This is a genomic window from Nocardia sp. CC213A (assembly GCF_030766805.1).
GTDB classification, from domain to species: domain Bacteria; phylum Actinomycetota; class Actinomycetes; order Mycobacteriales; family Mycobacteriaceae; genus Nocardia; species Nocardia otitidiscaviarum.
Genome location: NZ_JASFXA010000012.1, coordinates 172,809 through 229,247, shown reverse-complemented (window position 1 = coordinate 229,247; position 56,439 = coordinate 172,809). Strand labels below are relative to the sequence as shown.

Annotated in this window: 55 protein-coding genes and 1 tRNA gene (1 of these 56 cut by a window edge); 31 read left to right on the top strand and 25 right to left on the bottom strand. The window is 68.2% G+C overall.

What is annotated here, in order from left to right:
- Positions 1 to 312 carry the 5' end (the start) of a TatD family hydrolase gene (locus QJS31_RS22715; RefSeq protein ID WP_282778406.1) on the bottom strand. The gene continues 516 nt to the left of window position 1, outside the view, so only the first 312 of its 828 coding nucleotides appear in the window; the start codon lies at positions 310 to 312; its stop codon lies beyond the left edge, outside the window.
- 68 nt (positions 313 to 380) lie between these two features.
- On the opposite strand from QJS31_RS22715, the gene metG reads away from it, so the two are divergent.
- The 9 genes from metG to QJS31_RS22670 all read left to right on the top strand — a co-directional run bounded on the left by metG (position 381) and on the right by QJS31_RS22670 (position 11,019).
- On the top strand, positions 381 to 1,964 hold the full coding sequence (metG, locus tag QJS31_RS22710; protein ID WP_282778408.1) for a methionine--tRNA ligase: 1,584 nt from the start codon (positions 381 to 383) through the stop codon (positions 1,962 to 1,964).
- 404 nt (positions 1,965 to 2,368) lie between these two features.
- The gene (locus QJS31_RS22705) at positions 2,369 to 3,421 is read left to right on the top strand and encodes a 3-oxoacyl-ACP synthase III family protein (RefSeq protein WP_306357628.1); all 1,053 of its coding nucleotides are present in this window, start codon (positions 2,369 to 2,371) and stop codon (positions 3,419 to 3,421) included.
- Between the two features lie 7 nt (positions 3,422 to 3,428).
- Complete coding sequence (locus QJS31_RS22700) at positions 3,429 to 4,343, top strand: hypothetical protein (RefSeq protein ID WP_282778412.1); 915 nt, start codon at positions 3,429 to 3,431, stop codon at positions 4,341 to 4,343.
- Positions 4,340 to 6,013: a fatty acid CoA ligase family protein gene (locus QJS31_RS22695; RefSeq protein ID WP_282778414.1), complete on the top strand. Its 1,674-nt coding sequence runs from the start codon at positions 4,340 to 4,342 to the stop codon at positions 6,011 to 6,013. Before QJS31_RS22700 ends, QJS31_RS22695 begins: the two co-directional genes overlap by 4 nt.
- A complete protein-coding gene (locus QJS31_RS22690) occupies positions 6,013 to 6,285 on the top strand; it encodes a hypothetical protein (RefSeq protein WP_029931219.1) in 273 nt (90 codons plus the stop codon). The genes QJS31_RS22695 and QJS31_RS22690 overlap by 1 nt, the downstream gene beginning before the upstream one ends.
- Positions 6,282 to 7,325, top strand: a complete 1,044-nt coding sequence (locus QJS31_RS22685) for an NAD(P)-dependent oxidoreductase (RefSeq protein ID WP_306357627.1) — start codon at positions 6,282 to 6,284, stop codon at positions 7,323 to 7,325. The genes QJS31_RS22690 and QJS31_RS22685 overlap by 4 nt, the downstream gene beginning before the upstream one ends.
- Positions 7,326 to 7,338: 13 nt before the next feature.
- Positions 7,339 to 8,535: a peptide synthetase gene (locus tag QJS31_RS22680; RefSeq protein ID WP_282778419.1), complete on the top strand. Its 1,197-nt coding sequence runs from the start codon at positions 7,339 to 7,341 to the stop codon at positions 8,533 to 8,535.
- A complete protein-coding gene (locus tag QJS31_RS22675) occupies positions 8,532 to 10,673 on the top strand; it encodes an MMPL family transporter (RefSeq protein WP_282778421.1) in 2,142 nt (713 codons plus the stop codon). The genes QJS31_RS22680 and QJS31_RS22675 overlap by 4 nt, the downstream gene beginning before the upstream one ends.
- Before the next feature lie 127 nt (positions 10,674 to 10,800).
- A complete protein-coding gene (locus QJS31_RS22670; protein WP_282778423.1) occupies positions 10,801 to 11,019 on the top strand; it encodes a hypothetical protein in 219 nt (72 codons plus the stop codon).
- A 13-nt stretch (positions 11,020 to 11,032) separates the two neighbouring features.
- On the opposite strand, the gene rsmI is transcribed toward QJS31_RS22670, so the two are convergent.
- Positions 11,033 to 11,878, bottom strand: coding sequence for a 16S rRNA (cytidine(1402)-2'-O)-methyltransferase (gene rsmI / locus QJS31_RS22665; RefSeq protein WP_306357634.1), 846 nt, complete (start codon positions 11,876 to 11,878; stop codon positions 11,033 to 11,035).
- 708 nt (positions 11,879 to 12,586) lie between these two features.
- On the opposite strand from rsmI, the gene QJS31_RS22660 reads away from it, so the two are divergent.
- On the top strand, positions 12,587 to 14,194 hold the full coding sequence (locus QJS31_RS22660) for a dolichyl-phosphate-mannose--protein mannosyltransferase (protein WP_282778425.1): 1,608 nt from the start codon (positions 12,587 to 12,589) through the stop codon (positions 14,192 to 14,194).
- Between the two features lie 7 nt (positions 14,195 to 14,201).
- Here QJS31_RS22660 and QJS31_RS22655 read toward each other — a convergent pair whose 3' ends face one another.
- Together QJS31_RS22655 and arcA are read right to left on the bottom strand one after the other, a co-directional pair.
- Entirely contained in the window at positions 14,202 to 14,573 is a 372-nt protein-coding gene (locus QJS31_RS22655) for a GntR family transcriptional regulator (protein ID WP_282778427.1), read from the bottom strand.
- 7 nt (positions 14,574 to 14,580) lie between these two features.
- Positions 14,581 to 15,810, bottom strand: a complete 1,230-nt coding sequence (gene arcA, locus QJS31_RS22650; protein ID WP_282778429.1) for an arginine deiminase — start codon at positions 15,808 to 15,810, stop codon at positions 14,581 to 14,583.
- Positions 15,811 to 16,106: 296 nt separating this feature from the next.
- Between arcA and soxR the strand changes: the two genes are divergently transcribed.
- On the top strand, positions 16,107 to 16,622 hold the full coding sequence (gene soxR / locus QJS31_RS22645) for a redox-sensitive transcriptional activator SoxR (RefSeq protein WP_282778431.1): 516 nt from the start codon (positions 16,107 to 16,109) through the stop codon (positions 16,620 to 16,622).
- Here soxR and QJS31_RS22640 read toward each other — a convergent pair.
- From QJS31_RS22640 to QJS31_RS22610, 7 genes are all read right to left on the bottom strand, one after another.
- Complete coding sequence (locus tag QJS31_RS22640; RefSeq protein ID WP_282778433.1) at positions 16,576 to 17,445, bottom strand: SDR family oxidoreductase; 870 nt, start codon at positions 17,443 to 17,445, stop codon at positions 16,576 to 16,578. The two genes, soxR and QJS31_RS22640, sit on opposite strands and share 47 nt — an antisense overlap.
- Before the next feature lie 141 nt (positions 17,446 to 17,586).
- Entirely contained in the window at positions 17,587 to 19,395 is a 1,809-nt protein-coding gene (locus QJS31_RS22635; RefSeq protein WP_282778444.1) for a bifunctional diguanylate cyclase/phosphodiesterase, read from the bottom strand.
- A 67-nt stretch (positions 19,396 to 19,462) separates the two neighbouring features.
- A complete protein-coding gene (locus tag QJS31_RS22630; RefSeq protein WP_306357626.1) occupies positions 19,463 to 21,613 on the bottom strand; it encodes an Rv1355c family protein in 2,151 nt (716 codons plus the stop codon).
- The gene (locus tag QJS31_RS22625; RefSeq protein ID WP_282778437.1) at positions 21,610 to 22,230 is read right to left on the bottom strand and encodes a hypothetical protein; all 621 of its coding nucleotides are present in this window, start codon (positions 22,228 to 22,230) and stop codon (positions 21,610 to 21,612) included. The genes QJS31_RS22630 and QJS31_RS22625 overlap by 4 nt, the downstream gene beginning before the upstream one ends.
- A 387-nt stretch (positions 22,231 to 22,617) precedes the next feature.
- Positions 22,618 to 23,052 (bottom strand): effector binding domain-containing protein, encoded by a 435-nt coding sequence (locus QJS31_RS22620; protein WP_029931206.1) that lies wholly within the window; start codon positions 23,050 to 23,052, stop codon positions 22,618 to 22,620.
- The gene (locus tag QJS31_RS22615; protein WP_282778440.1) at positions 23,049 to 23,492 is read right to left on the bottom strand and encodes a GyrI-like domain-containing protein; all 444 of its coding nucleotides are present in this window, start codon (positions 23,490 to 23,492) and stop codon (positions 23,049 to 23,051) included. The genes QJS31_RS22620 and QJS31_RS22615 overlap by 4 nt, the downstream gene beginning before the upstream one ends.
- 126 nt (positions 23,493 to 23,618) lie before the next feature.
- On the bottom strand, positions 23,619 to 24,311 hold the full coding sequence (locus QJS31_RS22610) for a trimeric intracellular cation channel family protein (RefSeq protein ID WP_306357625.1): 693 nt from the start codon (positions 24,309 to 24,311) through the stop codon (positions 23,619 to 23,621).
- 116 nt (positions 24,312 to 24,427) lie between these two features.
- On the opposite strand from QJS31_RS22610, the gene QJS31_RS22605 reads away from it, so the two are divergent.
- Positions 24,428 to 25,123, top strand: a complete 696-nt coding sequence (locus QJS31_RS22605; protein WP_306357624.1) for a uracil-DNA glycosylase — start codon at positions 24,428 to 24,430, stop codon at positions 25,121 to 25,123.
- A gap of 220 nt (positions 25,124 to 25,343) precedes the next feature.
- The gene (locus tag QJS31_RS22600; RefSeq protein ID WP_306357633.1) at positions 25,344 to 25,976 is read left to right on the top strand and encodes a TetR/AcrR family transcriptional regulator; all 633 of its coding nucleotides are present in this window, start codon (positions 25,344 to 25,346) and stop codon (positions 25,974 to 25,976) included.
- Here the strand turns inward: QJS31_RS22600 and QJS31_RS22595 are convergent.
- Positions 25,958 to 26,914 (bottom strand): phosphotransferase family protein, encoded by a 957-nt coding sequence (locus tag QJS31_RS22595; protein ID WP_306357623.1) that lies wholly within the window; start codon positions 26,912 to 26,914, stop codon positions 25,958 to 25,960. The two genes, QJS31_RS22600 and QJS31_RS22595, sit on opposite strands and share 19 nt — an antisense overlap.
- Before the next feature lie 123 nt (positions 26,915 to 27,037).
- Here QJS31_RS22595 and QJS31_RS22590 point away from each other — a divergent pair.
- From QJS31_RS22590 to QJS31_RS22560, 7 genes are all read left to right on the top strand, one after another.
- Positions 27,038 to 27,110, top strand: a tRNA-Ala gene (locus QJS31_RS22590).
- Positions 27,111 to 27,341: 231 nt separating this feature from the next.
- Positions 27,342 to 27,638: a hypothetical protein gene (locus tag QJS31_RS22585; RefSeq protein WP_306357622.1), complete on the top strand. Its 297-nt coding sequence runs from the start codon at positions 27,342 to 27,344 to the stop codon at positions 27,636 to 27,638.
- Positions 27,639 to 27,797: 159 nt separating this feature from the next.
- Entirely contained in the window at positions 27,798 to 28,196 is a 399-nt protein-coding gene (locus tag QJS31_RS22580; protein ID WP_282778605.1) for a hypothetical protein, read from the top strand.
- A gap of 137 nt (positions 28,197 to 28,333) precedes the next feature.
- Complete coding sequence (locus QJS31_RS22575; protein ID WP_282778603.1) at positions 28,334 to 28,678, top strand: YbaB/EbfC family nucleoid-associated protein; 345 nt, start codon at positions 28,334 to 28,336, stop codon at positions 28,676 to 28,678.
- Positions 28,679 to 28,743: 65 nt separating this feature from the next.
- Positions 28,744 to 29,397 carry a hypothetical protein gene (locus QJS31_RS22570; RefSeq protein ID WP_306357621.1) on the top strand — a complete coding sequence of 218 codons (654 nt, stop codon included), beginning with the start codon at positions 28,744 to 28,746 and terminating at the stop codon, positions 29,395 to 29,397.
- A gap of 7 nt (positions 29,398 to 29,404) precedes the next feature.
- Positions 29,405 to 34,852, top strand: a complete 5,448-nt coding sequence (locus QJS31_RS22565) for a putative T7SS-secreted protein (RefSeq protein WP_306357620.1) — start codon at positions 29,405 to 29,407, stop codon at positions 34,850 to 34,852.
- On the top strand, positions 34,840 to 35,322 hold the full coding sequence (locus QJS31_RS22560; RefSeq protein ID WP_282778598.1) for a barstar family protein: 483 nt from the start codon (positions 34,840 to 34,842) through the stop codon (positions 35,320 to 35,322). The genes QJS31_RS22565 and QJS31_RS22560 overlap by 13 nt, the downstream gene beginning before the upstream one ends.
- A 567-nt stretch (positions 35,323 to 35,889) precedes the next feature.
- Here QJS31_RS22560 and QJS31_RS22555 read toward each other — a convergent pair.
- Both QJS31_RS22555 and QJS31_RS22550 read right to left on the bottom strand, forming a co-directional pair.
- Positions 35,890 to 36,291, bottom strand: coding sequence for a PIN domain-containing protein (locus QJS31_RS22555; RefSeq protein ID WP_282778596.1), 402 nt, complete (start codon positions 36,289 to 36,291; stop codon positions 35,890 to 35,892).
- Positions 36,276 to 36,521, bottom strand: coding sequence for a type II toxin-antitoxin system Phd/YefM family antitoxin (locus tag QJS31_RS22550; protein WP_282778594.1), 246 nt, complete (start codon positions 36,519 to 36,521; stop codon positions 36,276 to 36,278). Before QJS31_RS22550 ends, QJS31_RS22555 begins: the two co-directional genes overlap by 16 nt.
- A gap of 240 nt (positions 36,522 to 36,761) precedes the next feature.
- On the opposite strand from QJS31_RS22550, the gene QJS31_RS22545 reads away from it, so the two are divergent.
- The gene (locus tag QJS31_RS22545) at positions 36,762 to 37,478 is read left to right on the top strand and encodes a histidine phosphatase family protein (protein ID WP_282778593.1); all 717 of its coding nucleotides are present in this window, start codon (positions 36,762 to 36,764) and stop codon (positions 37,476 to 37,478) included.
- A 66-nt stretch (positions 37,479 to 37,544) separates the two neighbouring features.
- Here the strand turns inward: QJS31_RS22545 and QJS31_RS22540 are convergent, their stop codons facing one another.
- Complete coding sequence (locus QJS31_RS22540) at positions 37,545 to 38,303, bottom strand: maleylpyruvate isomerase family mycothiol-dependent enzyme (RefSeq protein ID WP_306357619.1); 759 nt, start codon at positions 38,301 to 38,303, stop codon at positions 37,545 to 37,547.
- A 183-nt stretch (positions 38,304 to 38,486) separates the two neighbouring features.
- Here QJS31_RS22540 and QJS31_RS22535 point away from each other — a divergent pair, with 183 nt between their 5' ends.
- Positions 38,487 to 38,840 (top strand): hypothetical protein, encoded by a 354-nt coding sequence (locus tag QJS31_RS22535; protein WP_282778591.1) that lies wholly within the window; start codon positions 38,487 to 38,489, stop codon positions 38,838 to 38,840.
- Between the two features lie 28 nt (positions 38,841 to 38,868).
- Here QJS31_RS22535 and QJS31_RS22530 read toward each other — a convergent pair whose 3' ends face one another.
- On the bottom strand, positions 38,869 to 39,558 hold the full coding sequence (locus tag QJS31_RS22530) for a PAS and ANTAR domain-containing protein (protein WP_282778589.1): 690 nt from the start codon (positions 39,556 to 39,558) through the stop codon (positions 38,869 to 38,871).
- A 277-nt stretch (positions 39,559 to 39,835) separates the two neighbouring features.
- Between QJS31_RS22530 and QJS31_RS22525 the strand changes: the two genes are divergently transcribed.
- Positions 39,836 to 40,036 (top strand): hypothetical protein, encoded by a 201-nt coding sequence (locus QJS31_RS22525; protein WP_029931197.1) that lies wholly within the window; start codon positions 39,836 to 39,838, stop codon positions 40,034 to 40,036.
- A 131-nt stretch (positions 40,037 to 40,167) separates the two neighbouring features.
- Here the strand turns inward: QJS31_RS22525 and QJS31_RS22520 are convergent, their stop codons facing one another.
- Both QJS31_RS22520 and QJS31_RS22515 read right to left on the bottom strand, forming a co-directional pair.
- Complete coding sequence (locus QJS31_RS22520) at positions 40,168 to 40,470, bottom strand: hypothetical protein (protein WP_306357618.1); 303 nt, start codon at positions 40,468 to 40,470, stop codon at positions 40,168 to 40,170.
- Entirely contained in the window at positions 40,457 to 40,699 is a 243-nt protein-coding gene (locus QJS31_RS22515) for a hypothetical protein (RefSeq protein WP_306357617.1), read from the bottom strand. The genes QJS31_RS22520 and QJS31_RS22515 overlap by 14 nt, the downstream gene beginning before the upstream one ends.
- Positions 40,700 to 40,900: 201 nt before the next feature.
- Here QJS31_RS22515 and QJS31_RS22510 point away from each other — a divergent pair, with 201 nt between their 5' ends.
- Positions 40,901 to 41,818 (top strand): helix-turn-helix transcriptional regulator, encoded by a 918-nt coding sequence (locus tag QJS31_RS22510; protein ID WP_282778586.1) that lies wholly within the window; start codon positions 40,901 to 40,903, stop codon positions 41,816 to 41,818.
- Positions 41,805 to 42,017, top strand: coding sequence for a DUF397 domain-containing protein (locus tag QJS31_RS22505; protein ID WP_282778584.1), 213 nt, complete (start codon positions 41,805 to 41,807; stop codon positions 42,015 to 42,017). The genes QJS31_RS22510 and QJS31_RS22505 overlap by 14 nt, the downstream gene beginning before the upstream one ends.
- Positions 42,018 to 42,045: 28 nt before the next feature.
- On the opposite strand, the gene QJS31_RS22500 is transcribed toward QJS31_RS22505, so the two are convergent.
- The gene (locus tag QJS31_RS22500) at positions 42,046 to 42,300 is read right to left on the bottom strand and encodes a hypothetical protein (protein ID WP_282778582.1); all 255 of its coding nucleotides are present in this window, start codon (positions 42,298 to 42,300) and stop codon (positions 42,046 to 42,048) included.
- An 18-nt stretch (positions 42,301 to 42,318) separates the two neighbouring features.
- On the opposite strand from QJS31_RS22500, the gene QJS31_RS22495 reads away from it, so the two are divergent.
- Positions 42,319 to 42,969: a hypothetical protein gene (locus QJS31_RS22495; protein WP_282778580.1), complete on the top strand. Its 651-nt coding sequence runs from the start codon at positions 42,319 to 42,321 to the stop codon at positions 42,967 to 42,969.
- A 220-nt stretch (positions 42,970 to 43,189) separates the two neighbouring features.
- Here the strand turns inward: QJS31_RS22495 and QJS31_RS22490 are convergent, their stop codons facing one another.
- A complete protein-coding gene (locus QJS31_RS22490; RefSeq protein WP_282778578.1) occupies positions 43,190 to 43,816 on the bottom strand; it encodes a helix-turn-helix domain-containing protein in 627 nt (208 codons plus the stop codon).
- A 569-nt stretch (positions 43,817 to 44,385) separates the two neighbouring features.
- Positions 44,386 to 46,284: a CocE/NonD family hydrolase gene (locus QJS31_RS22485; protein WP_306357616.1), complete on the bottom strand. Its 1,899-nt coding sequence runs from the start codon at positions 46,282 to 46,284 to the stop codon at positions 44,386 to 44,388.
- A 140-nt stretch (positions 46,285 to 46,424) separates the two neighbouring features.
- On the opposite strand from QJS31_RS22485, the gene QJS31_RS22480 reads away from it, so the two are divergent.
- Positions 46,425 to 46,835, top strand: coding sequence for a hypothetical protein (locus QJS31_RS22480; protein ID WP_306357615.1), 411 nt, complete (start codon positions 46,425 to 46,427; stop codon positions 46,833 to 46,835).
- Positions 46,836 to 46,851: 16 nt separating this feature from the next.
- Here QJS31_RS22480 and QJS31_RS22475 read toward each other — a convergent pair whose 3' ends face one another.
- Positions 46,852 to 48,252 (bottom strand): metallophosphoesterase, encoded by a 1,401-nt coding sequence (locus tag QJS31_RS22475; RefSeq protein WP_306357614.1) that lies wholly within the window; start codon positions 48,250 to 48,252, stop codon positions 46,852 to 46,854.
- Positions 48,253 to 48,383: 131 nt separating this feature from the next.
- Positions 48,384 to 49,160, bottom strand: a complete 777-nt coding sequence (locus tag QJS31_RS22470; RefSeq protein WP_306357613.1) for a GntR family transcriptional regulator — start codon at positions 49,158 to 49,160, stop codon at positions 48,384 to 48,386.
- A 194-nt stretch (positions 49,161 to 49,354) separates the two neighbouring features.
- Between QJS31_RS22470 and QJS31_RS22465 the strand changes: the two genes are divergently transcribed.
- Complete coding sequence (locus QJS31_RS22465; protein WP_282778568.1) at positions 49,355 to 50,407, top strand: aminotransferase class V-fold PLP-dependent enzyme; 1,053 nt, start codon at positions 49,355 to 49,357, stop codon at positions 50,405 to 50,407.
- A 1-nt stretch (position 50,408) separates the two neighbouring features.
- Here the strand turns inward: QJS31_RS22465 and QJS31_RS22460 are convergent, their stop codons facing one another.
- On the bottom strand, positions 50,409 to 50,804 hold the full coding sequence (locus QJS31_RS22460) for a hypothetical protein (RefSeq protein ID WP_306357612.1): 396 nt from the start codon (positions 50,802 to 50,804) through the stop codon (positions 50,409 to 50,411).
- Between the two features lie 217 nt (positions 50,805 to 51,021).
- On the opposite strand from QJS31_RS22460, the gene QJS31_RS22455 reads away from it, so the two are divergent.
- Together QJS31_RS22455 and QJS31_RS22450 are read left to right on the top strand one after the other, a co-directional pair.
- A complete protein-coding gene (locus QJS31_RS22455) occupies positions 51,022 to 52,530 on the top strand; it encodes a serine/threonine-protein kinase (protein WP_306357611.1) in 1,509 nt (502 codons plus the stop codon).
- Between the two features lie 229 nt (positions 52,531 to 52,759).
- Positions 52,760 to 54,109, top strand: coding sequence for a hypothetical protein (locus QJS31_RS22450; RefSeq protein ID WP_039817154.1), 1,350 nt, complete (start codon positions 52,760 to 52,762; stop codon positions 54,107 to 54,109).
- Between the two features lie 88 nt (positions 54,110 to 54,197).
- Here the strand turns inward: QJS31_RS22450 and QJS31_RS22445 are convergent, their stop codons facing one another.
- Complete coding sequence (locus QJS31_RS22445) at positions 54,198 to 54,986, bottom strand: C40 family peptidase (protein WP_282785071.1); 789 nt, start codon at positions 54,984 to 54,986, stop codon at positions 54,198 to 54,200.
- A gap of 398 nt (positions 54,987 to 55,384) precedes the next feature.
- Here QJS31_RS22445 and QJS31_RS22440 point away from each other — a divergent pair, with 398 nt between their 5' ends.
- On the top strand, positions 55,385 to 56,188 hold the full coding sequence (locus QJS31_RS22440; RefSeq protein WP_306357610.1) for a hypothetical protein: 804 nt from the start codon (positions 55,385 to 55,387) through the stop codon (positions 56,186 to 56,188).
- The last annotated feature ends 251 nt before the right edge of the window (positions 56,189 to 56,439 follow it).

Below are 56,439 nucleotides of genomic sequence, written 5' to 3'. Positions count from 1 at the left end.
CACGCGCGGATCGGCGGCCAACTTCTCCAACTCGGCCTTGGCCGCGTCGTCGAGGGCGTTGGCACGGGTCGGATGCAGTGCGACGGCCGCGTAGACCCGCCGATCCCAGTGCGCGGCACGCACCGCGAAACGGGCGGCCTCCAGGTCGTCGGCGATCGTCACCACCTGTCCGACGCCCACCGCCTGGGCCCGATCCACAATGGCGGCAACCGATTCCGCGTCGCTCGCGCCGCAGGCATCCAGATGGGTGTGCGCGTCCACGAGCGGGGACAGCGGTTCGGGCAGCTCCGGCGCGGGTCGCTTCTTACTCATCGACACCACCGCTTACAGGGATATTGAGGGGAGCGACAGCAGGCACGCCGATTACAGTAGGACACACCATGAGCGCATCCGACCGCACAGCCACCCCTGGCGCCTCAGCACCGGCCTTCTACATCACCACGGCCATCGCCTACCCGAACGGTGCGCCGCACATCGGGCACGCGTACGAGTACATCTCGTCCGATGCCCTGGCCCGCTTCAAGCGGCTCGACGGCTTCGACGTGTTCTTCATGACCGGCACCGACGAGCACGGCCAGAAGGTGCAGCAGGCCGCCAAGGCCGCGGGCGTGCCCGAGCGCGAGTACGCGGCGGCCAACTCGGACGTGTTCGAACGGATGGACAAAGCGCTCGACGTCTCCTTCGACCGGTTCATCCGCACCACCGACGAGGACCACCACGCCGCGTCCATCGCCATCTGGGAGCGGATGGCCGCCAATGGCGACATCTACCTCGACACCTACTCGGGCTGGTACTCGGTGCGCGACGAGGCGTTCTACACCGAGGAGGAGACCACCGTCCTCGACGACGGCACCCGGGTCTCCACCGAGACCAGGACGCCGGTGGAGTGGACCGAGGAGTCGAACTACTTCTTCCGGCTGTCCAACTACCAGGACCGGCTGCTCGAGCTCTACGAGACGCGGCCGGACTTCATCGCGCCCGCCACCCGGCGCAACGAGATCGTCTCCTACGTCAAGGCCGGGCTGAAGGATCTGTCCATCTCCCGCACCACCTTCGACTGGGGGGTGCCGGTGCCGGGCGATCCGGCGCACGTCATGTACGTGTGGGTGGACGCGCTCACCAACTACCTCACCGGCGCGGGCTTCCCGAATACCGATTCCGCCGCGTTCCAGAAGTTCTGGCCCGCCGATCTGCACATCATCGGCAAGGACATCACCCGTTTCCACTGCGTGTACTGGCCCGCCTTCCTGATGTCGGCCGGTATCGAGTTGCCGAAACGCGTGTTCGTGCACGGGTTCCTGTACAACAAGGGCGAGAAGATGTCGAAGTCGGTCGGCAATGTGGTCGATCCGATGGAACTCGTCGACACCTACGGCCTCGACGCCGTGCGCTTCTTCCTGCTGCGTGAGATCTCCTACGGACAGGACGGCTCCTACAGCCACGAGGCCATCGTCGGGCGCATCAATACCGACCTGGCCAACGAATACGGCAACCTGGCGCAGCGCTGCCTGAAGATGGTCGCCCGCGACTTCGGCCCCGTGGCGCCGACGCCCGGTGAGTTCACCGAGGACGACAGGGCGCTGCTGGACCGGGCGAACGGGCTGCTGGAGAAGGTGCGCGCCGAATTCGACCAGCAGCAGATCCACCTCGGCCTGGAACAGCTGTGGCTGATGCTCGGCGAGACCAACCGCTACTTCTCCGCGCAGGCCCCGTGGACGCTGGCCAAGGCCGGTACGCCGGAGGGCACCGCACGGGAGGGCACCATCCTCTACGTGACCATGGAGGTGCTGCGCATCGTCTCGATCCTGGCGCAGCCGGTGATTCCGGGTTCGGCGAACAAGATCCTGGACCTGCTGGGTCAGACCGGCCGCACCTTCGCCGATATCGCCACGCCGATCCAGCCGGGCATCGCACTGCCCGCGCCGGAGGTGGTCTTCCCGAAGTTCGTGGAGCCCAAGGCGTAGTCGCTCGAAAAGGGCTGTCGCCCAGACAGTTTGCTCGCCGCTGGCCGGGTACGAGAAATCGTGCCCGGCCGCTCTGCGTTCGGAGGTCCGGAGGCGGTGAAGTCTCTCACAGCGAAACCGTCAGTCCGATAATCAAGACTGGTCGTTCGCACAGATTTTCCCGGGTAACCGACGGTTGGCCCCGAGCCCACGCCGACACCAAGATCACCTGATCACCCGAGGTGAAGCACTGATAGCCGAATCGCATGCAGTTTGTGAGACTTTCGGTTACATAAATTGTGACGAACCCAAATGTCCCAGACAGTTGGCCTCGATCGGCGATGTCGCAGACGAAGTTACCCTCGGGTAGCCTTCCATGCGTCCCCGCTATCGAATGAATTGCTCCCTACTTCCGAGGAGTCCCCGTGCCGTATTCACGATTCGAGGCGATCGGCGCATATCTGCCGTCCAAACGAGTCACCACCGAAGAACTCGTATCGCAATTGAAAACCGCACCCGGCTTCGATCTCGAAAAGATCACGGGTGTCCAGGAGCGGCGTTTCCGCTCCACCGAACCCGGGAACGTCGAAGATTCCTTCACCCTCGCCATGAATGCGGTGGAGGACTGTCTGTCCAGGTCACAGTATGCGGCCTCGGATCTGGACGTGATCATCTCCACCTCGATCACGCGGTCCAAGGACGGCACCAAGATGTATATGGAGCCCTCCTTCGCGGGTGCGATCGGCCGCGCCATCGGCGCGCGTGAAGATGTCATCACCTTCGATCTGTCAAATGCCTGCGCGGGTATGCTCACCGGCACCTACATTCTGGATCGAATGATTCGCTCGGGTGCGGTGCGACGCGGAATCGTGGTCAGCGGCGAGGCCATCACCCCTATAGCGGAAACCGCCGTCGAAGAAATCTCCGAGAAATACGATCTGCAATTCGCCTCACTCACGGTGGGCGATTCCGGTGCCGCAGTCGTACTGGATGAGGCAGTCGACGACGCCGACAAGATCCACTACATCGAGCTGACCACCGCCTCGGAGTACTCGCACCTGTGCCTGGGCATGCCCAGTGACAAGTCACAGGGTGTCGCGCTCTACACCGACAACCGGAAGATGCACAACGAGTCGCGCTTCCTGCTGTGGACCGATACGCAGGGCGGATACCTGGAGCGGCAGGGCAAGTCCTTCGCGGACGAGAAGTTCGACTACATGATCCACCACCAGTTCGGCGCGGGCGCGGTGCCGTTCATCAACGCCATCGCCGCGCGGGAATTCGGCGTCCCGATGCCGCCGGATCTGAATGTCATCCACAAGTACGGAAACACCTCCACCACTTCACATTTCATCGTGCTGCACGACCAGCTGAGCCAGCAGGCCATTCCGGCCGGAGCCAAGCTGCTCATGGTCCCGGCCGCCTCCGGCGTGGTCGCCGGATTCCTGTCCACCACGATTTCTTCGCTGAAGGTCTGAATCTGCTATGGGCGTGCGCATCAAATCCACCGGAACCAGCCGGGACACCGATACTTTCAGCATCGTCGAGCACAGCGCCCGCGCGGCGCGGCAGAGCCTGGAGCGGGCCGGTGTGCGGCCCGACCAGGTGGGGGTGCTGATCAACACCGGCGTGTTCCGCGACTCCAACACCGTCGAACCCGCTGTCTCGGCACTCATTCAGAAGGCCGCCGGGATCGGGCTCGACTACGCCAAGGAGGACCCCCGGTCGTTCTCCTTCGACCTCATGAACGGCGCGGTCGGCGTGCTCAACGGGGTGCAGGTGGCCCAGTCGGTGCTGGCCACCGGCAGTGCCGAACACGTGCTGGTGGTCTCCGGCGACACCCACCCGTCGCTGACGCGGTCGGCCGCCGACGACGAATTCCCCTACGCCACCGCGGGTGCCGCGCTGTTGCTGGAATTCACCGACGAGCCGGAAGGTTTCGGCCGGGTACACACGGTCTCGGGTGCGGGCACTCCCGCCGTCGAGTCCTATGTCGACGTCGCCACCATGGGCACCGTGGGCCGCGGTCTGATGACCGTGGAGCGCGACGCCGACGCCGAGGACCGGCTGCTCGCGGTCGCCGTGCGGGCAGCGCGGGCCGCGCTCGACGAGGCGGGTGACATCGATCCGGCCGGTACGGCGGTGATCGCCTCCACGCCGAGCGCGTCGTTCCCGGCCCGGCTGGCCGCCGAACTGGGCATCGCCCCCGAGGCGGTGCGGACTCCCGACCTGTCCCAGGGCGATCCGCACACCGCCGCGCTGCCGCTGGCCTATGACGCCGCCGCACAGGACGATTCGCTGTCGGCGTACCGTCAGGTGCTCTTCGTGGCCGCCGGCGCCGGTCCGGCCGCCGCCGCGGTGCTCTACCGCCTGCCCGCCCTCGCCGGGGCCGCCGCGTGACGGCGGGCACCTATTGGAAGGCCATCGACCGCTTCCGGGCGGTCGTGGCCGACCAGCCGGATCGCGAGGCCGTGATCTTCCCGGGTGGCAAGAACCCGTCCGGGCTGCCGGACTACCGGTACCTCACCTATCGCGAACTCGACGCCTGGTCCGACGCCATCGCCGAACGGTTGAGCGCGGCCGGTGTCGGGCGCGGCACCCGCACCATCGTGCTGGTGCTGCCCAGCCCCGAGCTGTACGCGATCATGCTGGGACTGTTGAAGATCGGCGCGGTACCCGTGGCCATCGACCCGGGCATGGGCCTGCGCAAGATGCTGCGCTGCCTACGCGCCGCCGACGCCGAGGCGTTCATCGGCATCCCGCCCGCGCACGCGGCCCGGGTGCTGTTCCGCAACTACTTCCGCGGCGTGCGGGTGACGGTGACGGTCGGCAGGCGCTGGTTCTGGCGCGGCCCCACCCTTGCCAGCTGGGGCACCCGACCGACCGGAACCCTGCGGCAGCGCGAACCGGCTCCCGATGACGAGCTGCTGCTCATCGCCTACACCACCGGCAGCACCGGACCGGCCAAAGCCGTCGAGATGACGCACGGAAATCTCTCGGCCATGGTCGAGCAGGTGCACGCCGCGCGCGGCCACGTCCCGCCGGACACCTCGCTCATCACGCTGCCGCTGGTCGGCATCCTGGACCTGCTGCTCGGCGCGCGCTGTGTGCTGCCGCCGCTGATTCCCAGCCAGGTCGGGTCCACCGACCCGGCGCACGTGGTGGATGCGGTCAACCGGTTCGGCGTGCGGACCATGTTCGCCTCCCCCGCGGTGCTGATTCCGCTGCTGCGGCACCTGGAGCGCACCGGGGCGGCGGTGCCCAGCCTGCACAGCATCTACTCCGGTGGTGCGCCGGTGCCGAACTGGTGCATCGCGGGCCTGCGGAAGGTGCTCGCCGCGGACGCCGAGATCCACGCGGGTTACGGCTCCACCGAAGCGCTGCCCATGTCCACCATCGAATCGCGGGAGCTGTTCGACGGTTTGGTGGAGCGGGCGCAGCGCGGCGAGGGCACCTGCATCGGCCGCCCCAGCGACCGGGTGCGCGCCCGGGTGGTCGCGATCACCGACGACCCGCTGCCCACCTGGGATCGGGTGGAGGAGCTGTCCTCGGAGCTGTACGCCACCAATGGGATCGGCGAACTCGTGGTCTCCGGGCCGAATGTGAGCACCCGCTATTTCTGGCCGCCCGAGGCCAATACGGCGGGCAAGATCCACGACGGCGACACCGTATGGCACCGCACCGGCGATCTGGCCTGGATCGACGCCGAGGGCCGAATCTGGTTCTGCGGCCGCAAGAGCCAGCGCGTGCACACCGCCGACGGACCCATGTTCACCGTGCAGGTCGAACAGGTCTTCAATACGGTGCCGGGCGTGGCCCGCACGGCGCTGGTCGGGGTCGGGCCGCGCGGCGGGCAGACGCCGGTGCTGTGCGTGGAGGCCGAGCCGGGTGCCGATGTCGACGCCGTCGCCGTGGCGCTGCGCCAGCGGGCCGCCGAATTCGAGGTCACCGCGAAGGTTTCCCGCTTCCTGTTCCACCCGAAGTTCCCGGTGGATATTCGGCACAATGCCAAGATCGGCCGCGAGCAGCTGGCGATCTGGGCGCAGCGGCAACTAGGGACGGAGAGGTAATGAAGGTTCTCGCACTGCGCGCGGTCCCGATCCTGGGCTGGCTGTACCTGGTGGTCGGCCTGATCGCCGCGCTGACCGGTCGCGCCCCGGCCAATCGGCTGCTGCGCGCCGTCTTCTGGATCGACGCCTTCCTCAGCATCGTGGTGCACGCGGCCCAGATCCCGGCCGCGCTGCGCGCCGCCGAGGGCAGCGGCACGTCACCGGTCGAAACCGCCGTGCTGACCCAGATCTTCGGGCTCACCTGGTGGAAGACACAGGAGGTGGCGGCGTGAAAGCACTCGTGACGGGCGCGTCCGGATTCCTCGGCGGCGCCATCGTGCGCCGCCTGGTCCGCGACGGCGACTACGACGTGGCGATTCTGGCGCGGCCCACCAGCAATCTGCGTGACCTCGCCGACGTCATCGACCGCATCGAGATCGTCACCGGCGATCTCACCGACGCCGGATCGCTCGACGAGGCCACCAAGGGCATCGACGTGGTATTCCACAGCGCGGCGCGGGTCGACGAGCGTGGCACCCGGCAGCAGTTCTGGGCCGAGAACGTCAGCGCCACCGTGCAACTGCTGGCCGCCGCGCGGCGCAACGGGGCTTCCCGCTTCGTCTTCATCTCCAGTCCCAGTGCGCTCATGGACCGCGACGGCGGCGATCAGGTCGATATCGACGAATCGGTGCCGTACCCGAGCCGCTACCTGAACCTGTACTCCGAAACCAAGGCGGCCGCCGAACGCGCCGTGCTGTCGGCGAATTCGGAGACCTTCCGCACGTGTGCGCTGCGCCCGCGCGCCATCTGGGGCGCGGGTGATCGCAGCGGGCCGATCGTGCGGCTGCTGGGCAAGGCGGCCGAGGGTTCGCTGCCGGATCTGTCCTACGGCAAACAGGTATTCGCCTCGCTGTGCCACGTCGAGAACATCGTGGAGGCCAGCGTCACGGCCGCCGAGTCCGATCGGGTCGGCGGGAAGGCGTATTTCGTCGCCGATGCCGAGCAGACCGACGTGTGGGGCTTCCTCGGCGAGGTCGCCACCGACCTCGGCTACGAGCGGCCGAGCCGGCAGCCGAACCGGCGGGTGCTCGACGCCGTGGTGTCGGTCATCGAAACCATCTGGCGGGTACCGGCCGTCGCCACCCGCTGGTCACCGCCGCTGTCGCGCTACGTGGTGGCGCTGATGACCCGCACCGCCACCTACGACACCTCGGCGGCGGCCCGCGATTTCGGGTACGTGCCGGTCGTGGACCGGGCGCAGGGGCTGCGCGAACTGCTGGCCTGGCTCGAAACCCAGGGCGGCGTCGAGGAATTGACCAAGAACATTCGGTGATTGAGAGCAGGCCATGAGCAACGACACCGGTTTCCGACGACCTATCTCCCCCACCGAGCTCATCTACTTCCCGATGCGGGATCTGGCTCCGCCGTTCCTCATGCAGCTGGCGATCGAGGGCACCGGCACCCTCGACGCCGACGAGCTGCGGCGTGCGGTGGCCACGGCGGCGCAGGCCAATCCGGGCGCGCGGCTGGTGCGCGACGGGAAGTACTGGGTGGACAGCGGCATCGCGCCCGCGGTGCGGGTGGTCGACCACGCGCTGCGGTTCCCGGAGCTGGAGGCGGATCCGGTGCTCACCAGCCCGATCGGCCCCACACCGGAATCGACGGTGGAGGTGCTGCTGCTGACGGCCGCGCCGACCACCGTCGTGTTCCGGGTGTTCCACGGGGTGATGGACGGCATGGGCATGATCATGTTCGTCACCGATGTGCTGCGGGTGCTGCGCGGGCAGGAGCCGGTGGGCGCGGCCGATCCCATCGCCGACGCCGAACTGGTGCGCAAGGTCGGCGCGCCGGGGCGGCCGACGCTCATGAACCCGAGCTTCCGCTCGGCGGTCGGTCACGGGCGGCAGGAGCCGGGTGAGCCTCGGCATCTGCTGCGCTGCCGCACCATCAACGCCACCGGACCGCGCGCGCTGGAGCGAGTCGCCGCCATCCTCACCGAGTGGGGTGGGCCGCGCTCGCGCATCATGATTCCGGTCGATCTGCGCCGCCACGATCCGGAATTGCGCTCCACCGCGAATCTCGCGCTGCCGCTGTTCCTCGATGTGCGCGGCGTCGCCACGGTGGCACAGCTCAACGAGATGAAGAAGGCCGGACTGCGCGAGGGCCGCGAGCTCAATCAGATGGACAACAGCGGGCTCACCACACTGCCGCCCGCCGTAGGACGTTCGCTGCTGCGGACGCTGAACTTCGTCGGCTCCCGGTGGGGCTACAACCTCGCCTCGGCCACCGTCTCCCATATGGGACGCTACGACTTCGACGAACTCGCGGTGCCCGGCTTCCGTCCGACCGCCGTGCGGGTGCTGCCGCAGCACAGCGTGGCCATGCCGCTGCTGTTCGGCATGACCGAGGGCGACGGGCGCACCGAGCTGTCCGTGTCGGCGCGCAGCGGGCGCGGCATTCCCGAGCGTCTCGAAGCGCTGCTGGACAAGATCGTCCACACCCTGGAGAGCGAGTTCGCGCAGACGGATTCGGCGGCGTCATGACGCGGTGGGCGCGGGTGGTGGTGGCCCGGCCGCGACTGGTGCTGGCGGCCGCCGTGCTGTTCGCGCTGCTGTCCGGGGTCTTCGCCGCTGGACTGGCGGAGAAGGTCAGCGCGGCCGGATTCGCGGACCCCGGCAGTGAGTCCACCGCGGTGGACGGCTGGGTGACGGAACGGTTCGGCCCGCAGAATCCCGACATCATCGCCATCTACACCGCGCCCGACGGGCAGACGCTCGACGACATCGGCCCCAGCGTCGCGCGCGCCGTCCAGCGCATCGACCCGGCGCTTCTCGACCGGCCCGTCGAAACCTATTGGAACAGTGCGCGACAGCAATTCCTGCGCTCACCCGACGGACGGCAGGCGCTGGCCGTGGTGTTCGCCGCCGGGGACGACAACCGGCGGATCGCGGTGTACCCGGAGATCGCGGCCGACCTCGAGGTGCCGGGCATCCGCACCCAGTTGACCGGGTACAGCGCGCTGGCCGACGAGATCGGCCAGCAGTCGCGGCGCGATCTCATCGTGGCGGAGGCGATTTCGATCCCGCTCACGGCCGTGGTGCTGGTGCTGGTGTTCGGCGGCATCGTGGCGGCGCTGCTGCCGGTGGCGGTGGGCACGCTGGCCGTGATCGGGGCGCTGGGCGCGGTCGGGCTCATCGCCCACGTCACCGAGGTCAGCGTGTTCGCCATGAACGTGGTGTCGCTGCTGGGGCTCGGATTGGCCATCGACTACGGGCTTTTCGTGGTCGGGCGGTTCCGGGAGGAACTCGGGCAGGGCCGCACCGTGGACGAGGCGGTGACGCGGGCGCTGCTCACCGCCGGGCGCACCGTCACCTTCTCGGCGCTGCTGCTCATGTGCGCCTTCGCGGGCACCTTCGTGTTTCCGCAGGCGGTGCTGCGGTCGCTGGGCGTCGGGGCCATCGCCGCGGTGGCGCTGGCGGCGTTGCTGTCGATCAGCGCGCTGCCCGCCGCGCTCATGCTGCTCGGACCCCGGATCCGCAAGTGGAGTTGGCGGGCGGACGCCTACGAGCACGCCGAGCAACGCGCGCAACGGTTCTGGGGCCGCGTGGTCACCGCGGTCATGCGGCGGCCCGGCACGGTCGCCATCGCCGTGGGCGGACTGCTGCTGGTGCTCGCCGCACCGCTGACCGGCGTGCGGTTGGGCGATATCGACCACACAGCGCTGCCGCCCGGCAACGAGAAGCGCGCCGCCGTCGAGGAATTGAGTGCGAACTTCCCCGCCGCGAACAGTGGCGCCACCGTCCTGCTCACCCGTGCCGACGGAACCGCGCCCGCGAGTGCCGACATCTCGGCGGGCCTGCGTGAGATCGGGGCGGTGCCCGGTGTGCGGCAGGTGCTCTCGCTGGGCACCCGGGACGATACCGCCGTCCTGCACGCGGCGCTGGCCGCGCCCGACCGCTCGCCGGACGCGCAGGAGACCGTGAACGACATTCGGGCACTGCGCCTCGACGGTGTGCGGCTGCGGGTCGGCGGGGCGAGCGCCGCCACCGTGGACAGCGTCACCGGCGTCGTGGACGCCATGCCGCTGATGCTCGTGGTCATGGTCGCCGCCACCCTGCTGGTGCTGCTGCTGGCCTTCCGCTCGGTGGTGCTCCCGCTCAAGGCCGTCCTCATGGCCTTCCTCAGCCTCGCCGCCACCTTCGGCATCCTGACCTGGATCTTCGACCAGGGGCATCTGGCGGATGCGCTCGGCATCAGCCCCGGCCCGCTGTCCGGCGGGATGGTGGTGCTCATCATCGCCGTGGTCTTCGGCCTGTCCACCGACTACGAGGTGTTCCTGCTCTCCCGCATGAAGGAGGCACACGACGCCGGAGCCGACACCACGGCGGCCGTCCGCACCGGCACCGTGCGGACCGCGCGCGTGATCACCGCCGCCGCGACCCTGCTCGTCCTCATCACCGGCGCGTTCACCATCTCCCCGCTGACCCCCATGCGCTTCCTCGGCCTCGGCATGGTCATCGCCCTGCTCATCGACGCCACCCTGGTCCGCATGCTCCTGGTCCCCGCCCTGGTGAAACTCATGGGCGAGGCCAACTGGTGGCTGCCCGGCCGCCGCGCCGCGCAGCCGCCGGAACCGGTCACCGCCGACTCCCCGGAAACGAAGGTTCCGGCGAGGGGATAGCGCGGAGCCGACGACGCTGCACCGCGCGGCTGCCCGGGATGGGCTCGAGGACGCGACAGCGGAGCCCGGCATCTCCGCGCCAGCGGGGCGGAAACCGCTGGTCACCGTGGCCGCGCCCAGGTAGCGTGTGCTCACCGGACATCAGGAAGGACTGCCGATCAGCCGACGACGCTACGTACCGCGCGGGGTGACCGGGGGTTATCGCATCTGGGACAACAAGATTCGCCGCTGGTGGGGTGAAGTGTACGAGCTGTGCCCGGACGCACTGGTCGCGGAACTGAATGGGGCGCACCGGCCGGAACGGATCACCGCCCTCACGCGGGAGGCACGCAGGTACCGGCGGTAGGCGTAGAACAGACCTATTCGGCCGAACGGGCGGCCAGTACGGCGTCGTAGAGTTCCTTGCGGGACGCGCCCGTGGTGGCGGCTACCTCGGCGCAGGCGTCCTTGAGTCGCAGTCCCTTGGCTGCCAGGCCCTCGACGCGCTCGACCAGGTCTTCGGGGGCGGCCGAAACCGGTTGTGCGCCTTCCAGAACGACGGTGATCTCGCCGCGCGCGCCGTCGACGGCCCAGGCGGCCAGTTCGGCCAGGGTGCCGCGGACGACCTCCTCGTAGGTTTTGGTGAGTTCGCGGCATACGGCCGCGCGGCGCTGGGGCCCAAGGATTTCCACCGCGTCGGCCAGGCAGTCGGCCAGGCGGTGCGGGGCTTCGAAGAACACGCAGGCGCGGGGTTCGGCGGCCAGTGTGCGCAGCCATTCCTTGCGCTGGCCGGATTTGCGCGGCGGGAAACCGTCGAAGCAGAACCGCTCGACCGGCAGGCCGGACAGGGCCAGGGCGGTGGTCACGGCCGACGGGCCGGGCAGGCAGGTGATGGGAAGCTCGCGCTCGACGCAGGCGGCGACCATGCGGTAGCCGGGGTCGCTGACCGACGGCATACCCGCGTCGGTGACCAGCAGCACCGTGCGACCGGACTCGATCTCCTCCAGCAGCATGGGAATCCGGGCGGTCTCGACGTGATCGTAGAAACTCACCACCCGCCCCGTGATCTCGATTCCGAGCGCCTTGGCCAGCGACCGCGTGCGCCGGGTGTCCTCCGCCGCGACGATATCGGCCGCGCCCAGCGCATCCCGCAACCGCTTCGAGGCGTCACCGACATCCCCCATCGGCGTAGCGGCCAGCACCAGCCGCCCCGACGCCTCACCCATATCGCTCACCGCTCCTCGTCATCGTCTCGAAAGCCGCGTACAACCACCCGCGACGCTCGCTCGCCGGGTACGACGCAGGAGCCACGCGGCCCGAACGACAGACCGCGGCGGCTCCGGCAGCGACACGGCCGAATGCGCCCGTCCGCCGCGCCCAGCATACGGACGCCGCCGAAGCCGACACACCCGCATCGTGCGGCGGGGGTCGCGACCCGCGCACTCTCGCCACCGGTGCGCGACATCCTCGACTACCGGCATGCACCCGCCGCTCCTACGGCACCCCGATCCTCGGTGCCCCGGCGCTGCCGCACCCCGGCCCCCGCTTTCCCAGACCTCGGTCGCGCGGTATCCGGGCACCCCGAGACACACTCGCGCGCTGGGGCGCTCAGGCCGAAGGCTCCCACCCGAACTCACCGGTCTCGCCCAGCGTTCGTTTCGCCACGGTCTTCCCGCACACCGGTCCCCGCACCTCAGCCGGTCGGCTCCCCGGCATCCCCGCATGGGTGCCCCGCTCGCTCCCCGCCCCGAGCCTTCGAACGCACCGGACATACAGGCAGCCACAAGCTCGGGTACCCGCCGCGCACGAGCCAGCAACGGCTGCTTACGCGATCCCGGCGTCCACACACGAGCGCGCTGCATGCTCAGGCCGGAGGCTCGCGCCCGAACTCACCGGCCGCGCCCCGCCACCGGCGCACCGCATACCATCGGGTCGTGACCCAGGTGACCGATACTCGACCGTCCGCCCCGGACAATGGGGTGGCGATGTCCAGCCCGGCACCGCTCACACCGTCGCTGGAGATCGGGCCCACCGATCGGGTGCGCGGGTGGGTGGTCACGCTCGTGCTCACCGCCATCGCGGGGTTCACCCGGTTCCTCATGCTGGGGTATCCGACCGACGGCAAGACGCCGGTCTTCGACGAGAAGCATTACGCGCCGCAGGGCTGGCAGGTGCTGACCAATGGCGGAGTCGAGGACAATCCCGGCTACGGCCTGGTGGTGCATCCGCCGGTGGGCAAGCAGATGATCGCCATCGGCGAGGCGATCTTCGGTTACAACGGCTGGGGGTGGCGGTTCACGGCCGCCGTCTGCGGCACCGTGCTGGTGCTGCTGGTGATCCGCATCGTGCGGCGGATGACGCGTTCCACGCTGGTGGGCGCGTTCGCGGGCATTCTGCTGATCGCCGACGGGGTCACCTTCGTGTCCTCGCGCATCGGCATGCTGGACATCTTCCAGGCGCTGTTCGTGGTCGCCGCGTTCGGCTGTCTGATCGTGGATCGCGACGAGATGCGCGCCCGCATGGCCAGGGTGGACCGGGAGGGCCGGATCGGGGACAGCCCGTACGGTCCCCGCTTCGGGGTGCGCTGGTGGCGGTTCGGCGCGGGCGTGCTGCTCGGCCTGGCCTGCGGAACCAAATGGTCGGGACTGTACTTCGTGGCGGCCTTCACCCTGCTCAGCCTGGCCTTCGACCTCGCCGCCCGGCGCGGCTACCGGGTACGCCTGCCCTGGCAGGGCACCGCCGTGCGCGATCTCGTCCCCACCGCCTACGCCCTGGTGGTCGTCCCGGTGCTGGTCTACCTCGCCACCTGGTGGGCCTGGTTCGGCGGCGAGACGACCTACGACCGCTGGGTGGTCGGCAGTCCCAAACTCGGCAGCGACGGCCTGTTCTCCTGGGTGCCCGACGCGCTGCGCTCACTCTGGTTCTATTCGGCGGAGGTGCTGCGCTTCCACGAGGGTCTCACCAACTCGGCGGGCAATCACCATCCGTGGGAATCGAAGCCGTGGACCTGGCCGATGGGCCTGCGCCCGATGCTCTACTACTACGCCGACTCCGGCGTCACCGGCTGCGGCAGCTCGCAGTGCGTGAAGGCGATCATGCTGATCGGCACGCCCGCCCTGTGGTGGGTGGCGCTGCCCGTGCTGGGCTGGGCGCTGTGGCGGACGCTGGTGCGGCGCGACTGGCGGTACGCGGCGGTGCTGGTGGGCTACGGCGCGGGCCTGCTGCCCTGGTTCCTGTCGCTGGACCGGCAGATGTACTTCTTCTACGCGGTGCCGCTGGCCCCGTTCCTGGCCATGGCCGTGGCCCTGGTGCTCGGTGACATCCTCGGGCACGCCGCGCCGAGCGGGCGGCGACTATCGGGCGTGCCGGAGTGGCAGCGGTTCTTGCCGACCAGTGAACGGCAGGGGTTGGGGCTGCTCATCGTGTGCCTGTATCTGGCGCTGGTGATCGCGAACTTCATCTGGCTGTGGCCGATTCTCACCGCGTACCCGATCACGATCGGCAACTGGCACGATCACCTGTGGCTGCCGAGCTGGCGGTAGCGCCCGGTCAACCGGGGTCGGATTCCCCCAGCGCGGCCCGCAGATAGCGCACCGCCGCCTCGTCGTCCAGGCCGAGGCGGCGGATGACGCCCACGTACTCGGTGGCGGCGCGGCCCGCGGTATCACTGGTCGGGTCGCCCGAGGAGGCGATGAAAGAGCCCAGCCTGCCCCTGGTTTCGAGCACACCGTCCTGTTCCAGCTCCCGATAGGCCCGCGCCACCGTGTTCGGGGCCAGCCGCAACTGGGCGGCCAGCGCGCGCACGGTGGGGATCTTGGTCCCGGCGGCCAGCTCACCGGATCGCACCCGGGCGATGACGCCCTGCCGCAGCTGTTCGTAGGGCGGCACCGTCGAGTGGTGGTCGACCGGGATGTCCAGCATGGTCTTCTCACACCTCCTCACGCGACAGCGGACAGGACAGGCAGCGCGGGCCGCCGCGACCGGAACCCAGTTCCGACCCCGGAATCTGCAATACCTCGATGCCCGCGTCCGCGAGCCGCGCGTTGGTCATCTCATTGCGCTCGTAGGCGACGACGACACCGGGCGCGAGCGCGAGCGTGTTGTTGCCGTCGTCCCACTGTTCGCGTTCGGCGGTGACACCGTCCAGACCGGTGTCCACGACCCGCAGTTTGCCGATTCCCATGGCGTCGGCCGCCACCCGCAGGAAGGGGTCGGGGCCGCCGATGCTCACACCGCCGCCGTCGGTCTTGCGAATGGCGAAGGCGCACAGGGAGTCCTGCACCGCCGGGTACATCACCACCGCGTCCACGTCGACCATGGTGCACACCGTGTCCAGATGCATCGTGGCACGAGTCTGCGCGATCGGCACCACGAGCACGGTATGGGCGAGGTCGTCCTCGAAGAGGCTGCGCGCCAGGGCTTCCGCGCCCGCCGGGGAGGTGCGCTCCCCCACCCCGACCGCCACCACGCCGGGTGACAGCAGCAGCACGTCGCCGCCTTCGATGGGGGCGGTGTGCGATTCGTAGGCGCGGCGCACGTGCAGGAAGCGCGGGTGGAAGGCGTAGATGAGGTCGGTGAGCGAGGTCTCCCGCACCCGTGCGGGCATGGCGAGCGAGGTGATGGCGAAGCGGCGGCCCACCCAGAACGAGGAATCGCGGGTGAACAGCAGGTTCGGCAGCGGGTCGATGACGAAGTCGTGGCCGTGGTGCATGCGCCGCACCAGCGAGGTGGCGTCCGGCCCGAACGGCAGTTCGTCGAAAGTCATTCCGGCCATGAGGATCTGGGCCAGCTCGGGCGCGGGCACGGTGCGCAGGTGGGCGGCCAGTTCGTCGGCGAGCACATGGCCGAGCCGCCGCGCGTCCACCGCACCGGAGATGCCCTGTATCCGCGCCGCCCCGCTCACCCGCAAGGTCTCGGTGAGCAGGTCGGCCAGCAGCAGCACCTCCACCCCGCGCCCGCGCAGGACGTCGGCGAAGGCGTCGTGCTCCTGTTGCGCCCGTTCCACCCACGGGATGGCGTCGAAGAGCAGCTGGTCGTTGTTGCGCGGCGTCAATCGCCGCAACTCGTCGCCCGGCCGATGCAGGAGCACCGTGCGCAGCGCGCCGACCTCGGAGGTCACGGAAAACGGTCGCGCGGCGGGCGCAGCCTCAGTTCCCATGACACGACGGTAGTTCGCATTCGCGCCGAAGGCAGGGAATTGGAGGTCGCACAGGGCTCGCGCCGCCGCACGCTGGACCGTCCGCGCCCGCTCGCACCACCGCCGCACGCCGGCTTCGACCCGCCCGCAAGCCGAGCCCGCGGCAGCCGCACCGAGCCGCGAGAAGCGGAGCCCACCAGCCGCATCGCACGCGAGCACACGGTGCGGCACCGCGGACAACAGCCGCATCGCATCCAGAGCACGGGTGCCGCGCGGCCCGCGCGAGAGCGCCGGTCAACCTCGAGTACTGTTCAGGTATGCAACACGCGTCATGGCAGGCGAAGGAACTGACGCCCGGACAACTCTCCGAACGCAGCGGCGTGGCGGTCTCCGCCCTGCACTTCTACGAGCGCGAGGGCCTGCTGCACAGCCGTCGGACCAGCGGCAATCAGCGCCGCTACCCGCGTGAGACGCTGCGCCGCGTGGCCTTCATCCGCATCTCCCAGCAAGTGGGCATCCCACTGGCGGAGATCCGCAAGGCGCTGGACAACCTGCCCGACGGCCGCACCCCGACACGCCGGGACTGGGAGACGCTGTCCACGGCGTGGCGCGCCGACCTGGACGACCGCATCGCACAGTTGATCGCGCTGCGCGACAATCTCACCGGCTGCATCGGCTGCGGCTGCCTGTCACTGGGCACCTGCAAGATCGTCAATGCCCACGATCACCTGGGCGACGAGGGGCCCGGTGCCCGCGTCCTCGACATCCACGCCGCGGACACCTGTGTCAAACCTGATCCGGAGTGCGCTCCGGCTTCGGCAGAAAGGTCGTGAACAGGTCGTTGGCCCGACGCATGACGAACTCGTAGGGCCAGGCGAACTTCCGCGCCCACCAGTAGCCGAAGCGGATGTCGAACTGGGTGTGCACCAGGTAGGTGCCCTTCTCCACCGCCCGCACCATGATGTCGGCCACCTGCTCGGGCTGCTTGGCGTGCCGCCGGAACCGCTTGATCCACGCCTGGATTCGCGGATCGTCGCGATCCGCGCCGACAATGTCCACGGTGTGCACCAGGGGTGTGTCCACCGCGCCCGGCACCACCAGGTGCACCGCGATGCCGTGGCGCTCCAGATCGAACCGCAGCACCTCCGACACCCCGCGCAGCCCGAACTTGCTGGCGCTGTAGGCGGCGTGCCACGGGAAGGCCAGCAGTCCGGCCGCCGAGGACACGTTCACCAGCGCGCCCCCGCGTCCGGCCGCGACCATGGGGGGCACGAAGTTCTCGATCACGTGGATGGGTCCCATGAGGTTCACGTCCACCATGCGCTTCCAGTGCCGATGCTCCAGGTTCTCCACGGTGCCCCAGGTGGATACGCCCGCGATGTTCATGACCACGTCGACGGAGCCGAGTTGCTCGTGCACCTGTTCGGCCCACTCGGTCACGGCCTCGTAGTCGCTGACATCCAGCGCGCGCGAGTTCTCGACCACCCCACCTTCGGCGCGCACCCGCTCCACGACCTCGGCGAGGCCCTGCTCGTTCACGTCGGTGAGAACCAGCCGCGCCCCCTTCCGCGCCGCCGCCAGAGCGGTGGCCCGGCCGATACCGCTCGCCGCGCCGGTAATCACAGTCTTCTTGCCGCTGAGCTTACGACCACGCACGCTGATCCATCCCTCGAAGTTGACAGCCCTGTCGCAGGGGCACGCTACCCGCGAACAGAGTTGTTCGCCATTGGAAAGTCCCATGACAACGCCCCTATTTTCGGGGTCGGACCACATTCAACAACCGGTCGGCCGTCCAGGTCACGAGCGAGGAACGGACCCCGGCAGATCGAGATCCAGGGCGATCCGCCCGGCCGCCAGATGCGCCTGGACCTCCTCGGCGGGCATGGGCCGGGCAATGAGGAAGCCCTGCGCCCGATAGCAGCCGAGCGCCACCAGCGTGCGCGCCGCCACGGTCGTCTCCACACCCTCGCCCACCACCCCGAGACCGAACGAACCCGCAAGCCCCACAATCGATTTCACGATCGCCAGATCATCGGCGCTGGCTCCCAGCCGCTGCACGAAGCCCCGGTCGATCTTCACCGCGTCCACCGGCAGCGCCTTCAGATGCGAGAGCGAGGAGTAGCCGGTGCCGAAATCGTCGATGGCGATCTGCACGCCCATCCGCTTGAGCCCGCGCAGGGTCACCTGGGTGCGCGCGAGATCTTGCACCACAACATGTTCGGTGATCTCCAGGCAGACCGACGAGCCGTCGATGCCGAAGCGCCGCAGAATATCCTCCATGGTCTCGACGAAGTCGAGACTCACCAGCTGCACCGGCGACACATTGATGCGAATGACCACATTCGACGCCAGCCCCCGCCGCCGCCATTTCGCGAACTGTTCACAGGCCGAGCGAATCACCCAGCGCCCCAACTCACCCGCGAGGTTGGTGGCCTCCGCGACCCCCACGAACGCCCCCGGCGGTAGCAGCCCTCGGGTCGGATGCTGCCAGCGCACCAGCGCCTCCAGCGCCACCACCCGCCCGGTCCGCAGATCCACCTCGGGCTGATAGTGCAGCAGCAACGACCCGTCCGCCACCGCCCCGCGCAGATTCAATTCCACATCGTCCTGGAGTTCGAACTGCGCCCGCATGGCGTCGGTGAACACCGCGACCCCATTGCCCCCGCTGGACTTGGCCGACAGCAGCGCGTGATCGGCCCGCCGCAGCACATCGGCCACCGTGGTCTCCCCCGGAATCCCCACGGCCACACCAACACTCGCCCCCCGACTCACCGACTCCCCACCCACGGTGACCCGCCGCCCGATGAGCTGCCGAATCCGCGCCGCCTCACTCTCCGCCGCCACCGCGTCCATCGGCTTGGCCGGCACGATCACGAACTCGTCACCCCCGAGCCGCGCGATCATATCCGCCGGATCCAGATTCTCACGTAGTCGTGCCGACAGCGTCCGAATGAAGTTGTCCCCCGCCGTATGCCCGAGAAAATCGTTGAGCGCCTTCAACCGATCCAGATCGAGGAAGAACGCCGCCACCGGCCCCAGATTCCCGGGCCGCAACCGCTCCTCCATATGCTCAAGCAGCGCGCGGCGATTCGCCAGGCCGGTGAGGTCGTCGTGCATGGCGATGTAGCGGAGGCGTTCCTCGGCCTCGACCCGCGCCTGCAACTGGGCGAACAGCGCGGCGATGGCCTTGAGGACGTTGATCTCCCGCGTACTCCACTCGCGGTCGCCCTCTTTGATGAAGCCCAGCACACCGGTGGGCTCATCGCGCGACACCAGCGGCACGGCCGCCGCGGACACCGCCCCGATTCCCGTGGCCCGCTGAATGAGTCTCTGATAGTCGGCGAACTCCGACGTGGGCCGGATGATCATGGGCTCGGTGGCGTGCTCGAGTCGGAGAAAGAGCGAGGGATTCTCGTCGACGTGCGCGACCTGCAGCGGATCGTCCTCGGCGGAGACCGGGCGGCGCGGCCACTCGGCGATCAACAGTGAGGTCTTGCGTTCCCGATCAGTGTGGCGTAGAAAACTGAAATCCACATCGAAGTGGTCGACCAGCCACGACAGCACCCGCTCGCTCGCCGCCACCAGATTCGTGGCGTCGACCGCCATCAACTCGGAGGCGACCTGGGTCACCAGAGAGTCGAGAGTTCGCCGAGGCACCTTGTCTCCGATCACACTAGCCGCGGGTGTCCGCGCCCGGTACCGGAAGTCGCCTGCTCCGAACCGTGACACCCGCCGCGTAACCGAGGCGGAGCACCATTGCCATCGTTTCGTGCCCAGGCACTCCCAACACCTTCAGGATGCGGCCCTGAAGTGACGTTAGTGTATCGGCGAACTCCGGGGAAACCCTACGCAACTCCTCGGGACGTCGGGCAAAGAGAAACACCGGTGATACCGGTTGCACCGCCAAACCATGCCGCTCGGCCTCGATCCATACCCGCTGGACCGCCTCTCCGGCGCGCGCATAGGCGGCCAGTTCCTCGGGTCGGCTCATCGGCGGTGTCGGGAAGGTCACCGCGGCCACCGCGGAGCTGGAGCGCACCCGGTCGCGGGTGCCGTCGCCCAGCGCGTCCCCGCCCGACCAGGTGCGCAATTGCGCCATGACGTCGGCCCGCCGCGCGATATCGAGTTCGGCCAGTTCGTCGGGGGCGAGATCGAGGGTGCGCAGATCCATGCCGGTGCGTAGGTCGTCGCCGGGCCAGCGCAGTTCGGCGAACATTTCCTCGTGCAGGCGCGGGGTGAGGTAGCGTATCCGCTCCGCGGCCCCGAGAATCTCCGCCGCGGCCTCGATCTCGGCCCGAGCGGTAACCATGCGCAACCTCGCCCCGGCGACCTCGGCCCGGTCCGCCAACGCCTGCGAAACCCCGGGTACCAGCGGTTCACCACTACCGGCCCGACGGTTGGTGTGGCGTCCGAGTAGCGCCGCAAAGTCCTGCGCGAGCAGCGGATCGTGGCCCGCGCCCAGATGGATGACAGCGGTGAGCGGCCCCGGGCCGTCGGTTCGCAATTCGCTCCGCTCGCCCAGCAGGCCCTGGGCCGCGGCCGCCGACCGCGCGTTGTAGAACGCCGCGCCCACGGCCAACGCACTGCCGCGATAGCCGATGTCCATGGTGGATGTGCGTTCCGGCGCCAGCGCGATGGTTATCGCTTCCTCGGTGACGCTCAGCGTCCACGGCTGCGCGTTACCGCCCGAAGGCGCGCGCTGCGCACAGGCCAGCACCGCCGCGACGCCCGATGCCGAGGCCGCTTCCGTATCCGCCGCCTCGACCCAGTTCAGGTCGCCCACCGGCGCCGGTTCGGCGAGTTCGTCCAGGCAGCGTTCCAGGTCGACACGGGTGCGACCGGACGGCAGCTTCTGCCCCAGGGCGATGCGCCGAACCGCCGCGGCGACGGTCGCGCCACCGAGCTGCACCTCGCCGCCGAGCTGCGGCCAACTGTTCAGTGTCCGGCCGATCTCGACCATGCTGGCCGCGAGCTTGTCGGACAGGTTGCGGCCGTCCAGGATGCGAACCACATGCGGGGCCTTCTCGCGCGTGGACAGTCCGCGCAGGTCAGCGGCTCGGATATCGCCGAGCAGACCGTGGAAGGGGCGGCGACCCGGTTCCAGGTCGAAGCGCTCGACATCGAGCAGACCTCGATCGTTGGACTGCATGAGCAGCGGAAGCCGGTGGCGGCGGGCGCCTTCGCGTACCGCCACTTTGACATCGAGGGAGTCGCACTCCTCGACGACGATGGACAGTCCGTCGAGAAAGGTGTCGAGGTTGTCGTCGGTGATCCCCGCCTCGAACACCTCGACGGGTAGGTACGGGTCGAGTTCGGCTATACGCCGGGCGGTGACGACCGCCTTGTTGACGCCGATATCGAGGAGGGTGCCCGGCACGCGATTCAGGTTGGTCAACTCGATGGTGTCGAAATCAGCCAATCTCAGTGCGCCGCAGATTCCTTCGAGCGCGAGCGCGTACGCCACCGAATGACCTACGCTCTGGCCGACGACTCCGATCGTCTGCCCGGCGAAAGCTTCCTGCTCGGCTCGGGTCACATGATTGCGATTGCGGTCGAGTCGTAGTGCTCGCAGCAACTGCGGTCCCGGTAGGGCTACCACCTGGCGACGCCACGGATAGTAAGCCCAGCGGTCCGAATCGGGTCCTTCGGATAATTCCGGGGGGCTTATCAAGGTCGAGAATTCCGTACGCAGCAAATTTCGCGTATCGGTGAATTCGATTGCCGCATCGGCCCGCAATGCCGCGAGCCGAGCAGCATCGTCGGCGTCCAGTTCGTCCAGCAGCAACGGCCGGTAGGCACCGACCGCTCCATGCCCGGTAGTCATGCCTGAGCCAGTCCCTCGTCGTGCAGCCATGGCACCGGAGGCACCCCACCATTGCCCGTGAGCTCGGCCAATTCGGCATCGATGAGCCGGAGCTGCGCATCGGACGCGACAGACCGATAGGTTCGCATATCCCACCACACCGGCACGGTGCGATAGCGGTCGTCGGGATAGGACGTCGCGGGGATCCACCAGGGCACCCGCGCACCGCTGGATTCGTAGCGCGCGAGCGCATGCTCGGGCGAGACTCCGATGCCGTACCGAGCCCCCAGCAGCACCATGGAGTGCACGATGGCGCGGGCCACACCCGACGCCAGCGCCCGCCGGTCGCGCGCCTCGCGCGCGGCCCAACCCGCCTTTGTCTCGATCACGCCGTCGGCGATCTGTTCGGCGACCATCCGACGAAAGGCGGCCTCACCGGGTCGCCCGGCCCAATCCGCGATGGCGTGCACCTCGTCGACATGACGATGCGGGCCCTCGGCGCGGACCCCCGCCACCGCATTGCCGTCGGCATCCAGGGCTACGAAGAACAGCGTGGTGGAGCGACCGTCGATCACCGAGTCGTATTCGAGTGCGGCCTCCGCGCCGTAGTGACGGTAGACACGCAGTGCCCCATCCATGCACCGGCGCCACAGTTCGGGATGCACTCGCGGGGAACCCGCCACGAATGTGCATCCGGACTCCGTGTCACGAAATCGGAGCATGCCTTCACCATGACTCTCAACCGGGACCAGCGCGACTGGATCGACTGCCATATAGTTCCCACTCCGTTGCTGCACTGAACTTCGCGCGTCTGATCGCTCCCGCCCGATACGGTCACGTATCGACCGTGCCTGGCATGGGCACCTAGGGGAGTATCCGCCACGCGCATGGAATTGTCCAGGCGTCTGGCAAATCTCCCGAAACCCTCATGCGCATGCGGAAACTTAGCCCGGTCAGATCATTGCTATCAGTCACAAAATACAACCGAAAGACTGGTTGGTTCCGATTTAGTTAACTGACAGCTATCAGATCAGGATGGAGATGAAGAGCTCCACCTCGGCGGTGCCGCGCCAGATCTCGATCTCCTCGCGGTAGGCGCGGGTGATCTCCGCCGACGCCGTCGCATCGTCGACCTGAGCCCAGACGTCCTCGACCGGATCGTGATAGTCGCCGTTGGGCTCGAAGCGGGCGTACACGCCCTTGGGGACCTTGATCAGCACATCGCCGACCGGCACCTCGTGCACGTCGGGGTACTCGTAGGACACCAGCACGTTGTAGTTGCCCGCCGGATCCGGCACGTAGACGGTGGCCAGCGGCGGTTCGAGGCCGTTGCGCTCGCGCAGCCGGTCGCGCAGGAACTCGATGAGCTCACTGTTGCTCACCTTGAAGCTGGGCCGGACCCGCGGCACCACCAGGCCGCCGTAGATCGCGCCGGGGCGCACCACGATCGAATAGCTCATGAGGCTTCGACCGCCAGATACAGGTCGATCTTGTAGGCGTGCGGATAACACTCGAAGTCGCCGGTGTAGGTGCGCTTGATCTGCTTGTGCTCCTCGGCGAACGCGATCTGGGTCCATAGATCGGTCATGATCTGCGGGAAGTTGCCGACCGAGGAGAAGCGCGCGTACGTGCCGCGCGGCAGCCGCGCCACCACATGCCCCCGGGTGACCTCGTCGAACGAACCGCACCGGTAGCCGACGATCTGCGTGTTGTAGGTGCCGAGCTCGGCCGCGAAGTCGGTGTAGGCCGCCGCCAACGGGCCGCCGAGTTCCTGATGCAGCACCGCCGCCCAGGCCACCTCCAGATCGTGGTCGCGCAGTTCACCGAGCGCGCGTTTCGGACTGCGCACGGGCAGACCGGCAACCCACGTCTCGTCCCGCTCGACGATCTCAAACTGCATGGAAGAAACTCTCTCGAGGTGTGATCGCATGGGCAGGTGCGCAATCCGTATTGCCCGCGTCGGCCAGCATCGACATGCTATCAACCGAGTTAGCCCAGCCTTGGCGACACGACCGCGAGCAGGGTGTCACGGTGCGTCGGGCGCCGCGTCCCGGCGGCGGTGCGGACGGGCCAGCGGGGCGCGCCAGTGCAGGCGCAGCGCGGCCACCCGCACGCCGAAGGCGACCGCACCGGCGAGCGCGCCCGTCCAGTAGGTGTAGACGCCGAAATGCAGCAGCGCCGCCGTGGCGGCAGCACCGACCAGCGCCGGGATGGCGTAGACCTCCTCGTCGGGACGCAGGATGCTCGGGGGTCGTCCGGCCAGCACATCACGGACGACACCGCCGCCCACCGCGGTGAGCACGCCCAGCGCGGCGGCCGAGAAGGCAGACAGCCCGTGGTGGTAGGCGGTGACGGTGCCGGTGACGCAGAAGCTGGCGAGGCCGACCGCGTCGGCCATGGCGAGGGGCGTTCTGATGAGTCGCCGCGGCGGGTGCCAGAAGAAGATGATGAGCGCGGCCAGCAGCGCGGTGGCCGGATAGCGGAGGTGAACGAAGGCCGCCGGTGGCGTCGCGCCGATGACGAGATCGCGCATGATGCCGCCGCCGAGTGCGGTGCAGACGGCCAGCACGGCAATACCGACCAGATCGTATCTTCTGTGGACGGCCAGCAGCGCACCGGACACGGCAAAGGCGAAGACCCCCAGTAGATCTCCCACCTCCTGTGCGATACCGGCCGCACCGCCCAGCTCCGCCAGGTAGGCCATGTACGCACCCTCCATGTCGCAAATATTCGGCAATCGGGCTAAGTATGCCCGGCTGTCCGATTTCGGCCTGTCATGGGACGGCGTTGCGGGCGGCATGGTTGGCTGGAACCGTGTTCCGCACGATCTCCGACATGGAGGACGACCTCGTCGAGTGCCGAGCCTGCCCGCGTCTGGTGGCGTGGCGGGAGCGGGTCGCCGACGAGAAGCGCGCGGCCTTCCGCGAGGAGGCGTACTGGGGTCGACCGGTGCCCGGATACGGCCCGGAAGATGCGAAATTGCTGGTCGTCGGCCTGGCTCCGGCCGCGCACGGCGGCAATCGCACCGGACGGATGTTCACCGGGGATCGCAGCGGCGACGTCCTCTACGCCGCCATGCACGCCGTCGGCCTCGCCAATCAACCGACCGCGGTACACCGCGGCGACGGCTTGCGCCTGCTCGGCGCCCGCGTCACCGCCCCCGTCCACTGCGCCCCGCCCGACAACAAACCGACCACAACCGAACGCGACACCTGCCGCCGCTGGCTGATAGCCGAACTCGACCTCCTCGCCCCGACACTGCGTTCGATCGTGGTCCTGGGCGGCTGGGGCTGGCAGGCCCTGCTTCCGGCCCTCGCCCAATCCGGCTGGGCACTACCGAAACCCAGACCCAAGTTCGGCCACGGCGTCCACACCACCATCGCCCCCGCCCGCCCCGACCGCACACCCCTGCATCTGTTCGGCAGCTACCACGTCAGCCAGCAGAACACCTTCACGGGCCGCCTGACTCCGGCCATGTTGGAAGCCGTTCTGGCCGAGGCGAAATCGGCCGCAGGTCTCGATGATCGATAACCGGTACGGCGATCGCCGAAGTTCCGGCCGCTGATGGTGTGCGCGGCCGGCGGTCCATCCGGTCGCGGACGACTTCGCGACCACTGTGCCCTACTCGCCTATCGCGGGCGCGGCTTCGGCGGGTGCTGGTGGCGGCTCCGGCGGCAGGCGTGATCGGTAGCCCGGTCGATCACGCGGCGCGGCTCGCTACGATGCGGGCGTGAGCAGGGGTGACGAGAGTGTGGAGGAGGTCGCCGCCGAGGTGGCCGAGCCGCGCGGCGGGCGGCGGCGGGAGCAGACCCGGCAGCGGTTGCTGGACGCGGCGTTCGACGCGTTCGCGGACGAGGGGTTCGGGCGGTGTTCGGTCGAGCAGGTGTGCGAGCGGGCCGGATTCACCCGGGGCGCGTTCTACTCGAATTTCACCTCGCTCGAGGAGCTGTTCCTCGCCATGTGGGAGCAGCGTTCCAGCCGGATGCTGAGCGAGGTGCGTGCGGTGCTGGACGCGCCCGCCGCGGTGACGGTGTCGCAGCCGCGGCAGGCGGTGGAGCACGTGCTGGCCGCGGTTCCCGTGGACGACAAGTGGTTTCGCATCACCTCGGAGTTCACCGCGCACGCCCTGCGCACTCCGGCGCTGCGGCGGGCCATGGTAGCTCGGGAGGAGTCGATCGCCGCGGCCCTGACCCCCGTGATCGTGACGCTGCTGGAGCGTGCGGGACGCATCGTTCCCGATCCGCGCACCCTGGGCCGTGCCCTGGTCGCCGTTCATGACGGCACGCTCGCCCAGTGCCTGCTGGAACCGGACAATCCTGCCGTCCGCGAGGGGCGGGTGGACCTGTTCCTCCAAGTCGTGCTGGCCTACAGCACCCCCGCCTGATCCGTGAGCCCGTCCAGCGCCCGCGCCAGGCGGCCGAGGCTCTGTTCCCGCAGGTCCGGCATATCGTTCTCGATCCCGTGCAGGATGTCGTCGGCCGGGTCGGCGCAGGTCCAGAACTCCAGCTTGCGCACCAGCGACGCGCCCAATTCCCGCCCGCGCCCCTGCCGCACCTGCCGCACGAAGTCGGCGCCCGCCTCCGCCCACAGGTAGCACAGGTCGTAATCCGGATCCCCGACCTGCATATCCCCGAAGTCGATCACTCCGCTGATGCGATCGCCCTCGATCAACAGATGATCCAGGCTCACATCCCCGTGGATCAGGGTGGGCCGGTACGCGAAATTCTCCGCATCGCCCAGGTACCGCTCGTACACCGCCACCAACCGCCGCCCCCGCTCCGCATCCAACAGCGGCACGACCTCTTCCTCCAGCATGTCCAGGGTCTCCGCGAAGTCCGCCCGGAAGTCGGCCACCTCCACCCCCAACTCGACCGCCCGCTCCACCGGAAACGCGTGCATCTGCTCCAGAAACTCCGCCACCTGCCGCGCCGTTCCCGCCCCCAGCAGCCCACGCCGATGCCACTCCTCCGGCAGCACCACTTCACCCGGTACCACCGGATAAACACAGAACTCCCCCGGCCCCAACGGATTCGGCGCCGTGAACGCGAACCGCGGAATCGGCAACCCCACCCGCGGCCCCAACTCCGGAAGCAACCGAGCCTCCCGCACCATCCCCTCCGCCCCCCACTCCCCCTTCGGCAACCGCATCACATACCGCCGCTCCCCCACCGCGACGATCATCGCCACACTCTCCATCCCCGCCCCCAACACCGCGATCTCCCCCGCGGCCAACTCCACCCCCAACTCCCCGGCCCCCACCAAGGCCCCCCGAACCCGCCCGTCCCAATCCCTCGGCAACTCGATGCTCGCACTCATGTCCATCCCCGAATCCTAAGCACCCCCACAACCGAATTTCCGCCCCAACCACCCCCCTGACCAGCCGATTCGTCCTCCCCCGAACCCACCTGCTAAAGTTCTTCACCGCAGACCGGAAACGGACTGCACGGGGCTATAGCGCAGTTGGTAGCGCGCTTCGTTCGCATCGAAGAGGTCAGGGGTTCGATTCCCCTTAGCTCCACACCGCGAAAAACGGCTCTCGACCAGTGTATTCGGTCGGGAGCCGTTTCGTTTCATGATCACTGATCAGCACCGGATACCCCGCTGAGGCAGCTACAAGGCAGCATCACCCGTTCGGAGCACAGTCCGCCTCGCGTTCCTCCGTGTCGTCAGCATCCCCGAGCACGCCGCGAATCGTGGCCGCATCCTCGGTCCGGCGGACATAGAGCTGCATCGTGGTGGTGATGTTCTCGTGCCCAATCACCCGCACGATCCCGACCGCAGCAACACCTTGAAGAACCGGCTGAGCGAACGTTTCACCTTTACTCGGCAACGCCGTGACCAGCGCGGCGACACCGGCCGCATGTACTCGCGCTCTGAGTGGGCAGCCATCAACGGTATCCAGGCGAGCTGGGCAGCCGTGCCGACTGAGCAGGTGAAGAATCTGGAAAACGACCTGCTCTATTGGTTCGGCGAGATGTACGGCACCGTACCTCTTGGTAATGCTCAGTCCGCGTGGGCGGAAAGTCGAGGCGAATCACCCGTATAAGGGGACCCTGCTGCTGGTCGCCCACGAGGGTGACCAGCAGCTGTTTGCCACACTCGACGTCATCGTTTCACCGCGCTGGGGTTTTCCGGGGTATAGCCCTCGGCTACGCTCCGGAGCAGGGCCGCCGGGGTGCGGCGGATGGGTCTGAAGGGGGAAGTTATGGTCGATCGCGATGCGGGAGTTGCCGTGTTGCACGCGGAGATCGATGCCTTCTACGCGGGTTTCGGCGATCCGGCGGCCTTGGAGGAGTCATTCCGGGCGGCGGTGCTGCTGGTGCCGGTGGCCGAGGGTAGTCGAGTTCGTACCTCGGAATTCGGCGGGGTGGAATGGATCTGCGCATTCACCAGCGCGGAGCAGTACGCCCGGTGGTTGTCGCGGCGCGGTGAGCTGGATCCCGCGGGCGAGTACCCCTATTACGCGTTCAGCGGGTGGCGACTGGCCAATTACGTGGCAGGGTGCGTGAAACCGACGGGGGTGACGGTGGATATCGCCGGTCCGTCGCCGATGGCCTTTCCGCCCACGGTGACCGAGGCTCACCGCGCTGCGGCGGGGACGTAATCGTTCCTGTTAGGAGCGCGCTACGTCTGGGATTAGGTGGTTCGCGAGTTGTCCGCCCCCGGGCTCCTGGCTAGCATCGGGCAGGATGCCTTGGCCGGTCTTGCGAGGCGGGTTTCGATGAGTGGATGAGGGGGGTCGTGAGCGTGGATGCGCAGCAGCGAGCCGCTCACGCCCGGCAGGTCGATGAGGCGATGTTGAGTGTACGTGGACGTGCGCAGGGGTCGACGGGGCTGGTGGTTGTCGAAACCGATGCGTACGGGACGATCACGGACTTGCAGATTTCCGCTGTTGCGATGAAAGCCAACGCCGACCGTCTCGCGGCTGTGATCTCCCAGTGCCATCGAAAGGCTCGCGAGAAAGCCGAAGCCGAAGCTGCTCGCCTGCTGGGGCAACTCGCGCACGACAGCCGTCCGGCGGCTCCCGCCGCCAAGACCTCGCAGTGGGAAGAGGCTGCCCCGCTTCGGATCACGTACCGCGTGTAGGCGCGGTCGAGTTCGGTCGGCGTGGATTTCCTGACGAGGGAGGCTGAGTAGTGTCGGTTGAGGGGTTGCGGGTCGATCCGGCAGCGTTAGAGCAGACCGCCAAAGGCATCACGGGAATGATCGATGCCTTGTCCGAGGTGGGCTTCAAGGAGACCGCCGCGTCCGGGCACGGTTTGGCGTTGCTGGCGTTGTCGGCACTGGAAGCGGGCAAGGCGTCGGTGCAGACCGAGTTCGAGTCCTATACCGAGCGGTGGTCGTGGGGCGTGCGGGCGCTGGTGCAGGCGGGCAACGAGATCGCGCAGGCGTTGGGGCTGGCGGCGGGCCGCTACCACGCGATGGACGCCAAGGCCGAGGAGATGTTCAAGGTGCTGTGGACCAATCTGGCAGGCAACCCGCACCTGACCCGTGACCAGATCGCGGCCCGAGACTGGGGTGAAACCTTCTCCGACAACCCGTTCACGCAGGTGCTCAATGCCGACTACAGCCGGGAATCGTTCGATCGGGCGGCGATTGCCACGCAGATGAACATGGAGATCATCCAAGCCGTCGGCCCGCAGGCGGCGGCCAATCTGGGTGTGGTGAGCAATCCGGCGACGCTGGTCACGGGCACCGACAGTATGCCGGCGCCGGGCTGGAACACCGGCGCGGCCGCGCAGGTCGAACAGATCCAGAAGAAGTACGAGTCGCTGCTGAATCCGCAACCCGGTCAAGGGAAGTAACCGGGACGTGGGTATCGGGGACTGGCTTGGGGACAAGGTCAACCAGATCGGCGACGCTGTCGAGGACGCGGCCGAAACCGCCACCGCGAAACTCGGCGAGGTGGTCGACGATGTGCTCGACGTCGGCGCAGACGCCGCACGCGGACTCGGGTGGGATTCGCTCGGCGAGACCCTCGACGATGTGGGTGATCACGTGTCCTCGGCGCTCGGTGGCGAGGTCGAGGAGCGTGAGCTCGGTGAGACCGAGGACCCCAAGGAGTTGATCCGCGGGGAGCCGTCGGCGATCACCGAGGCTGGCACCAGTCTGGGGAAGTTGTCGACCGCGGCCGATCAGACCGGGGAGGGGCTGCGTGCGGTCGGAAACATCAGCGACTGGGAAGGTCTCGGCGCGGACGGATATCAGGTCGGGTTCTCCCCGCAGCCCGGTAAGTGGACCGACGCGGCCGACGCCTTCACCGATGCCAAGACCGCGTTGGAGGCGTGGGCGGCGGCGGTCTCCGCGGCTCAGGGTGTGGCCGCGGATGCGATCACGCAGTGGAATGCGGCCGTGCATGAGCGTCGGCGGGTGCTGGCGCGGTGGAATTCGCTGTCGGATGAGGAGAAAGCCAAGACCACGGTGGTCGATACCTGGACGCCGATGTTCCAGGCCGCCCGCGACACCCTGGCGCGGGCACGAACCAACCGCGACACCGCCGCAGCGCAGGCGGTTACGGCCATCGCGGCGGCCAAAGCATCCGCGCCGGAGGAACCGCCGTTCATCTCACGTATGGGCGCCAACCTCGAAGACCTGGGGCAGATCGGCGACTACGCGAAACTGAGCTTCGCCGACGGGTTCTTGACCGCGGGGGCGGGGCTGGTGCAGTTCGTCCGTCAACTCAACCCCACCGACATCTACAACCTCACCCATCCTGGCGAATACCTGGAGAACGTGTCGAATCTGGCCGGTGGCTTGGCGGTCACCGCCGCCGACCCGGGCCCGGTGGTCGACGCGATGATCGACGATGCGAAGGCCAACCCGTTCGAAGCGCTCGGCGCGTTGACCTTCGACGCGGTGACCGCCATCCCGACCGGCGGCGCCGGGCTGGCCACCAAGCCGGTGTCGCTGCTGAACAAGGTCGACAATCTCGTGCTCTCCGGCCGCCCGACATTACCCGGGACGACACGCGCCCCCGGCCTCGACCGGACGGCGCCGGACGGGTCCAGCCCGCCCGCCAACACTCATCCCGACACCACCAGCGATATGCCGCAAGGGGACGCGCCAGGCGTGGCGGACCAGACCCTGCGGGACGTCGATGCTCCGCCACAGGATCGGGGCGCGAGCGCTGCGCCCGAACCGGAGCGTCCTGACACGAACGTGCAAGCGACCCTTCAGGATCAATCCGCCCCCGAGGGCGCTCAGCCCAGCGGTCGTGACCACACCGACGACGGAGGGGTCGATGTATCCGGCGGGCAACCCAGCCCGGACGCGCCGGCGGCACGACCCGACACAACGGTCGATACGCCTGGCTCTCCCGCCGACCAGCCCTCGGCGGGACCGTCGAGGCTCGACGACCCGGCCACACCCGGTACTCGACCGGACTCCGACCCACCCGCGACCAGCCCAGCCGGTGATGCTTCTGACGCACCGGCACCCGATCACGGATCGACTCCCGACCATGACTCCACCGACGGAAGCGATCCCGATACGCGAGACTCGAACGACCACGAGCCGAGTCCCGAACCCGACAACCAAGACGGACAACCGGATTCGGATCCGCCGACGGACCCCTCCGATCCCAACCGCGACGTCGCCGACGCGGCCGACAACCCGGCAAACACGCAAACCGCGCGTGATGTCGCCGAATGCGGTGACCCTGTCGATGCCGCGACCGGCGAATTCCTGCTCCCCGAAACCGATCTCACCCTACCGGGCGTGCTGCCACTGGTGCTGAAGCGGAGGCATCGCTCGAATTACCGGTGGGGCCGCTGGTTCGGCCCCACTTGGTCCTCGACACTGGACATGCGGGTGGTCGTCGACGACGAGCAGGTGACCTTCGTCGGTGAGGACGGGCTCCTGCTCGCCTACCCGCACGCCGACCCCGGCACCGCAGTGCCGCCCCTCGCCGGTGGGGTGCGATACACGTGCGTGCGCACCGATATCGGCACCTACCGCGTCGCCGACCCCGAACGCGAGATCGTCTGGCACTTCGCCCCCGAACCCGCCCTCGACGGCCTCGATACGCGACTCGGGGTGTACGCGATCTCGGCGATCACCGACCGGCACCGCAACCGCATCCGGTTCCACTACAACACCGGCGGCGCACCGACCGCGATCACCCACAGCGGCGGCTACCATGTCGAGATCACCACCGACCCCGCGATTGGACGGATCACGGCATTTGCAGTCCTCGGCACCAGCCACATCGGCCGAATACTCAGCGGCGGTAGCGGTTTCGACGACACCCGCGACAAGGGCACGGCCGATAACGGTCACCCGGCGCACGTGGTGGTGCGGCGATTCGCCTATGTGGCAGGCAATCTGGCGGCAGCGACCAACGGAGTTGGCGCGACTACTCGCTACACCTACGACGACGGTGATCGCATGCTGTCGTGGACCGATTCCCGCGGCACCACGATGGTCAACACCTACGACAGCGCCGGTCGGGTAATCCTGCAACACGGTACCGACGGCATCCTCAACGCCGGATTCGACTACCTCACCTACCCCGACGGTTCGGGCCGCCTCACCCGCCACATCAATTCCCAAGGCGCGGTCACCACCCGCGGATTCGACCACGACCTGCGCGTCCGCGACATCACCGACCCCCTCGGCGGACTTACCCGCGTCGACTACAACCCCGGCCGCAGACCGCTGCGGGTCACCGCCCCCGATAACACAGTCACCCACTACGCCTATACCCCCGACGGCGACGTCACCCGCATCGTCCGCCCCGACGGCCTCGCCATCGATATCGAATATGCCTGGCGCAACCGCCCGGAAACGATCACCCAGCCCGACGGCAGCACCGAACACCGCGAGTGGGACGCACACGGAAACCTCACCGCCACAATTAATCCCGGCGGAATTCGCACCACCTACTCCTACCACGCGAACGGCGCGGTCGCCACGATCGCCGAACCCAACACCGCCCGCACCGCCATCACCGTCGACGCCGCCGGCCTCCCGATTACGGTGACCGACCCCCTCGGTGCCACCACCCACATCGACCGCGACGGATTCGGCCGCCCCATCGCGGTCACCGATCCTCTCGGTCACACCACCCGCTACCAGTGGTCTCCAGAGGGGAAGCTCCTCCACCGCCTCGACCCCGACGGACACTATGAGTCGTGGGCCTTCGACGGCGAAGGCAACCTGCTCACCCACACCAACCGAGCGGGAGGTATCACCCAATACGCCTACGGCAGTTGGGATCTGCTCATCGCGCGTACCGACCCCGACGGCTCCACCACCCGCTATACCTACGACACCGAACGCCGCCTCACCGCGGTAATCAACCCCCTCGGGCACGTCTGGCACTTCCGCTACGACTCCGCAGGCCGACTGACATCGCAGACCGACTACAACGACGCCACCACCACCTACACTCACGACCTCGCCGGCCGACTCGCCACCGTCACCCCAGCCACCGGCATCGCACGGCAGCACCGCTACGACCAGCTCGGCCGCCTCACCGAAATCACCGCCGATTCCGGCCACTGGCGGCGCTACACCCATGACCCCCTCGGCCGCCTGCTCACCGCCACCAGCGGCAACGGCGACGACATCCTTCACGCCCTCGCCTTCGCCTACACCCCAGGCGGACAGTTGAGCAGCCAGACCCTCGACGCGGGCACTCCAATGCGGTTCGAATACGACCAGTTGGGCCGCCGTGACCTCCGCACAACTCCCAGCGGCGCACAAACCCGCTGGCGTTGGGACTGGTCCGGTCGCCCCACCGCCCTCGACACCGACGGCCACACCATCGGCTTCGCCCACAACCCAGCCGGGCAGCTCACCGAGTGGACCATAGGCGAGCTCGCCATCACCCACGACTACGACCCCCTCGGCCGCCTCGAACGCCAAACCGTCACGGGCTTCCCCGCCCGTCTGTCCACCCTTGCCCTCGACACCGGACCCCGTCCCAACCCCAGACAACTCCGCACCGACGAATACACTTGGCGTCCTGACGGATACATCACCAACCACACGACCCGCACTGACCGAACCGCGATACACCTTGACTACGAACTGGACCCGATCGGCCGCATCAACACCCTGACCCGAAACGGCGCCATCGCCGAGCACTACGCCTACGACGCGCTCAGCAACATCACCGACAGCTACACACCGAGCGCACCCGCGGCAACTGTGCCTGAACCCATCGACACCCACGCCGACCGAACGACCCAAGACACACGTCGCGAATACGGCAGCAACAACCTCCTCATTCGCCACGGTCGCACCCGCTATCACTACGACGCCTCCGGCCGCCTGATCCGTAAAACCACCACCCGCCTGTCTCGCAAACCCGACGTCTGGCACTACCGCTACGACGACTTCGACCAACTCACCGACGTGTGGACCCCCGACCACCAGTGGTGGCACTACACCTACGACGCCCTCGGCCGCCGGACCACCAAACAACACCTCGCCACGAACGGCACCGTTCTCGAGCGCATCGACTACACCTGGGATGCCACTGTCCTTGTCGAACAAGCCGCCCGCGAATCGATCATGCGCTGGCACTATCGCCCTGATACTCATACGCCCCTGACCCAAACTACAGACCAGGCGTCGATCGACCGTGAGTTCTACGCGATCATCACCGATCTCGTCGGGACGCCAACCGATCTGATCGATCCCATCGATGGTCAACCCGTCGCCTCCGCCGTCGCTGACCTGTGGGGAAGAACGACCTGGCAAGGCCGTGCCTTCACACCCCTCCAGTTCCCCGGCCAGATCTACGATCAGGAGACAGGACTCCATTACAACTTGTATCGGGTCTACGACCCGCACACCGGGCGCTTCCTCACTCAGGATCCGCTAGGGCTCCGCCCTGCTCCGAATCCGGGCAACTACCCACACAACCCGCTTACGTGGATCGATCCGCTCGGCCTTGCCTGCAAGTTGCCGGTCCGGCAGGACCCTCACCCGCAGAATGTCACGTTCGCGCCGAATTCGATTCCGGAAGATACGATTCCGATCATTGAAGAGATCAATCGATCTGGTGTGATCATCGAGCCCTCCGTCAAAGGTCCCGATATCCCGAAGACCTTCAACAACGATGGCCGCGCCGGTGGGGATATCCTTCCCACGCACGATAGTCACGGTCAGCCCATAGTCTATCGTGAGTGGGGCACGGTCCCCGCGCCCAATAACCCCACGCCAGGAAGCGAACGGATCGTCACAGGTTCGGACGGATCTGTTTACTACACACCCGACCACTACAGGACTTTCATACCATGGAATCCATAGAATCAACGTCCGCATTCACGGCTGACCGTCCGTGGATTCATTTCCGAGGCAGTCGGGATATCGAGACCCTCGCAGCCATAGGCCCGAACCTGTCTGGTCTGCGCGTTTTCTCTCTGGATGGGGCAGAGATGGTCGATGTCGACAGCGTTTTTGAGCAATACTATCGAGAGTTCGAGTTTCCGACTTATTTCGGAGGGAACTGGCCGGCATTCGAGGAATGTCTGACGACACTCGAGAACCTTCCGGCGAGAGGCTATCTCACTCTCATTCACAATGCCGAGCGTGTACTCGCTCAGGATCGACGGGATTTGAGTACCTTCTTGAGGATACTCGGCGATGCTGGGCGTTACTGGTCCAACGCCCTCGGCCTGGGTCGCGAGTGGGGCGACGGACCAGTACCTTTCAACACAATCTTTCTGTCACAAAACTATGCGACAGCCGAGTTATCTCTGCTCATGGAGCTACAATGAGCCGTCGGAGTGCCAGGCCACACCCTCCACACCAGATTGCGGTCTGAATACCGTCAGCGCTATTCGGTGTGGGAGGCGCGCCAGATGAGGTGTTCGCGGCCGATGGCTTCTTCGGCGTCGGTTACTGCGGTGGCCCAATGGGTCATGGAACCGGAACCCGCCATGCTCGTGGTCGGCCATGTGCCGGACCGCTCGCTCGTAGTCGCCGAACACCTCCGAGTAGACCTCCCCTGCCACATCCATCCAGACCGCCTCGAACTTGCCGTCCACCTCAGCGACCTCACCGAGCAGTCCCGCCCGCACCAGCGCCGGACGCCAGACCCGAGACCGGAACAGAGTGCGCCGCAACGCCCCGCCGACCTCATTGCAGAACAGCAAACCCTGTTCCCCGGACGGACACCCGCGGAGGTGCTCCCGCAGTTCGGCCAATCGCATCCTTCGGATGCGTGGCCCTGGGTGGGTGGTCGGGCCTGCATAACGATGTCCGGCCCGTCGACCACCAAAGCTGCCGGTCATCGACCGGCGGCTTTGTGGCATCTGTTGCGGTGCGCGAACCGCTGGCGGTGGTTAGCAGGTCAGGCATTCCACTTCGGGTAGCGTGCCGAGGCTGGCCTTGGTATCGGTGGTGACCACTGTCCGGCGCGTGGCCGCTGCCGTGGCGGCAATGATCAGATCGTGGGCGCCGCGCGGCTGGCCTGTCCGGCGGACGTATGCCATCAAGCGGGCATGTGCACGTGCGACATCGAGGGTGTGGTCTTCGACGGGGGTGGCCGCGATGAATGCGTCGACGAACGCCTTCCGCGCGCCTTGGTGAACTGTATCGGCGAGTTCCACGCCCAAGTACAACTCGGAGGCTGTGATCATCGCGATCGCGATGTCGTCATCAGCGCGCAATACCGTTGCCAGATCGAGCTTTGCGCGTTCGGCGGCGATCACAACGCCGGTGTCGAGAATCAGTCGTCTTCCCACGCTGCGCTCACTCCGTCGATGAGAACCTTGCGGGCGGCTTCGATGTCCTCGCCGAATCCTTCGAGCGGCGCGCGCCCCGCGAAGAACGCGATGACCTCCGCGCCGTTCTCGCGGGCAGCGGGAATGATCGTCGCGATTCGGCGACCGCCGCGCGTAACCGTGATCGTCTCGCCGTGCTCCGCCTCGTCGAGCACCGCCGAGAGATTACGTGCGACTTCGGTGGCGGTCATGATCCTCACGGAAATCATATTATCTGATTCGAGGCGGCCCACAGGTCGGATGGGTGGTCTCGACACGAACTTGCGACGTTCCCATCGGATCCCCTCGCGCACCGGGAGAAAACGGAGCACCACACCCACCCCCGACCATTCACCGGGACACCTCTTTGCGGCCGTCGACACCCGAACCTACCGTCCCTGAGCAGGCCATATTCCTATTCCGGTGTGGGCCGCATCACTCGAGGAGCATCCATGCAATCAATCGCATCCCGCCTGTCCGCGATGATCGGAGCGGTCGTCGCGGCGGTGGCAGTTGTGGCGGCTGGAGGAGGGACCGCGGGAGCGGTACCGCCCGGTGAAATGACCCTGACCTTCGTCCGTCATGCGGAATCGGCCGGCAACGCGTCCGGCCTCATCGACACCTCCGTCCCCGGCCCCGAGCTGACCGACAAGGGGTGGGTGCAGGCCGAGGCCGTCTCCGGGGCGCTGGGTGACTGCAAGTTCATCGACGGCGTGTACGTCTCGACGATGGTGCGGACCCAGCAGACGGCGGGACCGGTCTCGGAGCGGTGTGATCGTCCAGCGGTCGTCGAGAGCGGCTTCCACGAGATCGAGGCCGGAATCTACGAGGGCACCCCGGAGCGGGATGCGATGCGGGGGTACTTCTCCGCTCCGCTCCAATGGATGCAGGGCAACCTGGATGCTCGCATCCCCGGCTCGATCAATGGCCATGAGTTCAAACAGCGGATGGACAACTCCATCCAGGGCATCCAGGATCGCGGCACCAAGCGTTCGGTGGTCTTCTCACACGGCGGTGCCATCATGGTCTGGGCAGTGATGTCGCTCGACAACGTGGACGTGAGCAAACTGCAGACCGACCCGATCCAGAACACCGGACGGGTGGTCGTGAAGGGGAAGCCGGGCAAGGGCTGGAAGCTCGTGTCCTGGGACGGCAGCCCCGCTGCCTGAGCGCATCATCCGCCCGCCGACCCCCATCCCGCACCGACAATCGCCTGATGGGGGTCGGCGCGCCGCTCAAGCCGAGTGGAACAGCCGGGAGAATCCGGTGGCGAGCCATGGTTTGCGGCCCCATACGAGGACTCGTCCGGTCAAGGCTGGGGTCCATTGGTCTACACGTCCGTACGACAGCAGAAGCCAGGTGGCCGGGTTGGCGCTGATGTGCACGTCGACGTCGACATCTTCGGCGGGATCGACCGCGAGGCGGCCATCGCTGATGACATAGGTGTGGGTGATATGGAGTCCACGCAGCCGCACCCGGTAGGCGGCGGTGTGCCCGGCGGCACGATCGGGGTTGAGCCAGCCGGGCATGACCTGGTGCAGGCCGTCGAGGATCAGGGGCACCAGTGAGTGATCGACCGGCCAGCGGACGTCGAGACTGCGCGCGATATCGCGACCGTGGATCACGAACTCGCCGAGCAACGTGCCCAGGGAACGATCCGCCCGGATGCGCTGGTCGCCATCGAAGTTCATCAACGGCGACTCGGTCCCGAACGCTGCGATGGTGCCCAGTAGTTCGTCGGTATCGGTGATCAGTTTTTCCGCGAGCCGCTGTGGGTCCCGTGTCGGCAGCGTACGGATCTGTTCGGCGTTGAACGCCGGAAGTTCGGAGGATCTGGCCGGCCAGGTTCCGCCGCCCTTGGCCAGGTCGTTGTAGCGCGACGGCTCCATGGCTACGTGCCCGAGGGTGTCCAGGATCGACCAGCCCGGGGTCGCCGCGACAGCGCGATCGGGATCGGGCGCGCTGGCGGCAAGAGCCGCGAAGCGCTCCGCCATCGTTCGAAGACGGCCGTGTGCGGCCGTTGCGTTCGTTCCGGACCATGGATGGTTCATGTGTTCCCCCTCGGATGTGCCGGCTGCTGCGGCCGGCCGACATGATTCATACGATAGGACCGTGAAGGCCCGGTCGCTCTCCGGCAGCGCGGAAGGATCGGCGACAGCGTTGATCTAGGGTGGGGTATGCGTCGCCGACCTCAGTCGTATGTCCTCCGCATGGTGATCGGCGGGACAACCGTTCTCGGTGTGCTCACCGGCTGTGGCTCCGGTGAACCGAGCGCCGACGCGCAGGCGTCTCCGGTCACCTGCCGCGAGTTCTTGCGAATGAGCGAGTCCGAGCGGTTCGACGCGGTCGAGCGGGCGGTGGAGAACAAGCCGGGCTGGCGGATCGAACACGGGGACGGTGACGGGCCGTCGATGGCCTTGCGGGCGGCGGCAGCGATGGTCGTGAAGAACTGTAGCCAGCCTGATGCCGCTGAGCGGACGGTCGCGGAATCGGTGTACGTGCCGCAGGCGACCTCGGTGCCGACGCCATGACCTGCTGAAGCCGGGTTTCCGGGGTGGGTCAGCGGATCTGTTCGTGGATGGTGAGGAGCAGGTGGTCGAAGGCGGCCACGGTATTGGGGGGTGGGGGTGGGAGTTGGTGTAGGCCGTTGAGCAGGGCTTCGGCCAGGTCGCGGAGTTTGGTGTTGGTTTCCTGGGAGCGCCATTTCAGGACCTTGAACGCCTGATCGGAGTTGATGTCGTACATCCGCATGAGGACACCCTTGGCCTGTTCGATCGCCGCGCGGTTCTCCACCACTTCGGGGATCACGGAGTCGAGAGTTTCGCGTTCGACCTCGGCGAGGGTGTCGGACAGGTCGATGTAGTAGCCCGAGGTACCGACCGGGGTGCCGGTGGCGTCGAGGATGTGGTCGGCGACCAGCATTACGCGGTGCTCGACGCCGACGGTGTCGAGGAAGCGATGGCGGCTCGAGAAGGGCTGGCCCTGGGTCAGTGATCGCGCGATCGCTTCGGCAACCTGTTCGCGATCGTCCGGATGCTTGTGCGCCAACAGCAGCTCGGTGGTCGGTTCGATCTCACCGGGGGCGTAGCCGTGCATGCGGTACACCTCGGGCGACCATTCCCAGCGTTGGGTGGCGAACCAGAAGCGGAAGCTGCCGAACCCTCGCTCGTTCGAGGTGAGCCGGTTCGGCTCACCGGTGGCACCCGAGAACGGCGAGGTGTCTCGAGCAGGGTCGACAGTATCTGTCATCACGCAAGTATGACCGTCCGCGCGTGCTTCGGCGTCCTTCTCGGGATTCCACCGCTACACGGGACCGGCGGGCTGGTTTCTCAACCCGACCGGTACCGATGGGTTATCCCCGTTGGCGCTGTCTACACCGAGGCCGTGGACGCATCACCGACCCGGTGCGGTGACCTGTCACACGGATAGCTGATGGTTTGTTCGTCGCTCGGCGGGTAGGGCTTGAACGTGGACGGCCACACCGGGCGCGTCCACTTCATAACTCCCGACACAGGAGGTGTGACACATGGCTGATCCGAACAACCCCGGACAGTTCGGCAACCGCTCCGACACCGCAGAGGCGGCCAGCAAGGGCGGACAGGCCAGCACCGGCAGCTTCGGTGAACCCAATGCCGCCGACCCGCACGAGGCCGGGCGCAAGGGCGCCGAGGCCCAGCCGCAGGAGGCGAAGGTCAAGGGCGGCCAGCACAGCCACGGCGGCCACTGACCACGTCATCGCGCGGGCCGGGTACAGACTCCCCCGGCCCGCGCACCGCGTTCAGCGGTAAGCACTTGAAAGTCGTTCTGTCGCACAGTGATCGCGCCCACCTGCGTGGGGCCCCGGCTGGGACACCGTATTCAGTTCGTATTCACGGTGTGATCCGCGATGGCGGCGGTGACCGGGCAGCGGTCGTCGACCGCGGACGGTTCGATGCCGTCGAAGATCGTGTCGAGGATGGCGGCGCGGTCGAGAGTGGGCGGGAAGACGTGGGTAGCGCGGGCACTGCGGATCACCGCGTGTAGGACGGCGGCGTAGATGTGTGTGCGCGGCGCGGTCAAACGCCAGCCGTGGCGTTCGTGGGCGCGCAATCGGGCGTCGATGGTGTCGAGGACGTCCACGATGACCTGGAGCTCGATTCGGTCGGAGTCATCGCAGGGCATGGCGGCCGCCGAGAAATGTTGCGCTGTAGCCGAACAACAGGTTCCGTCCGCATGCGAGATGCACCTGCATGGCGCGGTGGGCTCGGGCCGCCGTCAGATCGCCGGGATCGGTGTGGCACGACCACAATCCACGCACGGCGTACCCGATGGGAGCGGTCGCGCTGGTCGTCGGTTCAGCCTGGGGAGTCTGCCGTCTCTCACGTTCGATGCGGTCGATGATCGCCTGCACCGACCACGGGTTATAGCCGGACATTTCGATACCTCCCTGTCGTCGCTCGATTCAGGACACCACCGCGCCGTACGGGGTTAGGGTGAAACCGGGTATCCGATGAAGATTCGTCCAAACTCCCATGTGCCAATCCGAAAATGTTGTGAGCAGCACCCGATTCCGCGACCGGCTCGACCCGATTCGACCGTGATGGAGCACGCGATGGCCACCGCACATGACGACGACCCTGCTGAAGTAGCCTCGAGCTCAACGCTTCCACGCCGACAACTCGGCCGGTTCCTACGGGAGTGGCGTGACGCCAACGGATTCACCCTCGCTGCTGCCGCAAACCTGGTAGACCTGTCCACATCCGCGCTCCAGCGCATCGAGGCCGGTCAGACTCAGAAGGTGCGCAAGCAGGACGTACGCGCGCTGTGCGAGGTTTACGGTGTCGGTCCCGCCGACACCGCCGCGGCAATCGACCTGGCAGTTTTAGCTCGGAACCAAGGCTGGTATCACGCCTACGGTGGCCTGTACTCCGACGCATTCAATATGTACACCGGACTCGAGGCCGCCGCGTACCGGCTGATCACCTACCACGAACACGTCCCCGGCCTGCTGCAGACCGCCGACTACGCGCGTGCCGTGATCGGTGCGTATCCCGGTTTCACCGACGCCAGGGATATCGACCGTCGCGTCGAGCATCGGATGAGACGACAGACCATCGTCACTCGCAAGACGAGACCCGTCCTACTGGAGGTATTACTGCACGAATCCGCGTTGCACCGCGTGATCGGCGGCCCGCGCGTCATGGCGGCTCAACTGCGTCACCTCGCCGAGGCATCGAAGCTGCCCAACGTCACCCTGCGACTTCACCCCTACACTGCCGGGCTGACCTGGGGAATGCCACGTGGATCGTTCACTGTTCTGGAGTTCGACGCCGCCGATGGAGGCGTAGGCGAACCGCCGATCGTGTACATCGAGGGCGGGCCTACTCAGGACGTGTATCTGGAAAAGCCGGACGAAGTGCGACTCTATAGTGAGCTGGCTTCGGCTATCCGAAGCACGGCGTTGGAGGACGCACCGACCCGGGATCTCATTCGCCGGGTTACGAAGGAGTTCGAGCATGGCGAGCACTGACCTGTCCGGAGCCGCGTGGTTCAAGAGTAGCCACAGCGGCAGCCAAGGCGATTGTGTCGAGGTCGCGTGGCTGCCTGAAGGCCGTGTCGGAGTGCGGGATTCGAAGAATCCGACCGGCCCGGCCCTGGTTTTCACCCCCGGCGCGTGGGACGCCTTCACCGTGAGCACGGCATACGGGGAGTTCGACCGCCCGGCGTGATCTGCGATGCCGTCTTCGGGCGCGTCGCCTAGACGGACGGGTTCTGCGGTTTGCGGCGGCGCAGTCGCTGGCGGATTCGGGCGCGGAGGCCGACGGGGGTTTCGGGCGCGGGGGCGGTGGGGGGCTGTTCCGCCGCCGTCGCCTGCACGTATCGGATGTGCAGTTGTTCGCGGACCTGGTCCGGGGTGTACGCGCGGCGGCGGCGCTCGGCGCGCACGATCACCACGCCGGTCGCCACCACGCCGGCCGCACCCGCCAATCCCACTGCCTTCCACCACCTCATACCGCATAGGCTACGTCCATGACGGGGACGAGCATCGGACTCGACCGGGCGATCGAGCTCACCAGGACCGGTGATATCTGGTTGTTTCGTGGGTATTCGGCGGCCGATCGGGCGATTCGGATGACGACGAACAGTCCGGTGAACCATGTCGGCATGTCGGTGGTGCTCGATGATCTGCCCGCGCTGATCTGGCACGCGGAGTTGGGGCGTTCGCTGCCCGATATGTGGACGGGCACCGCGCATCGGGGCGTCCAGTTGCACAATCTGCGCGACGCCGTGCTGGTGTGGGCGCACCGCTACGGCCAGCGAGCTTGGCTGCGGCAGTTGGACCGCCCGGTGACTCGCGAGATGGAAGACGGCCTGCTGCGCACCATCGCCCGGCTCGACGGGACGCCCTTTCCCTCCACCGCGAGCCTCGCCGGGCGATGGCTGCGCGGCCGGGTCCGCATTCCGCGCCGCCGCGACGCGGCGGCCCGGGAGCTGGAGAGCGCCTACTGCGCGGAGATCGTGGCCGCGACCTATCAGTCGATGGGGCTGCTGCCGCAGCGCCGCAGCCCCAATTGGTATGACCCGGGCCGGTTTTGGAGCGGCGACGAATTGCGTTTGGAGAACGGTTTCGAGCTGGGCGGCGAGATCGAGGTGCGGGTGCCGGACCCACCGAACACCTGACGCCGGTCCGAGAACCGGCCCCGATCACGCACGCACCACGGCGGACGCTGCTCTCGGCGACCTCGGATGGCGCGCACATTCCGGGCGGCGGATCGGCCACGGCGCACACTCCCGACCACGGACCGCCCACAGCACACACTCCCGGGCGCGGACCGCCCACAGCGCACACTCCCGGGCGACGGATCGGGTTCGCGCCCGACTCGAATGCCGACACGTTCGACTACCGCACTCGAGCGCCCCCGAACACGGCGAGCAGATCCGACTTCCGGCCCCAGAGCTCACTCGCCGCGAGCGCCTGCTCGACGGTGAGCATGCCCGAGGCCAGCCCCAACACGACGGCGGAATCCCCACGCAGCACCGTGCCGGGGTCCTCGCCGCCACGCTCGACACGCGCACCGGTCTCGTCGACGTGCACGATCACGGTTTCGTCGTCGACGGCGAATCCGATCGTCGTCGGCTCGTCGGTGCGCCGGTCGCGCAGCAGCGCGTCGAGGGCGACCACCAGCCAGTGTCCACGGAAGGTGTCCTCCCCGGGCCCGGAGATCATCAGCGGGGTGCTCCATTTCACCAGCGCCGCAACGGTATCGCGGAGCTCGCTCCCCCAGGGCGTGAGCGTGTAGGCGACGCCGTTGCTCTCGGTGTCGAGGGTGCGGGCGACGACGCCCACCTCCTCGAGTTCCCGCAGCCGGGTGGCGAGCAGATTCGTCGCGATACCCGGCAGCCCGTTCAGCAGCTCGTTGTAGCGGGCGGGGCCGACGAGCAGTTCCCGCACGATGAGCAGACTCCACCGCGCGCCGACGACATCGAGCGCGCGCGCCAGACCGCAGTATTCCCCATAGGACCGCATTGCCCTTGCTCTCCTCGGCCCCCTACTTGACTTTCTACCGCTTACTTGAACATACCTCGGGAAGGCTCGACAGCTGTCGGCCCGGGCGTCGGTCGCCGGGTGCGGATTCGCCGGAACCACAAACTTCCGCGCCAGCCGGTGCCGTTCACCGTCTACGACATTCGTTCGGGTGCTTCATGATTCGCGCGGGAACTGCGACCTCCGCGTGCTCCCCCGACTCGGCGGCGAATCCGACCCCGCCGCCGTTCTGCGCCCGGCATGTCGGCAGCCCGCACAGCATCGTCACCGCCCACCTCGTCGACGCCGAGGGTGAGCCCACCGCACGGGTGCGCGACGAGATCCGCGCGACGAGATCATCGCCTTCCGCACCGGACGTCTCGGATGAGCGTGTCGACCGACGGCACGACCACACCGAACAGGTCGCCGATAGTGGTGAGAGCGGCGGTCTGGAGGTCAGCCGTGGGAACGGTGGAGCCGTCCGGCCCCGACAACGGCCGGGTGGCGGTCGGCACCACGCCCTCGGCGTACCGCGGCACCTTCCGAGGGCCGGAACCGAGGTCCGCGCGGACCTAATCCGCCGCCACCGCCAGGTAGGTGAGATAGCTGGGATGGTCGGGGTCGACAACTATGGTCTGGCCCTGGATCTTTCGCTTCACCGCGGGCGGCAGGAAGTGCCGTGGGACGCTGGTGGGGGCCACGGCGACGCGCAGGCGATGCCCGGCGCGCAACACCGCCTCGGTGGGGTTGATCTCGATATCCAGATCGAACGGCTCCCCCGGCACCACCGGCAGCACCGCGTCCGCGCGCAACGTGTGATGCGGGAACACCAGTTCACCGTTGACGTAGCGGCTCCGCCGCTCGTCGACCGCGCGCAGCGAGGACAGCAACGCACCCCGGGTGAGCGCCGCCGAGGTGCCGTCGGGCTCCACGTCGGTAACCGTGACCGACCAGAAGGCGTCCGTCCCATGTGCTTCGGCGCGCAGATGCACCGTGAGCGGGCCGGAGAGCACCAGATCGGTCGCCAGTGGTTCGGTCGTGAAGGTGACCGCGGTGGCCTCCGCGCGCCGGTCGTCGGCTCCGAAGCGGCGGCCGAACAGGGTGGCCACGCCCAGGGACATGAGGGCGGTGTTGCCGGAGGCCAGGCTGCCCCGGACGGTGGGCAACGGCAGCCGGGTGATCTCCTCGGGCGGAGCGGATTCCAGGGAGGCGTCGGTGTCGGCGTGGTCGGCGGCTCCGCTGGGCCGCGCGGTGAGGTAGAGCCGACGCACCTCGACGGCGGGGTCCGGGAACCGGGTTCGCGTCACCCATCCCCCGCCGCCCTGCCGCCGCACGGTCACCGGCCCGTACCCGTCGATGCCGTTGTCGATTCCCTTGAGCCACTTGTCGAACCACGCGCATTGCAGTTCGTCCAGGGCGGGCGGGTTCCCGGGTGCGCCGAATCCACTGCCGACGCTGATGTGGTAACCGTCGTCGACGAGCACCTGCTTCGCACCGTCGGTCAGCGCGAGTCGGTCGAACATGTGGAAGTTGGAGCGGTTGTAGACGTCGTGCCACGCGCCGTGGATCCAGGTCGCCGCCGTGACGTCCTCGAACCGGGGCAGCCGGGCCGCCCACTGGTCGTTGAGGAAGCCGTCGGGATGGCCGTCACCGGTGGCGATGCGGGCGGCGAGGCCCAATCCGCTTGCCGGATAGCGGAACCGATCCCGCAGGTACGGTCGCAACACCCGGTTGCGGACCATGCCGCGCGGGGAGGGCAGGAACTTCCCGGCGTTCACCGCCGCCAACCACACCGCCATGCCGGGCGTCGGCACGCCGCCGGTGAGCCCCAGCTCCCGCACCGGATCCTCACCGGCGACGATGGCGAAGACGGCGTCGAGGCCCTCCGGCCGCTGACCGGCCGCGATCAGGGCGGCGATACCACCGTAGGAGATGCCTGTGATCGCGAGATGTCCATCGCACCAAGGCTGTTCCCGTATCCACCGCAGCACCTCGACGTAGTCCTGATGTTCGCGTGGGCTGAAGAAGTCCCAGGTGCCGGTGGAGGAGCCGGTACCGCGCACATCGACCACCAGATCGGCGTACCCGCGCGACACCAGCGTGCGATTGAACGCCCACACGTCCACCGCGCCCCCGGCCGGGGTGTGCAGCAGGTCGCGGCCACGGAAGCGACGCCGATCCGACGGCCGCACCGCATGTCCCGCACGCCGCGCCACCCGCCCGAACCGCCCGGCGACCCGATTGCCCATGCGGTTGTACGGGGTGAAGTTCACGACGACCGGGAACGCGTCGGGCACCACCTCGGTGCGCCGGTAGGCGGGGCGGGTCAGATCGGCGCACAGCACCGCGCCGTCCGACATGGGGATCGTGACCGTGGTGTCCACGTGCACCGTGGGATACCGCTCCGGGCCGATATCGAACCGGGTGTCGGGCGGTAGGGGTACGGGAGCCGGGGTGATGGGTGCGGCCATGGAGCATCCTCTCGACATCGTTGTCTGGGCCACGATGGCCCGATCGCCATGCAACAACGGTAGTGCCGGACAAATAGTGCTGTCTACGGCTTGATTCGTCCGTCCCAGACGATTACGGTCCGTTATCTGATTCGTAACGGTTGACCTCAACCCAGGTGGCCGACGCCCTGCGCCTGGCCGAATCCGAGGCGCTCGCCGCCGACGGACGCGCCCCCACCTTCGACACCATCGTCGACAGCGCGCTCTTCCACGTCTTCGGCGAGGAGCCGGAACTGCGCGCCGAGTACGTGCGCAGCCTGCACGCGGTGTGCGAGCCCGGCGGTCGGCTGCACATCCTCGCGCTGTCGAATCGCGAACCCGGCATCGGCCCGCGCATCGGCGACGACATCATCCGCGAATCATTCAGCGACGGTTGGGAACTGGAGGAACTGAGCCCGTCCCGCTATCTCGGCCGGGTCACCGAACCGGTGGCGGCGGAGGCGGCGGGACTGGAGGTACGGGACGGCCGGGTGGAGGTGGCGGCCTGGCTGGCCCGCCTCCGTCGCCGGTGACCGTCACCTCGGTCCGTCACCGCAGTCCCGAAAAGTCCCGCAGCACCACGTGGTTGCGGTCGGCGCAGCTGCCCAGCGCGTAGTCCGGCAGCAGGCCGAGATACTGGCGGCGCGTGCGGGTGCTCCAACGCCGCGCCGCCATCGCCCGGGTCTTGTAGAAGTTGACCGTATAGCCGCCCTCGTACACCCGCAGCAGCACATAACCGCCGGGATATTCCTTCACCGAGGCGATTTCGAGGAACTCGACGCCCACCGCGGTGTCCGGCCGGGTGCGGCGGGTGCGGTGGGTGTGCCCGCTGTGGTGCAGGAACACCCCCGGCGCGGCCCGGTAGAGCGCGTGCAGCGCGGCGGCGCTCGCGCGATCCAGGACGAATCCGGGTCCGTGCGAATTGCTCACGGCGGCATGGGCCGTCACCGGATGATGACCGAAGACGAGGGTGGGGCGGTCCGGTTCGGCGGCCAGCAGTTCGCGCAGAGCGGCGCGCTGGTCGGCGTCGAGGATGCCGCCCGCACCGCGCGGGCGCGTGGTGTCCAGGCCGATCAACCGCAACCCGCCCAGTTCGTGGTCGACGAGCCGCTGGTGCGGATGGAAGACCGAACCCCACGGGTCGTCGTCGGCGTCCTCGAGCTGGTCGTGATTGCCCCGGCAGACGAAGTAGTCCCGGCCCAGCGCACCCCAGCCGTCGAGTCGGTCGCGCACGCCGCGCGACTGCTCCGGAGAGCCCTCGTCGGTGAGATCGCCCGCCACGACCAGATGGTCGGCCGCACGATCCGGGGTCCGGAGGTCGTCGAGCACGGCCCCCAGCATCATGTCCGGATGGTCCTCGTCCTCGTGGCGCATGCCGCTGGGCACGCCGGGCAGGAACAACCCGCTCTCCCGTTCGCCGAAGTGAATGTCGTTGGCCAGGGCGATGGTTCGCAGCAGCCGTCCCGGCGGTGGGGTGGCCGTGGTGACGACGCCGGTCGATTCGGGGGCGTCGGCCTGCAAGGTGACCAGGGTGCGGGCCGGGCGGGCGCGCACCCCGTCGGAGTACGCCTCGAAGCGGTAGGAGCGTCCCGGCTCCAGGCCGGTGACCTCGGCGTAGTGGTAGGCCGTACGACGGGTGTCGGCGAACCGGACCGGCAGCGATCCGACGCCGTCCGCGGGACCGATCCGCACCTCGGTGTCGGCGGGCACCGGCCGCGGCCGTCCCAGGCGGTCCCGGGTGCGCGTGGTCCAGGTGAGCACCACCGAGGTATCGGTGACGGTGACCACCTCGAGATCCGAGGCACGCACCGAATCACGCTGCGGACGAGCGGATTCCACTCGCACCACGGTGAAGTGCGAGCGACGGTACACCGGTGTGCGCACCGTGAGGGCGGCCGCTCCGGCGGCGACATTCGCCAGCCATACGGTTCGAAGCAACGGATCCACCATGGTGCCCTCCACGATGTCGGCTCAGCTGTATTCCGACCGTACGGTGGACAGTTGAACGCTTCGGAGCCCGCGCATGACGTTTCGAGTCTGGACCGGCGAATTCTGTCGCGGGCCGGGACGGCCGCGAACGCTCAGGCCGTGCGCGACGACCGTTCCGCCCCCGGCGCGCCCGACGCCCCGACCAGTTCGGCGAAGCGGGCGGCCACCTTGACGTGGTACATCTCGAACAGATCCTCGAACAGCGCCAGCTGCGCCGCACTCGGTCCGCCGTCGGACTCCCACACCGCCAGCAGGGCGCGCCACACCAGGACGTGCAGGTCCGGTCCGGCGGCGTAGTACGCGGCGACCGCCTCGGGCACGTCCAGCACCGTCTCGCCGATGGAGTTCAGCACGGCCCGGCGCATACCGAGGTCGAGCACGGTGAGCAGCCGCCGCACCAGATCCAGTTCCAGGGCGAGCATGGCACGATGATCCGGATCGGGCATTCGGGCAACGGTTTCCAGCTCGTCCACGGCGGCCGCCAATTCGTTCGGATCGAGCCGCTCATCGCCGTCGGTGTAACCCACGAGAGCGTCCAGGACGATGCCGCGCTCCTCGGCCACGATGCCGCGGAACATCTCCGCGGCCACCTCGGGCGCGCCCAGTGAGAGCTGGAAGACCCGACGGTAGACCTCCGCGCCCCCGTCCGAGCGCACATCGCGAATCACGAAGCCCTTGCCCCGGTACGCCTGGGCGAACCCGTAGGACTCCAGCCTGCCGAGCACCAGCTGCGCGGTGGCCCGGTTCATCTCGAACTCCTCCGCGACCTGCCGCACCGAGGGCATCAGGTCACCCGGTTCGTACACTCCCTCGACGACACGGCGGGCCAGCTCGTCCGCGACATCGGCGACTACCGTCTGAGCTCCCATCGCATCGTCCCTTCCTGCCGTTCAACGTCTGAGACAGTCTAGCGCCCCGGGAGCGGCTCACCTCCGCATCCGAACGTGTGGCTGCGCACAACCCGCCGCCGCGTGCTATCCCGACGCCGTCGCCCCGGCGATTCGGGCCAGATTCACCACGCTGGCTCTTGTCCGCGCGTCCCGGCGACTCACAAGATGAGGGGATGACCGCCGAACCCGCCCTGCTGCCGTCCTCGATACGGGAGGCCTTCGCACCCGCCGTCACCTATCTGAACGCCGCCAGCTACGGACTGATGCCGATCACCGCGGTGGACGCGGCCGGAGCCGCCGAACGCGAACGCATGCGCGGCGAGTTCGACATCCCCGCCGTCGACGCCGTGGCCGCCTCCTGCCGGGAATCGTTCGCGCGGCTCACCGGGATGCGCGCCGATCAGGTGGCGCTCGGCTCGCAGGTATCGCAGCTGGTGGGCCTGGTGGCGGAGAGTCTGCCCGCGGGCGCGCACGTACTCGTGCCCGAGGGCGAGTTCACGTCGGTGCTGTGGCCGTTCCTGGCCCGGCCGGAACTGCACGTGCGCACCGTCCCGTTGGCCGATATCCCGGAAGCCGTTCGCCCGGAAGACGATCTGGTGGCCGCCGCGGCGGTGCAGTCCGCCGACGGCGCGGTGCTCGATCTGCCCGCCACCGTCGCTGCGGCCCGAACCCACGGAGCGCGAACGCTGCTCGACCTGAGCCAGGCCGCGGGCTGGTATCCCGTGCACGACACCGGGGCCGACTGGGTGGTCAGCGTCGGATACAAGTGGCTGCTCGGCGCGAAGGGCACCGCCTACCTCGCGGGCACCGACGAAGCACTGAATACGCTGCGGCCCTTGGCCGCCGGGTGGTACTCGGGCTTCGACCCGTGGCAGACCTGCTACGACGGCCCGCTGCGGCAGGCCGAGGACGCCCGCCGCTTCGACGTCTCGCCCGTCTGGCCCGCCGTGCTGGCCCAGCGCCCGGCGTTCGACCTCATCGAAGCCGTCGGCATCGAGGCCATCCACCGGCACGATGTCGCACTGGCCAACCGGCTGCGCGCGGGACTGGGCCTGCCCGAGGGTAATTCGGCGGTGGTCTCGCTCGCCGTCACCCCGGACACCCTGGAGCGGCTGCGGGCGGCCAAGGTGGTGGGCTCACTGCGCGCCGGACGGCTGCGGCTGGCCTGCCACCTGTACAACACCGAGGACGACATCGACCGCGCCCTGAACGTGCTGAACGGCTAGCTCACGGCGCCAGTTCCACGCCCCGCAGCCGTAGATCGGCGGCGATCCAGTCCACCCCGGCCGCGGTCGCCTCCAGGGTGTCCGGCCCGATCCAGCGGGCCAGACCCCACAGCGTCAGCGCGGCCGCGACCGGACGCCACTCGGCGACGATCTGCGCCGGGGCCGCCTTGTGCCGGGGTGTGCCACCGGCGTTCACACTCGACCCGCACACCAGCCGGTAGAGCAGGCCGCGCAGCCGGTGCGCCGGTGTTCCCGCGGGCTCCCCCGACGGCACGGCGGCCGAATCCCGCTGCGCCCCGGTCAATTGATGGACTTCCTCCGGTGTCAGGAAGCGCCGCGACGGCCACTCCGCCAGCCCCGCGAATTCGCGCTCCTGCCCCACCCCGTTCGCCTTCACGACGCCACCGTATGCGAGCGGCGACCGCGACCACACGACCCCAACACCGTGGGCATCCCGGACCCGGTGGGGACAGTGACGCCGATCTGAGGCCGGTCCATCGGCCCCGGGGCACTGTGGGATAGGTGCCGGGCACTGTGGGATCGATGCCGGGGGCACTGTGGGATCGATGTTGGGGCACTGTGGGATCGGCGGCGAGTGTGGTTGGGTTGTCGGGGTGGACGGAACTCCCTTCGGACGCTATCGCCTCCTCGGACTGCTCGGCGAGGGTGGCATGGGGCAGGTCCATCGCGCCTACGACACCGAGACCGATCGGGTGGTCGCGCTGAAGGTGCTGCCGCCCGACTTCGCCCACGATCCCGTGTACCGGGAGCGATTCCGCCGGGAGGCGCAGGCGGCCGCCAAACTGACCGAGCCGCACATCATTCCGATCCACGCCTACGGCGAGATCGACGGTCGGCTCTTCCTCGACATGCGGCTCGTCGAGGGCATCGACATGTCCACCCGGCTGGCCACCGACGGCCCCATGTCCCCGACCGCGGCGGTGTCCTATGTCGGCCAGATCGCCGCGGCACTGGATGCCGCGCACCGGGCCGGACTGCTGCACCGAGATGTGAAGCCCTCCAATGTGCTCACCACCGCGGACGGTTTCGCGTACCTCATCGACTTCGGGATCGCACGCGGCGGCGGCGACAGCAGCCTGACCACCACGGGCGCGGCGGTCGGCACTTTCGCGTACATGGCTCCCGAGCGGCTCGCGCACGACGAGTGCGACGGCCGGGCCGATGTGTACTCGCTGGCCTGCGTGCTCTACGAATGCCTCGCCGGGGCGAAGCCGTTTCCCGGGGACAGCGTGGAGCGGCAGATCGCCGCGCACCTGTCGAAACCGCCGCCGCGTCCTTCGCTGGCGGACGCGCGGATTCCGGCGACCTTCGACGAGGTGATCGCGCACGGAATGGCGAAGGACCCGGCGCAGCGCTATCCGTCCGCGGGCGCGCTGGCCGCGGCCGCGCGGGAGGCGCTGACGGGCGGCGTGGCCGAGGCGGGCGGCGGGTCGTCCAGAACGGCCGCCACGCAACTCAATACGACGCCCGCGCCCCCGCCCACCCCGCCGTATTCGCATCCGGTGTGGACCCGCACCAGGGCGACACCGGGCACGTCGACGCGCCGGACCGTGCTGGCCGTGAGCACCGGGGTCGCCCTGCTGCTCGTGGCGGCGGTGGTGATCGGCCTGCTCGTGGACCGCGAGTCGTTCTCGGCGGGGCCGACCGGCAGCGCGAGTCCGGGGCCGCCGCTGGCGACGTCCACGGTCGCGGCGACAACCGGTGCGACGACACCGCCCCTGACGCCGACCGCGCCCGCACTGGGCCCGTGGCGGGCCGACACGACCACCGAGGTCACCGCTCCGGAGTCGAGCGCCGTCGGGCTGGCGAACTACGTCCGCGACCACTACGCCCTGCTGCCGTCCGACACCGCCGCCGCGTGGGCCCGCCTGACACCGCGCTATCAGGGCTTCGTCGGTGGCTACGCCGCGTATCAAGACTTCTGGGGCACAGTCGGTTCCGTCACGGTTTCGGAGGTAAGTCCGAATCCGGCGGATCTGACGGTCACCTACCGGCTCTCGCTCCGCTACGCCGACGGTCGCACCGGAACCGAAACCCGGCGGGCTCAGTTGGTGCGGACGGATGACGCGTACCGGATCGACAGCGCGGAGCTCGTACCCTGACACGCGCGATCCGAAACCTTTATGTCCGTTTCATTGCAGGTCATCCGACCGAACCTAACGGTGCGTAATCGAGCGATTGTTGGGCGTGTCGCGCGCGGCACGCCGAGACGGACTGGACTGAGGGCAAATCCCCAGTTTCGTCTGAGCGAGCCATCGACTATTAATGGCATGTGCGATTGCCACTCGTGAACACCTGTCCAGGGTCGGATCGTCTGCTGCGGGAGGAGATATGACGATCGAGTTTCCGTTCGAGGACGATGTCACGCAGCTAGCCAATCGCGTCGAGAAGGCGCGGGGACGGCTGGCGTATCAGTTCGATCCTGCCCTGACCGAAGCGCTGTCCGAAGACGAGCTGGCTGCCGAACGGGAGCTGGCCGAACGGATTCGCATCCAGGACCGCGAACAGCGATGGAAGCAGGTCCAGGCCACCGCGGCGGCGGCCGACCGCGCCAGGGCGACCGGCGAGGAGATCGAGAAGGCCGATATGCGAGATCTGCTGATGGCGCGCAAGGCCATCGCCGCGCAGCGACGCGAATCCAGCCCGCATGCGAAACTGGCCTCGCTCTACAAGCACCGTGCGTGGTCCCTGCGCGCCCTGGCCGGTGTGGTCGGCGCGGGCATGCTGTGGTCCGCGGTCAACGTGCAGCAGAACATCGCGCCCGGCGGCCCCGGCAATCCGCTGTTCTGGTTCAGCTACCTGCTCGAAGGCATGATCAGCGTCTGTCTGATCATCATCATGATCGGCACCAACAAGGTGGCCGAATGGGGTGTGCTGGAGAACCGCCGCCAGGTGCACATCGCCGAATTCGCCCTGCTCTCACTGACCGTCGGCCTCAATACCTACCCGTACGTGGCCGCCGGGGACTGGTACGAGACCGCGGTGCACGCCGTCGCGCCGGTCATGATCGGCGTCGCGCTGCTCATCCACAATGCCGTCAGCGCGCGCTACGGCCAAGCCATCGGCCATGCCACCGAACAGATTCGGGGCCTGCCCGATCCGGCCGAGCAGATCCGGCAGAAGTTACAGGTGCGCAGGCTCTCCACCATGGCGGACTACAAGATGACCGCGCCGCACCAGGCCGTCGAGAAGGCACCCGAGCGCACCGAGACCAAGGAGGGCAGCCCGAAAGATCCGGTGCTGGACGCGGAAACGGTTCCCGCCGAGGATGCCGAAGCCGCGGGCAAGGGCCGCACTCCGGCCCTCGAGGCTGCCCCGGCCGACCGCAAGGGCACCCCGGCGACCACGAAGAACGGTGCCGCACCCAAGCGCAACGGCACCGCGTCGGCCACCGCCGCCACGAACACCATCCCGGCCCCCGCGGCGCCGGAGAAGCGCACCACGGCGGCCGAGACCACCCGCGCGTCGGCCGCTGCGGCCGCCGAGCTGGACGCCATCTGGGCCGAGACCATCAGCTCGCCGGTGATCGCGGGCAAGAACAAGGACGACAAGGACGGCTCCGACGCGAGCGATATCTACGACACGGGTCAGTTCCGCGTCGCGGACGACCTCGAGCGTGAACTCGCCGAAATGCAGGCCGAGCGCCGTCGCGCCCGCACCACCAAGCAGCGGCGGAACTGAACCGGCCGCTCCTGAGCGCAATCGCTGACGTCCCGGTCGGATGCATCCGACCGGGACGTCGGCGTTCCGGCCATCGGATGTCGATCGGTCAGTAGCGGCGGGCGCCGGTGATCGGCATATCGCCGAGTTCGGTCTCGGTGACGCCGACGCCGTAGGTGGAGGCGTGGATGATCCGGCCGTCACCCGCGTACAGCGCCGAATGCCCGCCGCCGTAGAACGACACCAGATCGCCGGGCTGGAGCTCGTCCACGCCGACCGGGGTGCCGACGGCCAACTGGCCCTGACTGGTACGCGGCAGATCCACTCCCGCCTCGCGATAGGACCACTGCACCAGACCGGAGCAGTCGAAGGAGTCCGGCCCCGTACCGCCCATGCGATAGGCGGTGCCCAATTTGGAGCGGGCGGCCTCGACGGCCCGCTCCCCCGTGGTCGGACGGTCCGGAACCGCCACGGGGGCCGGATGGTCGGTGACGCCGGGGATGCCGACCAGTGGGGGCACACCGTCGGGCACGGGGAACGTGCCGAGCCCCGCGACGGTGACGCTACGGGAAGCCGCCGGGGCGGCGGCTGGTTGCGGCGCTGGCGGCGCCATGGCCGCCGGGGCGGCGTCGGGGACGGTGAGCACGCCCGGCGCGGTATCGAACGTCGATGCGCCCGGCGCGGGTCCGGGGCCGAAGCCGAAGCTGCCCGCGATGTCGTTCGGAATCTCGATGACGCCGAAGCCGGGCACCGCCACCGGCTCGGCCTTCGCCGAACCAGCGGAGTAGAGCAGAGCCACGGCGAGGCCCGCGGCGCCGAGCGCCCCGACCACCAGTGGCCGCCAAGAAATGTGCCGTGCGAAGAAACGAAACCGTTGTCTGTCTCCGCCTGTTTCCATGATGCAGTCCTCCGATCGAGCTGTGAGCTACTCGGTTGACACTCATCACATCCACACTTCGACATTGCATGGTTCGCTTGTTCACAGGGTTATGCACAGTCCGACACGCGAGTTTCGATAACGAACGACTAACGTAACGCACCACAATGCGGCGCATCGCTGTGTCCAATTGGACACAGCGGACCGGGCGGCAGGCACGAGAATCCGGTCGTCACGGCGATTTTCGGCGCCCAATCCGGAGGCATCGCACGCATGCGTGCGAGACTTTTCCGGCATCCGCCGACGCTCCTCATCTTTGGAGGATTGTTCATGATCAAACCCCCTGGAACTGCGGCAATCCCCCGTGAACGCGATGAGTTCGGCGCACGCGACGGTCTTCTGGGCGAGGTTTCGGCCTGATGCGGAAATCCTCGTCCGACAGTGCCGAATACCCGCCGTCGCGCAATATCGGATGGCAGCGATCGGAATTCGAGGACGGCATTGCGGAGGGCAGCCCGATAGCCATTCGACTGGGCACGGTACCGCCGCCGCAGGAGGCCGCGCCCACCGTGCTGGAATTACCCTCGCTCGCGGCGGGTGAGGGACCGCTGAGCGAATGCGAGCACGCACAGCTGGCCGTCTGCGAATCGTCGATCGATACGCTGCGCCAGGCATTCTGGTCGGCCGGGCGGGCATTGCAGATCGTCCGCGACGGCCGCCTCTACCGCAATGGGTACGCGACCTTCGACGACTACGTGGAGCAGCGCTGGGATATGCGGCGCTCCTACGCCCACAAGCTGATTCGCGCCTGGCCGCTGGCCGCGCGCCTGCACCGGCACGCGCCCGCCATCAACGAGGGCCAGATTCGCGAACTGCTGCCGGTGGCGGCCGAACACGGCGACGACGCGGCTGTGACGGTCTACACCACCCTCGCCGCCGAGAACGTCAAGATCACCGCCGCCACTCTCCGCGAGGCGGTGGCGCTGCTGCCGCCGCGCTTCGACGAAGCCGATGTGGTCGAACGACTGCGCGCCTGGCAGCGCGGCGACCGCCCCGAATCCACGACCGCCCGCCGCGCCGGGCCCTTCGCCGCGATGGAGGCGCGCCTCGCCGCCCTCACCCGCCGCGCGGTCCGCGAGTCCAGCGGCGACCCCGCCGCCGCCCGCGAATTCGCCGCCGCACTGCGCACTCTGGCCGAACGAATCGAGCAGCAGATCGGCTGACGATGCACCACGCGGTGCCGCGGCACAACACGCGTTCGTACGACCGGCCGCGCGCCCCGTCGCACCCGGTCCGGGTTCGAACGATCCGCCGTACCGCAACCCGGAGTAGGCGCGCGCCTCGTCCGCACCCAATCCGGGTTCGAACGATCCGCCGTACCGCGACCCGAAGTAGGCGCGCGCCTCGTCCGCACCCAATCCGGGTTCGAACGATCCGCCGTACCGCGACCCGAAGTAGGCGCGCGGCTCGTCCG

What these genes read in the sequence shown, in the direction of transcription:
- QJS31_RS22475 (WP_306357614.1), bottom strand. Translation starts at nt 48,252, where the DNA reads ATGGTGGATCCGTTGCTTCGAACCGTATGGCTGGCGAATGTCGCCGCC.
- QJS31_RS22625 (WP_282778437.1), bottom strand. Translation starts at nt 22,230, where the DNA reads ATGGATGGGGCACTGCGTGTCTACCGTCACTACGGCGCGGAGGCCGCA.
- QJS31_RS22520 (WP_306357618.1), bottom strand. Translation starts at nt 40,470, where the DNA reads ATGCCCTGCGATGACTCCGACCGAATCGAGCTCCAGGTCATCGTGGAC.
- QJS31_RS22620 (WP_029931206.1), bottom strand. Translation starts at nt 23,052, where the DNA reads ATGAGCTATTCGATCGTGGTGCGCCCCGGCGCGATCTACGGCGGCCTG.
- QJS31_RS22525 (WP_029931197.1), top strand. Translation starts at nt 39,836, where the DNA reads ATGGCTGATCCGAACAACCCCGGACAGTTCGGCAACCGCTCCGACACC.
- QJS31_RS22500 (WP_282778582.1), bottom strand. Translation starts at nt 42,300, where the DNA reads ATGAGGTGGTGGAAGGCAGTGGGATTGGCGGGTGCGGCCGGCGTGGTG.
- arcA (WP_282778429.1), bottom strand. Translation starts at nt 15,810, where the DNA reads ATGGGAACTGAGGCTGCGCCCGCCGCGCGACCGTTTTCCGTGACCTCC.
- QJS31_RS22630 (WP_306357626.1), bottom strand. Translation starts at nt 21,613, where the DNA reads ATGACTACCGGGCATGGAGCGGTCGGTGCCTACCGGCCGTTGCTGCTG.
- QJS31_RS22605 (WP_306357624.1), top strand. Translation starts at nt 24,428, where the DNA reads ATGGAGGACGACCTCGTCGAGTGCCGAGCCTGCCCGCGTCTGGTGGCG.
- soxR (WP_282778431.1), top strand. Translation starts at nt 16,107, where the DNA reads ATGCAACACGCGTCATGGCAGGCGAAGGAACTGACGCCCGGACAACTC.
- QJS31_RS22545 (WP_282778593.1), top strand. Translation starts at nt 36,762, where the DNA reads ATGCAATCAATCGCATCCCGCCTGTCCGCGATGATCGGAGCGGTCGTC.
- QJS31_RS22465 (WP_282778568.1), top strand. Translation starts at nt 49,355, where the DNA reads ATGACCGCCGAACCCGCCCTGCTGCCGTCCTCGATACGGGAGGCCTTC.
- metG (WP_282778408.1), top strand. Translation starts at nt 381, where the DNA reads ATGAGCGCATCCGACCGCACAGCCACCCCTGGCGCCTCAGCACCGGCC.
- QJS31_RS22445 (WP_282785071.1), bottom strand. Translation starts at nt 54,986, where the DNA reads ATGGAAACAGGCGGAGACAGACAACGGTTTCGTTTCTTCGCACGGCAC.
- QJS31_RS22440 (WP_306357610.1), top strand. Translation starts at nt 55,385, where the DNA reads ATGCGGAAATCCTCGTCCGACAGTGCCGAATACCCGCCGTCGCGCAAT.
- QJS31_RS22635 (WP_282778444.1), bottom strand. Translation starts at nt 19,395, where the DNA reads ATGGCGGTCGACGCCACGAATCTGGTGGCGGCGAGCGAGCGGGTGCTG.
- QJS31_RS22615 (WP_282778440.1), bottom strand. Translation starts at nt 23,492, where the DNA reads ATGCAGTTTGAGATCGTCGAGCGGGACGAGACGTGGGTTGCCGGTCTG.
- QJS31_RS22560 (WP_282778598.1), top strand. Translation starts at nt 34,840, where the DNA reads ATGGAATCCATAGAATCAACGTCCGCATTCACGGCTGACCGTCCGTGG.
- QJS31_RS22470 (WP_306357613.1), bottom strand. Translation starts at nt 49,160, where the DNA reads ATGGGAGCTCAGACGGTAGTCGCCGATGTCGCGGACGAGCTGGCCCGC.
- QJS31_RS22700 (WP_282778412.1), top strand. Translation starts at nt 3,429, where the DNA reads ATGGGCGTGCGCATCAAATCCACCGGAACCAGCCGGGACACCGATACT.
- rsmI (WP_306357634.1), bottom strand. Translation starts at nt 11,878, where the DNA reads ATGGGTGAGGCGTCGGGGCGGCTGGTGCTGGCCGCTACGCCGATGGGG.
- QJS31_RS22450 (WP_039817154.1), top strand. Translation starts at nt 52,760, where the DNA reads ATGACGATCGAGTTTCCGTTCGAGGACGATGTCACGCAGCTAGCCAAT.
- QJS31_RS22535 (WP_282778591.1), top strand. Translation starts at nt 38,487, where the DNA reads ATGCGTCGCCGACCTCAGTCGTATGTCCTCCGCATGGTGATCGGCGGG.
- QJS31_RS22655 (WP_282778427.1), bottom strand. Translation starts at nt 14,573, where the DNA reads ATGCTGGACATCCCGGTCGACCACCACTCGACGGTGCCGCCCTACGAA.
- QJS31_RS22680 (WP_282778419.1), top strand. Translation starts at nt 7,339, where the DNA reads ATGAGCAACGACACCGGTTTCCGACGACCTATCTCCCCCACCGAGCTC.
- QJS31_RS22540 (WP_306357619.1), bottom strand. Translation starts at nt 38,303, where the DNA reads ATGGCGGAGCGCTTCGCGGCTCTTGCCGCCAGCGCGCCCGATCCCGAT.
- QJS31_RS22690 (WP_029931219.1), top strand. Translation starts at nt 6,013, where the DNA reads ATGAAGGTTCTCGCACTGCGCGCGGTCCCGATCCTGGGCTGGCTGTAC.
- QJS31_RS22610 (WP_306357625.1), bottom strand. Translation starts at nt 24,311, where the DNA reads ATGGAGGGTGCGTACATGGCCTACCTGGCGGAGCTGGGCGGTGCGGCC.
- QJS31_RS22510 (WP_282778586.1), top strand. Translation starts at nt 40,901, where the DNA reads ATGGCCACCGCACATGACGACGACCCTGCTGAAGTAGCCTCGAGCTCA.
- QJS31_RS22485 (WP_306357616.1), bottom strand. Translation starts at nt 46,284, where the DNA reads ATGGCCGCACCCATCACCCCGGCTCCCGTACCCCTACCGCCCGACACC.
- QJS31_RS22505 (WP_282778584.1), top strand. Translation starts at nt 41,805, where the DNA reads ATGGCGAGCACTGACCTGTCCGGAGCCGCGTGGTTCAAGAGTAGCCAC.
- QJS31_RS22530 (WP_282778589.1), bottom strand. Translation starts at nt 39,558, where the DNA reads ATGACAGATACTGTCGACCCTGCTCGAGACACCTCGCCGTTCTCGGGT.
- QJS31_RS22595 (WP_306357623.1), bottom strand. Translation starts at nt 26,914, where the DNA reads ATGGACATGAGTGCGAGCATCGAGTTGCCGAGGGATTGGGACGGGCGG.
- QJS31_RS22490 (WP_282778578.1), bottom strand. Translation starts at nt 43,816, where the DNA reads ATGCGGTCCTATGGGGAATACTGCGGTCTGGCGCGCGCGCTCGATGTC.
- QJS31_RS22675 (WP_282778421.1), top strand. Translation starts at nt 8,532, where the DNA reads ATGACGCGGTGGGCGCGGGTGGTGGTGGCCCGGCCGCGACTGGTGCTG.
- QJS31_RS22550 (WP_282778594.1), bottom strand. Translation starts at nt 36,521, where the DNA reads ATGACCGCCACCGAAGTCGCACGTAATCTCTCGGCGGTGCTCGACGAG.
- QJS31_RS22580 (WP_282778605.1), top strand. Translation starts at nt 27,798, where the DNA reads ATGGTCGATCGCGATGCGGGAGTTGCCGTGTTGCACGCGGAGATCGAT.
- QJS31_RS22495 (WP_282778580.1), top strand. Translation starts at nt 42,319, where the DNA reads ATGACGGGGACGAGCATCGGACTCGACCGGGCGATCGAGCTCACCAGG.